The 57671-nt window shown below is 50.1% G+C and carries 43 protein-coding genes, 2 tRNA genes and 10 pseudogenes (1 of these 55 cut by a window edge); 40 read left to right on the plus strand and 15 right to left on the minus strand.

The window, feature by feature from the left end:
* Nucleotides 1-29: 29 nt before the first annotated feature.
* Nucleotides 30-1217: an ADP-ribosylglycohydrolase family protein gene (locus tag DSM2777_RS10235; protein WP_061553885.1), complete on the minus strand. Its 1188-nt coding sequence runs from the start codon at nt 1215-1217 to the stop codon at nt 30-32.
* 478 nt (nt 1218-1695) lie between these two features.
* On the opposite strand from DSM2777_RS10235, the gene DSM2777_RS10240 reads away from it, so the two are divergent.
* Both DSM2777_RS10240 and pitA read left to right on the plus strand, forming a co-directional pair.
* Complete coding sequence (locus DSM2777_RS10240; protein ID WP_061553886.1) at nt 1696-2739, plus strand: LacI family DNA-binding transcriptional regulator; 1044 nt, start codon at nt 1696-1698, stop codon at nt 2737-2739.
* A gap of 352 nt (nt 2740-3091) precedes the next feature.
* A pseudogene (gene pitA / locus DSM2777_RS10245) lies at nt 3092-4580 on the plus strand (inorganic phosphate transporter PitA).
* A 137-nt stretch (nt 4581-4717) separates the two neighbouring features.
* Here the strand turns inward: pitA and DSM2777_RS10250 are convergent.
* On the minus strand, nt 4718-5425 hold the full coding sequence (locus DSM2777_RS10250; RefSeq protein WP_061553887.1) for a dTMP kinase: 708 nt from the start codon (nt 5423-5425) through the stop codon (nt 4718-4720).
* Nucleotides 5426-5596: 171 nt separating this feature from the next.
* On the opposite strand from DSM2777_RS10250, the gene DSM2777_RS10255 reads away from it, so the two are divergent.
* From DSM2777_RS10255 to lptG, 7 genes are all read left to right on the plus strand, one after another.
* A complete protein-coding gene (locus DSM2777_RS10255; RefSeq protein ID WP_061553888.1) occupies nt 5597-6310 on the plus strand; it encodes a nucleoside/nucleotide kinase family protein in 714 nt (237 codons plus the stop codon).
* A gap of 48 nt (nt 6311-6358) precedes the next feature.
* Nucleotides 6359-7105: a nucleoside/nucleotide kinase family protein gene (locus DSM2777_RS10260; RefSeq protein ID WP_061553889.1), complete on the plus strand. Its 747-nt coding sequence runs from the start codon at nt 6359-6361 to the stop codon at nt 7103-7105.
* 140 nt (nt 7106-7245) lie between these two features.
* Complete coding sequence (locus DSM2777_RS10265) at nt 7246-8580, plus strand: lipopolysaccharide biosynthesis protein (RefSeq protein ID WP_061553890.1); 1335 nt, start codon at nt 7246-7248, stop codon at nt 8578-8580.
* The gene (locus DSM2777_RS10270) at nt 8581-9408 is read left to right on the plus strand and encodes a hypothetical protein (protein ID WP_061553891.1); all 828 of its coding nucleotides are present in this window, start codon (nt 8581-8583) and stop codon (nt 9406-9408) included.
* Nucleotides 9409-9486: 78 nt separating this feature from the next.
* The gene (locus DSM2777_RS10275) at nt 9487-10029 is read left to right on the plus strand and encodes a YtfJ family protein (RefSeq protein WP_237087846.1); all 543 of its coding nucleotides are present in this window, start codon (nt 9487-9489) and stop codon (nt 10027-10029) included.
* A gap of 131 nt (nt 10030-10160) precedes the next feature.
* Nucleotides 10161-11231, plus strand: coding sequence for an LPS export ABC transporter permease LptF (gene lptF / locus DSM2777_RS10280; RefSeq protein WP_061553893.1), 1071 nt, complete (start codon nt 10161-10163; stop codon nt 11229-11231).
* Complete coding sequence (gene lptG, locus DSM2777_RS10285) at nt 11228-12307, plus strand: LPS export ABC transporter permease LptG (protein ID WP_061553894.1); 1080 nt, start codon at nt 11228-11230, stop codon at nt 12305-12307. The genes lptF and lptG overlap by 4 nt, the downstream gene beginning before the upstream one ends.
* Before the next feature lie 53 nt (nt 12308-12360).
* Here the strand turns inward: lptG and spt are convergent, their stop codons facing one another.
* Genes spt through DSM2777_RS10305 form a run of 4 tightly spaced genes read right to left on the minus strand, consistent with a single transcriptional unit; the run spans nt 12361 to nt 16459 of the window.
* Nucleotides 12361-13542 (minus strand): serine palmitoyltransferase, encoded by a 1182-nt coding sequence (gene spt / locus DSM2777_RS10290; RefSeq protein WP_061553895.1) that lies wholly within the window; start codon nt 13540-13542, stop codon nt 12361-12363.
* Entirely contained in the window at nt 13529-13789 is a 261-nt protein-coding gene (locus DSM2777_RS10295) for an acyl carrier protein (protein WP_061555375.1), read from the minus strand. Before DSM2777_RS10295 ends, spt begins: the two co-directional genes overlap by 14 nt.
* 31 nt (nt 13790-13820) lie before the next feature.
* Nucleotides 13821-14735 carry an NAD-dependent epimerase/dehydratase family protein gene (locus DSM2777_RS10300; protein WP_061553896.1) on the minus strand — a complete coding sequence of 305 codons (915 nt, stop codon included), beginning with the start codon at nt 14733-14735 and terminating at the stop codon, nt 13821-13823.
* On the minus strand, nt 14732-16459 hold the full coding sequence (locus DSM2777_RS10305; RefSeq protein ID WP_071889892.1) for a fatty acyl-AMP ligase: 1728 nt from the start codon (nt 16457-16459) through the stop codon (nt 14732-14734). The genes DSM2777_RS10300 and DSM2777_RS10305 overlap by 4 nt, the downstream gene beginning before the upstream one ends.
* A gap of 451 nt (nt 16460-16910) precedes the next feature.
* On the opposite strand from DSM2777_RS10305, the gene DSM2777_RS10310 reads away from it, so the two are divergent.
* On the plus strand, nt 16911-18035 hold the full coding sequence (locus tag DSM2777_RS10310) for a hypothetical protein (protein ID WP_061553898.1): 1125 nt from the start codon (nt 16911-16913) through the stop codon (nt 18033-18035).
* Here DSM2777_RS10310 and DSM2777_RS10315 read toward each other — a convergent pair.
* From DSM2777_RS10315 to DSM2777_RS10325, 3 genes are all read right to left on the minus strand, one after another.
* Complete coding sequence (locus DSM2777_RS10315; protein ID WP_061553899.1) at nt 18032-18757, minus strand: 4'-phosphopantetheinyl transferase family protein; 726 nt, start codon at nt 18755-18757, stop codon at nt 18032-18034. The genes DSM2777_RS10310 and DSM2777_RS10315 overlap by 4 nt on opposite strands.
* Nucleotides 18758-18779: 22 nt before the next feature.
* Nucleotides 18780-18855 (minus strand) — tRNA-Asn (locus DSM2777_RS10320).
* A 286-nt stretch (nt 18856-19141) separates the two neighbouring features.
* Nucleotides 19142-19217, minus strand: a tRNA-Asn gene (locus DSM2777_RS10325).
* Between the two features lie 358 nt (nt 19218-19575).
* Here DSM2777_RS10325 and DSM2777_RS23725 point away from each other — a divergent pair.
* The 11 genes and pseudogenes from DSM2777_RS23725 to DSM2777_RS10380 all read left to right on the plus strand — a co-directional run.
* Nucleotides 19576-19947 (plus strand): annotated as a pseudogene (locus DSM2777_RS23725) (integrase core domain-containing protein); the annotation flags it as partial.
* 124 nt (nt 19948-20071) lie between these two features.
* A complete protein-coding gene (locus tag DSM2777_RS10335) occupies nt 20072-21547 on the plus strand; it encodes a sigma-54 interaction domain-containing protein (protein ID WP_057631337.1) in 1476 nt (491 codons plus the stop codon).
* Nucleotides 21548-21731: 184 nt separating this feature from the next.
* Nucleotides 21732-22391 carry a vWA domain-containing protein gene (locus DSM2777_RS10340; protein ID WP_057631338.1) on the plus strand — a complete coding sequence of 220 codons (660 nt, stop codon included), beginning with the start codon at nt 21732-21734 and terminating at the stop codon, nt 22389-22391.
* Nucleotides 22391-23083: a PP2C family serine/threonine-protein phosphatase gene (locus DSM2777_RS10345; protein ID WP_057631339.1), complete on the plus strand. Its 693-nt coding sequence runs from the start codon at nt 22391-22393 to the stop codon at nt 23081-23083. Before DSM2777_RS10340 ends, DSM2777_RS10345 begins: the two co-directional genes overlap by 1 nt.
* A 136-nt stretch (nt 23084-23219) precedes the next feature.
* On the plus strand, nt 23220-24485 hold the full coding sequence (locus DSM2777_RS10350; RefSeq protein ID WP_237087834.1) for a serine/threonine protein kinase: 1266 nt from the start codon (nt 23220-23222) through the stop codon (nt 24483-24485).
* Between the two features lie 6 nt (nt 24486-24491).
* The gene (locus tag DSM2777_RS10355; RefSeq protein ID WP_057631341.1) at nt 24492-27866 is read left to right on the plus strand and encodes a DEAD/DEAH box helicase; all 3375 of its coding nucleotides are present in this window, start codon (nt 24492-24494) and stop codon (nt 27864-27866) included.
* 79 nt (nt 27867-27945) lie between these two features.
* On the plus strand, nt 27946-29328 hold the full coding sequence (locus DSM2777_RS10360; protein WP_237087835.1) for a hypothetical protein: 1383 nt from the start codon (nt 27946-27948) through the stop codon (nt 29326-29328).
* Nucleotides 29328-31733 carry an AAA family ATPase gene (locus DSM2777_RS10365; RefSeq protein ID WP_057631343.1) on the plus strand — a complete coding sequence of 802 codons (2406 nt, stop codon included), beginning with the start codon at nt 29328-29330 and terminating at the stop codon, nt 31731-31733. Before DSM2777_RS10360 ends, DSM2777_RS10365 begins: the two co-directional genes overlap by 1 nt.
* Entirely contained in the window at nt 31733-33538 is a 1806-nt protein-coding gene (locus DSM2777_RS10370; protein WP_057631344.1) for a hypothetical protein, read from the plus strand. The genes DSM2777_RS10365 and DSM2777_RS10370 overlap by 1 nt, the downstream gene beginning before the upstream one ends.
* Before the next feature lie 938 nt (nt 33539-34476).
* Entirely contained in the window at nt 34477-35130 is a 654-nt protein-coding gene (locus tag DSM2777_RS10375) for a hypothetical protein (RefSeq protein WP_061553900.1), read from the plus strand.
* Nucleotides 35131-35176: 46 nt separating this feature from the next.
* Nucleotides 35177-35368: pseudogene (locus tag DSM2777_RS10380) on the plus strand (transposase); the annotation flags it as partial.
* 270 nt (nt 35369-35638) lie between these two features.
* Here the strand turns inward: DSM2777_RS10380 and DSM2777_RS10385 are convergent.
* Complete coding sequence (locus DSM2777_RS10385; RefSeq protein ID WP_064645353.1) at nt 35639-37450, minus strand: hypothetical protein; 1812 nt, start codon at nt 37448-37450, stop codon at nt 35639-35641.
* A gap of 242 nt (nt 37451-37692) precedes the next feature.
* Nucleotides 37693-38334, minus strand: a pseudogene (gene mobC, locus DSM2777_RS10390) (MobC family replication-relaxation protein); the annotation flags it as partial.
* 71 nt (nt 38335-38405) lie between these two features.
* Between mobC and DSM2777_RS10400 the strand changes: the two are divergent.
* Nucleotides 38406-39526, plus strand: a protein-coding gene (locus DSM2777_RS10400) for an IS3 family transposase (RefSeq protein ID WP_095280101.1) whose coding sequence is annotated in 2 segments (ribosomal slippage) — nt 38406-38664 and nt 38664-39526 — 1122 coding nt in all. Because the reading frame shifts where the segments join, the coding sequence is not laid out codon by codon here.
* Between the two features lie 29 nt (nt 39527-39555).
* On the opposite strand, the pseudogene DSM2777_RS10405 reads toward DSM2777_RS10400, so the two are convergent.
* Both DSM2777_RS10405 and DSM2777_RS23735 read right to left on the minus strand, forming a co-directional pair.
* Nucleotides 39556-39890 (minus strand): annotated as a pseudogene (locus DSM2777_RS10405) (IS1 family transposase); the annotation flags it as partial.
* Nucleotides 39891-39973: 83 nt separating this feature from the next.
* Complete coding sequence (locus DSM2777_RS23735; protein WP_046050277.1) at nt 39974-40360, minus strand: hypothetical protein; 387 nt, start codon at nt 40358-40360, stop codon at nt 39974-39976.
* A gap of 40 nt (nt 40361-40400) precedes the next feature.
* Here DSM2777_RS23735 and DSM2777_RS24445 point away from each other — a divergent pair.
* The 3 genes and pseudogenes from DSM2777_RS24445 to DSM2777_RS10425 form a co-directional block, all read left to right on the plus strand.
* Nucleotides 40401-40684: pseudogene (locus tag DSM2777_RS24445) on the plus strand (IS3 family transposase); the annotation flags it as partial.
* Between the two features lie 672 nt (nt 40685-41356).
* Nucleotides 41357-42865: a group II intron reverse transcriptase/maturase gene (ltrA, locus tag DSM2777_RS10420; RefSeq protein ID WP_001189111.1), complete on the plus strand. Its 1509-nt coding sequence runs from the start codon at nt 41357-41359 to the stop codon at nt 42863-42865.
* An 80-nt stretch (nt 42866-42945) separates the two neighbouring features.
* Nucleotides 42946-43434: pseudogene (locus tag DSM2777_RS10425) on the plus strand (IS3 family transposase); the annotation flags it as partial.
* 163 nt (nt 43435-43597) lie between these two features.
* On the opposite strand, the pseudogene DSM2777_RS24450 reads toward DSM2777_RS10425, so the two are convergent.
* Together DSM2777_RS24450 and DSM2777_RS24455 are read right to left on the minus strand one after the other, a co-directional pair.
* Nucleotides 43598-43714, minus strand: a pseudogene (locus DSM2777_RS24450) (transposase domain-containing protein); the annotation flags it as partial.
* Nucleotides 43659-43922 carry a transposase gene (locus DSM2777_RS24455; protein WP_039185905.1) on the minus strand — a complete coding sequence of 88 codons (264 nt, stop codon included), beginning with the start codon at nt 43920-43922 and terminating at the stop codon, nt 43659-43661. The gene DSM2777_RS24455 and the pseudogene DSM2777_RS24450, both read right to left, overlap by 56 nt.
* 14 nt (nt 43923-43936) lie before the next feature.
* Here DSM2777_RS24455 and DSM2777_RS24460 point away from each other — a divergent pair, with 14 nt between their 5' ends.
* The 15 genes and pseudogenes from DSM2777_RS24460 to DSM2777_RS10515 form a co-directional block, all read left to right on the plus strand.
* The gene (locus DSM2777_RS24460; protein WP_001295708.1) at nt 43937-44200 is read left to right on the plus strand and encodes a hypothetical protein; all 264 of its coding nucleotides are present in this window, start codon (nt 43937-43939) and stop codon (nt 44198-44200) included.
* Nucleotides 44201-44428: 228 nt separating this feature from the next.
* Nucleotides 44429-44710 (plus strand): helix-turn-helix domain-containing protein, encoded by a 282-nt coding sequence (locus DSM2777_RS24790; RefSeq protein WP_000643630.1) that lies wholly within the window; start codon nt 44429-44431, stop codon nt 44708-44710.
* A 34-nt stretch (nt 44711-44744) separates the two neighbouring features.
* Nucleotides 44745-45314, plus strand: coding sequence for a small heat shock protein sHSP20 (hsp20, locus tag DSM2777_RS10445; protein WP_000350435.1), 570 nt, complete (start codon nt 44745-44747; stop codon nt 45312-45314).
* A gap of 105 nt (nt 45315-45419) precedes the next feature.
* On the plus strand, nt 45420-48269 hold the full coding sequence (gene clpK, locus DSM2777_RS10450) for a heat shock survival AAA family ATPase ClpK (protein WP_016154561.1): 2850 nt from the start codon (nt 45420-45422) through the stop codon (nt 48267-48269).
* Nucleotides 48269-48460, plus strand: coding sequence for a hypothetical protein (locus DSM2777_RS10455; protein WP_039185901.1), 192 nt, complete (start codon nt 48269-48271; stop codon nt 48458-48460). The genes clpK and DSM2777_RS10455 overlap by 1 nt, the downstream gene beginning before the upstream one ends.
* Before the next feature lie 60 nt (nt 48461-48520).
* Nucleotides 48521-50346, plus strand: a pseudogene (gene ftsH / locus DSM2777_RS10465) (ATP-dependent zinc metalloprotease FtsH).
* Nucleotides 50347-50433: 87 nt separating this feature from the next.
* Nucleotides 50434-50892 carry a small heat shock protein sHSP20-GI gene (hsp20-GI, locus tag DSM2777_RS10475; RefSeq protein WP_001275372.1) on the plus strand — a complete coding sequence of 153 codons (459 nt, stop codon included), beginning with the start codon at nt 50434-50436 and terminating at the stop codon, nt 50890-50892.
* A gap of 22 nt (nt 50893-50914) precedes the next feature.
* Nucleotides 50915-51829: a heat resistance protein YfdX1 gene (gene yfdX1 / locus DSM2777_RS10480; protein ID WP_057631349.1), complete on the plus strand. Its 915-nt coding sequence runs from the start codon at nt 50915-50917 to the stop codon at nt 51827-51829.
* Between the two features lie 102 nt (nt 51830-51931).
* The gene (gene yfdX2 / locus DSM2777_RS10485; RefSeq protein WP_061553906.1) at nt 51932-52819 is read left to right on the plus strand and encodes a heat resistance protein YfdX2; all 888 of its coding nucleotides are present in this window, start codon (nt 51932-51934) and stop codon (nt 52817-52819) included.
* 89 nt (nt 52820-52908) lie between these two features.
* Nucleotides 52909-53520 carry a heat resistance membrane protein HdeD-GI gene (gene hdeD-GI, locus DSM2777_RS10490; protein ID WP_001090779.1) on the plus strand — a complete coding sequence of 204 codons (612 nt, stop codon included), beginning with the start codon at nt 52909-52911 and terminating at the stop codon, nt 53518-53520.
* A gap of 79 nt (nt 53521-53599) precedes the next feature.
* Nucleotides 53600-54745 (plus strand): RNA polymerase sigma factor, encoded by a 1146-nt coding sequence (locus DSM2777_RS10495; RefSeq protein ID WP_047363777.1) that lies wholly within the window; start codon nt 53600-53602, stop codon nt 54743-54745.
* Nucleotides 54735-55175 (plus strand): heat resistance system thioredoxin Trx-GI, encoded by a 441-nt coding sequence (gene trx-GI / locus DSM2777_RS10500; protein ID WP_000786816.1) that lies wholly within the window; start codon nt 54735-54737, stop codon nt 55173-55175. The genes DSM2777_RS10495 and trx-GI overlap by 11 nt, the downstream gene beginning before the upstream one ends.
* 3 nt (nt 55176-55178) lie before the next feature.
* Nucleotides 55179-56894: a heat resistance system K+/H+ antiporter KefB-GI gene (gene kefB-GI / locus DSM2777_RS10505; protein WP_039185889.1), complete on the plus strand. Its 1716-nt coding sequence runs from the start codon at nt 55179-55181 to the stop codon at nt 56892-56894.
* Nucleotides 56891-57388: a heat resistance protein PsiE-GI gene (gene psiE-GI / locus DSM2777_RS10510; protein ID WP_016154556.1), complete on the plus strand. Its 498-nt coding sequence runs from the start codon at nt 56891-56893 to the stop codon at nt 57386-57388. Before kefB-GI ends, psiE-GI begins: the two co-directional genes overlap by 4 nt.
* A pseudogene (locus DSM2777_RS10515) lies at nt 57366-57671 on the plus strand (zinc metalloprotease HtpX); it runs 664 nt beyond the window's last position. Before psiE-GI ends, DSM2777_RS10515 begins: the two are co-directional and overlap by 23 nt.

Below are 57671 nucleotides of genomic sequence, written 5' to 3' on the forward strand. Positions count from 1 at the left end.
TGAAAAACTGAGAAATCGTTTATTTATTATTATTTAGATAAGGCTAAGGCAAGATTTTTTCTTGCTGTTGTTTTTTCAATGTCGCGTTGAGAATCTTTATTCTGAATATCAATCACGGTATCCGTGAAAGTATCGGCAGTTATAAATAGATCGAATTTATTAACACGATTAAGCTGTGAGGCTATTGCTTGATCGATAACGTCCTCGCCCTGAAGTGCGCCTAAAATAGCGCCAGTCATCACACCAATAGAATCGGTGTCACGACCTGAGTTAATTCCATCCTGAATCGTTTTGTAGAAGTCACCTTCGTTAATAACGGCAAAACCAAGGGCGATAGGAAGTTCTTCAATTGAATTGAGACGTGAAGGACAATATGCATCGGTAGCGCGACCCGCTTTTTGCACTGAGTGTACAACATCGTCGCCCATTGGGGAGTATTTACCAATGATATTGTGGAATTCTTCTACAATGTCCGTGTACTCCGCGCCTTTTAAACGACGGGCTGCATCAACAATTTCAATAATTGCTTTTTGGGTGCCATCTTTGGCAACCGCAATCGCTTCTTGGATAACTTTATCAAGCGTCGTCCCTGGTACAAATGCTGCTGCAACGGCGGCAGCAAGCACGCCTGCGGCTTCTAAGCCAAAACTTTGCTGGTGGCCAGAGGCGAAAGCAATAGCCTCATCATAGGCTGCTTTTGGGTCGCAAGCGTTAATGGCACCAATAGGGGCAATGTACATCGCCGCACCGCAGTTGACCATGTTACCAACGCCACCAAGACGAGGATCGCAAGCAGAGAGCTGATGACGCTGGAAAATCCATTTTTCTGGATAAAATAGCCGTTCAATCAACATGGCTTCGCGCTGCAATTCTGGAACCCAGCGAGGTGTCCAAGCAATTTCGCGCACCATTCCTGCGGCCATGTCCCATGCATCCAAATGACGTTGGGTATCGTTGTATATAGACATCAAGCACATTGTCATCAACGTATCATCAGTAATGATCCCACCTCCGCGTACACGCCCATTTCGAGCGGTAGAGCTTTGCCCCATACGATGCCACTCCATATCAATGGACGTTACTCGACCGTAGCGCTCGCTGATTTCTGCTGCCGAAAGTTTTTCCACGGTTGCACCAATGGCATCACCATAAGCAACGCCAAACATCATTGCACGGATGCGGCCGTTTAAAGAGAGACTACCAACTGTTGTCGTCATTTCTAAGAGTCCTTTGGTTGCGAGTAAATATGCATAGTGAGTTAATAATTTTGTTTATGAATGAGCATCAATTTTCATGGGTTTATTCGCTGAGATAAGAACGTAAAATTTTCATCAGTTAGTCATGGTAACGTTCTCATTTAAAGGCATGTTAAAGAGAGAAATATCCCGTTTAGCTATCAATGAGAACGTTCTCATTTTGGGCTCAGAAAAAAGCCGAAAAGGTAAATCATGAATGATGAAACGTGAGTGTTTAAAATTATGGTCATTGGTATCTCTCTCTCCCGTTCTAATCGACTGTTATGCCGATCTCCTGTAAATTTACCGAGACGCTACTCCTGCCAAATTGCGCTTTCAAGCGCTTTTTTTCATCAAAATTGCAGTGAGTGGTGCCGATCACAAATTTAATCGACTTGCATATGATAACGTTCCCATAATGTTTTAATGCATTTGTGTAACTGATGAAAAGGAGGGGTAGTTGAAGGGAGTAGCGCAGCGAAGAGCAACGATTGTTGATGTGGCAAAACAAGCGAACGTCTCGAAAAGTACGGTGGCCAGAGTTTTAGAAGGGAAAATTAACGTTTCGGATGATGCACGAGCGCGTGTGCTGAAAGCTGTTGCTGCATTAGGCTATGAGCGTAATCGGCTTGCGGTAGGGATGCGTTCTGGGCGTACAGGATTGCTGGCGATAGTTATTCCCGATATAACCAACCCTTTCTGGGCTGAGGTAACGCGAGGCGCGCAAGATCAGGCCATCAAGAAAGGGTTTTCGCTGCTGGTTTTTTCATCTGACTGGGATGTTGCAAAGGAAGCTGCGCACCTGCAGGCGATACGTCAGGCCCGCGTTGATGGAGCGATTATCAACCCCGTCGCAGATAATTTCGATTCGATTGATTTTTTTGGTATGCCGTTGGTTTTTCTCGGCTCAAGCGCTGAGCGTTTTCCTGAAATTTCCAGTGTGGGTTCTGATATTAAACAAGGTGTTAATCTAGGGCTTCAAGCGTTTGCAGAAAGAGGGCATGCTTTGCCGTCATTAATCATGGGACCGAGATCGCGTTTGGCAAGAATTCGTTTCTTGCGTGCGGTTACTGACTATTGCATCGCTCGTGATATGGATCCTGAACTTGTTACTATTGAAGACGCTGATTATACGGTCGAAGGCGGATTCCAAGCGATGAGTCGTCTACTTGAATTGAACGCTAGAAAGGAAAAGCACCGAGCTGTTTTTGCAGCCAATGACTTGATGGCGCTAGGTGCAATGATGGCGGTGCGTAAGGCTGGCTTACGCTGCAATGAAGATGTCTCCATTCTTGGGTTCGATGGTATCCCTGCAGGAATGTTTTCAATGCCAGGTTTAACCACGATTAAGAAACCTAGCCGCCAAATTGGCGAGACTGCGATGGTATGCTTACTTGATGAAATAGAAGGACATTCCGAACATGGTAGAATCCATTTGCCGTGCCAACTCATTGAGAGAGATTCGGTAGCTGATTTGTATCGGCAAAATGAGATTAATAGATGATTGACCGCTGAATGGCCGTTAATCAGTATTATCGGTTAATCAAATATGCCTAATGCGACACCTCCGAAGGAAATTAGAGAGAATGTCGCAATGAAAGTATTATTTTTTTTTTGCAAAATATAATTTTTGAATTTTTTAAAATAAAAAATAGAAATAAAGTATAAATCCATCAATGTAAGTTGAGACGTAAAATAATAGTGATAAATTATTCCTTGTAATTAAATGTGTTAACTAAATGCTTGTATCGAAATAGTGAGTGTTTATTGATAAAAATAGACATTTCACTTTTCCATACCGATAAAGTCACTGATAATAACGACAGTCGTTTTCTCAAGTTGGCGCAATATCCCATATGCTAAATTTATTTTCTGGTTTGGATTTATATACCGAGCTTGTGTTATTTCTTGCTCTGATTTTTGTATTGTTTTATGAGGCAATTAACGGGTTTCATGATACCGCGAACGCGGTAGCAACCGTTATCTATACCCGCGCTATGCGTCCGAATTTGGCTGTTATTATGGCAGCTATTTTCAACTTTTTTGGCGTTCTTCTGGGGGGGGTTAAGTGTTGCTTATGCCATCGTTCATATGCTACCAACAGATTTACTGCTTAATATGGGATCTTCGCATGGCCTTGCCATGGTGTTTTCTATGTTATTAGCGGCGATTATTTGGAATCTGGGTACTTGGTATTTCGGCTTACCTGCATCCAGTTCTCATACTCTAATAGGGGCGATTATTGGTATAGGTTTAACTAATGCAATTATGACTGGTACATCAGTAATAGATGCACTGAATATACCGAAGGTAATAGATATTTTTGCCTCTCTAATCGTTTCCCCAATTGTGGGCTTAGTATGCGCCGGTAGCTTGCTTTTCTTGTTACTCCGATATTGGAGCGGAACTAAAAAGCGTGCCCGTATCCATCGAGTTCCTGTCGAGCGAAAAAAGAAGGGGGGCAAGAAAAAACCCCCGTTTTGGACACGCATCGCTCTAATCCTTTCTGCTGCTGGTGTGGCGTTCTCTCATGGTGCGAATGATGGTCAGAAGGGAATCGGTCTGATTATGCTCGTGCTTGTTGGGATTGCACCTGCAGGTTTTGCAGTGAATATGAATGCTTCAGGCTATGAGATTACTCGGACTCGTGATGCTATCGGTAATCTTGCGACTTATTTCCAGCAACACCCGGAGCTGCTGAAGTTAATTGCCGATGCAGCGCAGCCGATTCCGTCAGGCGCAGATCTTGCAGAATTTCATTGCCACCCTGCAAACACGATAGATGCGCTGAGCCGAGTAAAAGCGATGTTGTCCGGTGATATGGACAACTATAGCAAATTGAGCATGACACAGCGTAGCCAGCTGCGTCGGATCATGCTGTGTATCTCTGATACCACCGAGAATGTGGCAAAATTGGCAAGCGTAGGTAGTGATGACCGACAATTACTAAAGAAACTAAGAACAGACATGCTGAATACCATTGAGTATGCGCCGATCTGGATCATTATGGCTGTTGCGCTGGCACTAGGGATTGGCACTATGATCGGATGGAAACGTGTGGCAACGACCATTGGCGAAAAGATTGGCAAGCAGGGAATGACCTATGCTCAAGGGATGTCGGCACAAATTACTGCAGCGGTTTCTATTGGTCTTGCTAGCTATGTAGGTATGCCAGTTTCTACTACTCATGTCCTATCTTCTGCAGTAGCGGGAACGATGATAGTTGATGGTGGGGGATTACAGCGAAAAACAGTGATCAATATTTTGATGGCTTGGGTATTCACTTTACCCGCTGCGATTCTTTTGTCTGGGACATTATTCTGGATTGCGTTGCAGTTTACCTAAGCAATCGGCAGGCAGAGTAGTCAGAAACGCAGTTTTGTACGTAGCCATGCAGGTTTCTATAAGCAAACGCCCAGTTCAAATGACTGGGCGTTGTTGCGTAAACGTTCATGTGCTGATGAGGACTAACAATCGATTAGTTATCTGTTTGTATATTTGCTATAGCCACAATTTTCCATAAAGCTTGTAATTGCTTTCTCTGCATCAATCAGTACTTCATCAAGCGGTTTATTCGCATCAATATCAATAAGCTGAGAACCATCAAACGTCAGCTGTGGTGTTATGGCGATTTTCTTTGCTAGGGCTTCTCTGCGGTGATCTGGCTTACGACTACAGGCAACATCAAGATCAACGTTGAGCTTAATCACTAAATCGGGTTTATGGCCCGCCATCCAGTGAAATGATGAGCGCTCCAGACCCGCTAGCCATAAAACAAAGCGACTACCTGTGACATTGGCTGGGAATACAGTGCCGTCATAAGCGCCTGGAATTTGTATCTGAGGGTAACGATCTGCTAAAACAATTAAACCACGCCGGTGGCATGCTAGCATGTGACGAAAACGCAATAGTCGACGGATAACAAAAGACATAATGACTAAGGCAGGAATTGGTCCTGGAAGTTTTTTGGCGCTTTTGACCTTATTGTGTTTAATCGTTTTGTTTAGTGCATGCCCCATCAATGGCAGTTTTATAACAGCACGTTCTACATTCCCAGCTTGTTTTCCTAAATGTACTTTTACTGCCGGTCCATATTTTTGAACACAGTTAATTAGGTGCTCACAAACTGTCGACTTTCCAGAACCATCACTGCCAATAATAGCTATGATAGGGGTATTTATTGACTGCATAAATGCATCCTGTATTTAAATTTCCGGATGGAATGTTTTGTTGTTAATATCTTTAAAATAATGTCTTATTAAAAATAAAGCCACATTTAGGCATTGTCACAACAATGCTGAGCATATATTCTGAGCACTCAACCGATAATATACAATAACTTCTTTGATACTGGATTTTTCGTGAGTCAACAGAATACTCCAATTATTAATCGCGCTGTTGTTCGAGTGATAGCTATAGTTGGTTGTGATGGTTCAGGTAAATCGACCTTAGCAACCAATCTGGTAAATAATCTAGCTTCACAAATACCAACAGAATTATTCTATCTTGGGCAATCTTCAGGCCGTATTGGCGAATGGATTGGGCGTTTGCCGGTTATTGGAATTCCATTTAGCCGTTATTTGCGGGCAAAGGCAGACTGTGTACATGAACGTCCGTCAGCACCACCAGATAATGTAACTGCATTGACTATCTATCTGCTTTCTTGCTGGCGAGCATATAAGTTTCGAAAAATGTTGGCGAGAAGCCAGCAAGGGCATTTGCTCATTACCGATCGCTACCCTCAGGCAGAAGTCCCAGGGTTTCATTTTGATGGCCCACAATTGGCAAAAACGGTAGGTGGTAGTTGGTGGGTCCAAACTTTGAGACAGCGTGAAATAAAACTGTATCACTGGATGGCTTCTTATTTGCCATTATTATTAATTCGTTTGGATATTGATGAGAATACTGCCTTTTCCCGTAAACCAGACCATAAGATTTCTGTTTTGCATGAGAAGATCGTGGTTACACCACACCTTACGTTTAATGGTGCGACGATCCTTGAATTGGATGGGCGCGAGTCAATTGACACTGTTCTGAGTAAATCACTGAGCACGATTCGAACCTCTCTTTTATAGCCAAAAATTGGGCTTATGATCATCTTCTAAGATTGAATGACTGAATGTATGCAAATAGATAAATTAAACGAACAACTACCCGAGTATATACCTGGGCTTATTGCCGTGGTGGGCTGTGATGGCACAGGTAAGTCTACATTAACTGCCGATTTGGTAAAAAAGCTTAGAGAAAAATGGGTAACAGAACGGCGTTATTTGGGGCTCGTTTCTGGAGAGGATGGCGATAAAATTAAGCGTTTGCCTTTTATTGGTGTATGGCTTGAGCGGCGTTTAGCGGCCAAATCTTCTAAGACACAAAGTATGAGCACTCAATCTCCAGCAATCTGGGCTGCGCTGATTATGTTTGGGTTTTCTTTACGGCGTAGGGCAAATCTACGAAAGGCATTACATTTGGCGCAGAGTGGTGTTTTGGTCATTAGCGATCGTTATCCGCAAGCTGAAATTTCAGGATTTCACTATGATGGGCCAGGCATTGGCGTTGAGCGTGTTAATGAAGGGATAAAAAGCTACTTGGCAGAACGTGAGCGAGTAATGTATCAGAAAATTGCACATATTCGCCCTGAGTTAATAATTCGCCTTGATATCGACATTGATACTGCCTTTTCCCGCAAACCTGATCACGATTATGATGAATTGCGTGATAAAATTTCCGTTATGGCTCGGATTGGTTATAACGGCTCTCGAATACTTGAGCTAGATTCCAGAGCACCATACAGTGAGGTGCTAGAAAAAGCATTAGAAGCCGCATCTTCAGTTGCTATATCCTCACAGCGTAGGAGTGCTACGGTTGTATAAAAATTAAGTTGGCTACATTTTGAATTATATATAAACCCAACATAATTCAGGTGGTAAATATTATTTCCTCTAATTCTAGATTAGATGAGCTAAGCTAAGCCTTACTGAGTGATTGATAATTTATCTAGCTGGTTTTTACCATGAAGAATTGGTTTTCTGATGGTGCTTTCCGCACCATCATACGTAATAGCGCCTATTTAGGTTCCAGTAATTTAGTAAGTGCTTTACTTGGTTTGATTGCACTTTCTTGTGCAGGGAAGGGCATGACTCCAGCAATGTTTGGAGTGCTTGTTATTATTCAATCGTATACTAAAGCGATTAGTGATTTTATAAAATTTCAGACATGGCAATTGGTTGTTCAATACGGTACGCCAGCATTGGAAAAGAATAACCTGCAGCAATTTCGAGATGTGATTTCATTCTCTTTTGGTCTGGATATCGCAAGTGGTGCAGTTGCTGTAATTGGAGGAATGGCACTGCTTCCACTGCTTTCTCACTCGTTAGGCCTCGATTCTGATAGTTTTTGGCTGGCTATGCTTTATTGTACGCTTATCCCCTCCATGGCTTCATCTACTCCAACAGGTATTTTAAGAACGGTAAATCGTTTTGATTTGATTGCTGTTCAGCAAGCAACTAAGCCTTTTTTACGTGCGTTCGGAAGCGTAATTGTTTACTTCGGTGACTATGGTTTTGCAGGATTCATTATCACTTGGTATGCATCCAATTTAATTGGCGGAACGATGTATTGGGGGTTTGCCGCACGGGAATTGCGCCGCAGGAACATTCATAATGCACTGAGGCCACGCTTATTTGAATCAGCACGGCGTATAAAGGGGGCTTGGAGTTTCGTTTGGGCAACTAACTTTGCACACTCTATTTGGGCCGCGCGCAATTCCTGTAGTACTGTTTTAGTGGGAATTGTTTTGGGGCCAGCGGCTGCAGGGCTGTTTAAAATAGCGATGACGTTTTTTGATGCCACAGGAACACCGGCAAAGTTGCTTGAAAAGAGCTTTTACCCCGAAGTGATGCGTTTAGATCCGCGGACTAAGACTCCATGGTTATTAGGGCTTAAATCGGCGCTCTTAGCGGGGGGCATTGGTATTGCCGTCGCACTTGTCGTGCTTATCACTGGTGGGCATGTAATCTCGCTTGTTTTTGGTGCTAAATATCTTCAGGCTTATGATTTAATACAGGTTATGTTGGGGGCTATTGTTATTTCAATGGTAGGGTTCCCTCAGGAGTCGTTGTTGCTTATGGCTGGTAGGCAGCGAGCATTTTTAGTGGCTCAAACTGTTGCCTCCTTCTCTTATGTTGTACTTCTTGTGGTGCTGTCACATCTTTTTGGCGTAATGGGTGCCGCGTTTGCTTATTTTGCTGGGCAATGCCTGGATGTGCTGTTATCGCTTATTCCGACTTTGCAAGCATACTCCCGCCGCCATTTGCTTAGATTTAACGTCGCTATGGAAGAGCAATAAATGACTAAAAAGAAGTTCTCACATGAGGTTTTAGAGCGCTTATTTATCGCAGTAGAGGAGGATGACATTGTTGATGAACATGCGACTCTACCAAAAATCATCAATTTTCAATGTTCGCAAGAGATTATCCGAAGTAATTATGCATTGTGCTTGCAGTTTTGGGAGGATGGTTTTAACCGCAAGGACTTATTGGGCTTGATTATTAAACAATTAAAAAGCAGCGAGCTATCTAAGAAAGAACAGATGCAATATAAATATATTCGTGCACGTTATAAACATTTACGCTTTGCTCAGCAACTTTATAGAAAGAAGCATCAAACAGGCTTTTTATTTAGCAAGATAACCGTATTTCTTGGCCGTTTTCAAGATGGTTTTCGCAATAAACAGAAGAATCATGTTGATTTTTATGGAGAAGTGTTGCGGAGGTATCATCTAAATATACCTGTCTGGATGTTTGTTCATTACTCTCTACGCCATAGTCAACTAGATACCGCGGAAGGCTTTATTCATTATTGCAGAGAACAAATGCGGACGCTGCAGTTGTTAATTGCTAAGCCACAGTTAACCGGTAAAGAATTTCATGGTGTGCGGAAAATTATTAGCCAACAGGTTTCTTATTATGACACATTGAGATCTATTGACCCAAGTAATCAGGATGCCACCCAGATTTCAAGATTTTTGGCAGCGATTAATGGATTGATGGGAAATAAACATGATGAAATGGTGGCGGCTGATATGGCAAATCTGAAGTCCTATGATACACCAGCTTTTCTAGATGACACGATTCGATCTCGATTAGAGCTTCTTGTTGCTCGATACCCTATGTAACTTTTTTCCCTATTGTATCTAATGAAGATCATAACGCAGGGTTTCAAGAGCAAATTTAACCTTAAAGTACTGCGAGGCATGGTGTTCGCTTCGTTGTTGCTGCATGCTTTTCAGGTATCGGCACATAATCTTGTTGATGGAAAATCAGTTTTGCCAATAAGTATTGCCGATCGTGGAGAGTTACTACTGCATAATGATGAAATTACCTACAGCAGTTGGAATAGCTCAGAGCTGATAGGAAAAGTGCGTGTAGTGCAGTATATCGCGGGACGGACTTCCGCGAAAAAGAAAAACTCGATGCTGATTAAGGCGATCAAGAATGCAAACTTCCCAAGCGAACGTTTCCAACCAACAACGATTGTTAATACTGATGATGTGATCTTAGGCTCAGGTTTTTTCGTGCTTGGTAAAATAGAAAAAAACAAAAGACGTTATCCTTGGGCGCAATTTATTATCGACAGTAATGGAGTGGGGCGAAGAACTTGGCAGCTTAATGAAGAAAGCTCAACCATTGTGGTTTTAGATAAGTTTGGACATATTCAATGGGCTAAAGATGGGAATTTGACACCCGAGGAAGTAAATATGGTTATTTCGATGGTGAAAAAATTGATCAATGAGTAATTAATAATTCATAAAACCAATATTCGATGTATTTCTATACATGATCTTTTGTCCCCTAAGTATTTGCAAAATGCTAACCCATATTTTCAGCGTTTGTAGTGTTTTTAGGCTACGTGGAGTGTTCGTAATAGATGAAATTGATTGAGCATTACATCATGGTTGAGATTCGTCGTTTAGTGGCAATTCTTGTCGGATTCCTTATTTTTATTTTTGCTAGCTATTCGGCTCAACGTTATTTGACTGAGGCCGCCAATGGCACATTAGCTCTGGAAGTTGTACTGGATATTGTGTTCTATAAGGTACTTATTGCACTGGAGATGTTGTTGCCAGTTGGGCTTTATGTCTCAGTCGGTGTTGCTCTTGGCCAACTTTATACAGACTCTGAAATTGTAGCTATTACAGCTGTTGGAGGTAGCCCCGTGCGCGTGTATAAAGCCGTCATGTTCCTTGCAATTCCATTGAGCATAGTAGTAACGATAATGTCTATGTATGCAAGACCTTGGGCCTATACACAAATTTATCAATTGGAACAGCAGTCACAATCAGAATTGGATATCAGTCACTTACGCGCCAAAAAATTTAACACTAATGATAGTGGCCGGATGATTTTGTCTGAGGAGATCAATTCAGATACTAATCATCTAACAGATGTGCTGATTTATACCTCTTCTGGAAATAAAACTAACGTATATAGGGCTCATTCGGTGGATATTATTGATCCTTCGCCCGCAACTCCGTCAGTTATGTTGCACTCGGGCACTGCCTATACGTTGAAGCATCAGGGCATTGATGACAGCGAGCGAATTTACCGTAACCTTGATTTGAATCTTAAACCGCTCACTCAGAGTGCAGATGATAAGCGTAAAGCCAAATCTGTAGTGGCTTTGTTGCGCTCCTTCGAGCCTGCTGACCATGCGGAAGTACAATGGAGAGAAAGCCGTGGGGTCAACGCATTTTTAATGGCGTTGCTGGCTATACCGTTAAGTCGTGTTAAGCCACGTCAAGGGCGTTTTTCAACGCTGCTTCCTCTTACGGTTTTATTTACCGTCATTTTTTATGGCGGCAATATTTGCCGATCGCTGGTTGCCAGTGGCTATCTTTCAGTAAATCCAGGGGTATGGTTAGTACCCATATTGATGCTGGTTGGGGTTATTGTATTGATATCTCGTGATTTTGGTCTGTTGCAGAAGTTATTTCGATGAATATATTCAGCCGTTATTTAATGCGCAATATTTTTATAGGTTTTGCAGCAGCAGCGGGGTTGCTAATCCCGCTTTTCACGACGTTTAATCTCGTGAACGAGCTCGATGATGTTAGCGCTGGCGGGTATCATTGGACACAGGCCATTTTGATCGTGTTGATGACCTTACCTAGAACGCTTATTGATCTTGGTCCTTTTATTGCGCTACTCGGTGGGATCGTAGGTCTTGGTCAGCTTTCTAAAAGCATGGAGTTAACAGCAATACGCACTACAGGTTTTTCAATCTTTAGAATTGCGATGGTGGCATTATGCACCGGCCTGATTTTAACCGTATCACTCGGCGTAGTTGATGAATGGTTCGCCTCTCCACTGCAGCAATATGCATTGCAAATGAAAAATGCTGCAACTGCGTTGGATGGTAGTAACGAAAGTCAGGGAAACATTCTATGGGCCAGAAGCGGAAATGAGTTTGTGACGGTGAAAGCTTTGGATGATCATAATCAGCCAGTCGGCATTGAGGTTTTTTACTATCGGCCCGATCGTTCTCTAGCGTCATATGTTTATGCGTCACATGCGACTGTCCTTGATGGAAATATGTGGACACTTAATCATGTGAGTGAAAAAAACTGGGTAAATGGAAAAGAAATAGTAGAAGTGAAAGAAAGCTTAAAATGGCAGTCGATATTTACCGGCATGACATTGGAAGAGCTGACAATGCCCAGTGACAGTTTTTCAATAAAGCAACTTAATCAATATATTGTCTATCTGAAAAATACAGGGCAGCCAAGTATTGAATTTAATATGGCGTTATGGCAAAAAATAGGACGTGGCATTTTGACTTTAGCCATGATTTTGCTGGCTATACCATTTACCTTCACTGCCCCACGCTCTCCGGGATTAGGCAGCCGCTTAGCCATCGGTGTTATTGTTGGGTTGTTGACTTATATTAGTTATCAAATCGTCGTTAATGTGGGTTTATTGTTCCGCCTTAATGTTGAGATGGTTACGATTACTCCTCCGGCGTTTCTCTTAATTATTGCGTTAATATTGATTTATCAATTTGACCGGCGATCATGACAGGTAGCATAACGATGCTACCTGTCAGCTTATCGATACTTAAGTTCGAGGAACTACTGAGTATTATTTTTTAGTGTCGCAAATGCGTGAATAATGGCGTCGATCTGCTCTTCGCTGTGTGCTGCATTAACGCTGCAGCGCAACAATGTTATGCCAGCTGGCGCTGCTGGCGGTAGAATTAAGTTAACATAGACTCCTAGCTCGATCAGTTCTCTCCAGATACGTAAGCCATCTTCTTTATGTCCAATGATTACCGGTACAACTGGGCTAATATGTGAGCCTAGCTTATAGCCCAGTTTATCTAACCCACCATATAATCGATGAGAGTTGTCCCAGAGTTTTTGGCGTAGCTCCGGCTGTTCAGCAATGGTTTTTAGGGATGAGCGAACAGAGGCAATGCAGGATGGCGATGGTGACGCTGTGAAAATAAAGGGGCGGCTAGCATAATGCAACACATCCATTGCTTTAGAGCCGACGGCAAATCCACCAATTGAAGCCAAGCTTTTGCTGAATGTACCCACGATGATATCGACATCTTGTTCAACCCCTACCTCTTCAGCAAGTCCTCTACCTGTAGCCCCCATCACGCCAAAGGAATGTGCTTCATCGACGATCAAATATCCGCCCAGCCGGCGTTTGATATCGACAATTTCGGCCAGTGGCGCAACATCCCCTAGCATGCTGTAGATACCTTCAACAATAATTATCGCATCTCGAGCACGGTCGCCAAGGCGAATCATACGGCGCTCAAGATCCTTCGCGTCATTGTGGCGGAAACGAATAATTTCAGCGCCGCCCAGAGTACAGGCATCATAAATACTGGCGTGACTGTCCGCATCAAGTAATACAACGGAACCATGACCAGCAAGTGCACTGATTATTCCCAAATTAGCGGTGTAGCCTGTAGAAAAAACGATAGCGGTAGGGCGGTTAAAGAAATCTGCGATTTCTTGCTCTAAAGCTATATGTGATTTATAGCTACCGTTTGCCATACGGGAGCCAGTTGTTCCTGTACCCTGAGTAGCTAATGCCATCTGTCCATCGGCAATTGCCTGAGTATTGAAGGTTAGTCCTAAATAATTATTGGTACCAGCCAGAATAACCTTCTGATTGCCAATGCGTCCTTCTGTCGCGGAATAAACATCGTCAATACAGGTCCCGAATGGATTTATACCAGATGTGCAAAATTGTTCTCGCTCGCTAGCAAGGCGTGAAAACTTATCATACAGGCTCATTGATATTCTCCAGGTATGGAATTAAGGATTCTAATAATTGTGCTGGCGTTCTGACATCCAGCAATATATTAATGGGAATGGAAATATCAAATCTATCTTCCAACATCATCAATAAGTCCATTACTTTTATGGACTCCAAACCAAGGTCATTAACGAGGTCACTATCGGGTTTTATATCTAATCCACTTTCGACCATATCCTGTAGGCAGGAAAGAGTATAGTCCATTACTATTTTACGGTTTAACATAGCAGTATCGATATACCTATAAGCAAGATAATTAAAATAAGCCGTTGCGTAATGCATATTCGAGGTCAATTTTAGGTGACCAATTAATATGCTTAGACAAAAATTTATTGCTTGCAGACCAGTCGGGGTGTGTTAATTCTCGGATTTTACTACGAGTTAGCATGGGCTCTTTTCCGATTAAATAACTTGCTAGAGTGCTAACATTTGCAATGAGTTTGAGTAAAGGCAAAGGGACTCCGACTAATTGCACTGAGCTATTACGTATCGAAGCACCTATTTCTTGAATTCGATTCCAGTCATACCCGTTAGGAGCACCGTCGCATAGTTCATATGGATGAGTGTGCGGCTGCTCAGTGGTTAACCATTGGCTAACGGCCTCGGCCAAATCGCTCACATGAAGGAGCGACAGACGAGTTTCAATCGAACTGAATCGCAGAAGGATCCCACGTAACAGCCAGCTGAATAAAGGCTTTAATTCTTTATCCCCCGGGCCATAAACCGCAGTTGGGCGAAAAATGCCCAGAGAAATTCCCGATGCCATGTCCACCAGGTGTTGCTCGGCAATATATTTGGAGTTTGCGTACCATGATAATTCTGGATAGCGTGCCGCGAGAGAAGACATAAACAGGAATCGTTCACAGCTTCCGCTTTCTTTGGCCGCCTGCATAACGCGTAGGCTTCCAGCGACATTGCATTGAGCAAAAATATCTTCACTGCGTCCGCGAACTTGGCCAGCGCAATGGACGACAAAATTCGCACCATCAACAAACCTAGCAAGTGACTCTAAGTCCTCCAGTTCTCCGCGGATCCACGTGATATTACTACGAGGATCGTTGCGTGAAGATCTGGTTAGGGCCCGAACATTCAGGCCACGGGAAAGCAGGTTATCGATGATATGCTTACCAATGAAGCCAGTGCCACCGGTTACTGCAACTGTCCTTTTCATTGCACACAATCCACCATTCCTAACTGCGGGCTTAGCTGATTTGCGAAGGCAGTCAAATAGCGCTTTTTAGCCTCTGCTCTTGCTGGTTTTCCAGATGATGTTCTCGGAATACTGTGTGGCGGTAATAGTTCAATATCAACTGAGACACCAAATTCACTTTGAATTCGAGCATATAGTGAGTGAACGATTTGCGCACGGCGCTCTTCTCCACTAACCCTGCACTGGATCTGTAAAACAATACGTTCCTGCGAAGTGACAAATGCTATTGCATCACCTGAATGGATCTCTGGCTCTTGTTCTGCAATATACTCGATATCTTGAGGCCATATATTACGACCTCTAATAATAATTAGATCTTTTATACGGCCTGTTACATACAAATAGCCATTTAATAGATATCCTAGGTCCCCTGTATCCATCCATCCTGTAGTTTGTATTTCCTTTTGTGAAGCAAGATCTTGGAAATAACCACTCATTAGGCTAGGACCCGAAATATAGATATGACCTATTTCGCATTCAGGCTGAGGCACTCCTAATTCATTTCGAATTTCAATGAGATGACCAGGTAGTGCCTTACCGCAGTTCACAAAGGTCGAAATAGCCTGAGTATCTTTAGTTGGCGCAACAGCTCTACCCTGATTTTCTAAAATATTACGATCAACTTTGTTTACCAATGGACCTGATGCTTCTTCGCCAAAGCTCACGGCAAGCGCATTTTCTGCGAGTCCGTAGCATGGCATAAAGGCTTTGCTGTCAAAATTCACTTTGCTGAAATATTCACCAAATTGATTTAACTGTTCAGCAGAAATGGGCTCTGCACCTACGCCAGCGACGCGCCAACAGGAGAGATCGAGTTCAGCAAGCTCTTTATCATTTGCTCGACGCAGGCATAAATTATATCCAAATGGTGGGGCAACAGAGATTGTGCAGCGGTTTTTACTAATGAGTTTGAGCCACTGCATTGGCCTCATGGCGAAATCCTGAGTACTCAAATAATCAACGGAGAGCTGGGTTGCCACGGGAGTAAGCAGAAAACCGACTAACCCCATATCGTGATAGAAGGGGAGCCAAGAGATGCAACGATCGCCATCACGCAATTTGATACCGTCATGGCTTATAGCCTGCAGATTAGACATAATCTCGCGGTGAGTAATGATTACGCCACGAGGAAAACGTGTACTACCTGATGTATATTGAAGATAGGCAATATCATCAGGTGAGGGTAATTGCAGTTTAATATCTATCTCAGCCAATGTTCTGAAATCCTCAGTGCTGAGGATATGAATCCCAGGAGCATTATCATTGGCAACATTAATGAGTGATAACCATTCATTACTGCTGATAATTGCAGATGGTTTACAGCTAGATAATAGGCCTTGAAGTTTCGCTGTATAAGATTCTCGTTGCCCTACACCCATAGGAATGGCCAGAGGCACTGCGACTAAGCCAGCATACTGGCAGGCAAAAAAGGCTTCTACAAAACAGACACTTGTTTCGGCAATAATAGCAACACGGTCACCTTTTTTAAGATTTAAAGACAGTAATCGTCGTGCTCCTGCCATCGCCATTAATTTTAGATCACGATATTTCAACTCAGCTTTTAGTTGATTTCGACGATCGTAAAAATTCATTCCTGCACTTCCCTGAGCGGCATAATCCACAGCTTCTACTAAAGTAGGAAAGTCTGCATAACGCATGGGATGAGTTGAGATTCTATTGAACATACTACACCATGAGAATGTTTTGATTTAATATCATTAGATAATAGGGCTAATCCTTGGCCAGAGGCTAATGTAATTTATCTCGCTACTTAGGTATAGAGTTGTTTTATTATTTTTGTAAGAAAAAACGTTTGTTATGACAATCATATTATTTAATGGAAATCATTCTTTCGATTAATTGGAAGGTGACATTCTTTGTGTGAATTATTTACTTGTGTCATTACTTGTGATTAGTTATTAGTTGGCTAAATCACTATTAATGGTTTGATTTTCATTGGTGTGATAGAAGCATTAAGTGGTCAGATTAAATGCTTTTTTGTATTATGGATAATAGGAATCCTAATCTAACAAAACTATCTGGCATGTTAATTTTAAAATAAAAACCATTGACTGTATTTATAGTAATGGAAAAACACTATGCATATTATCTGTGCTGAATAAATTAAGGCTATCTATGGTTTATACTGAAATGGTTGTAAATAAATATGACCTCGAAGCATTCATTTCTTTCCCTTCGTCATTATATAAAAACGATCCCAACTGGATTCCACCTTTGTTTATTGAGCGTGCTGAGCATCTGTCTAAGAAGAATCCAGGTTCGGAACATATTAAATGGCAGGCATGGGTAGCTAAAAAAGAGGGCGTGGTGGTAGGGCGGATCACGGCACAAATTGATAGATTGCATAATGCCCTGTATGGCGAGGATACAGGGCATTTTGGGATGATTGATGCTATAGATGATAATGAAGTATTCAGCGCATTGTTCGCTGCTGCTGAAGAATGGCTGAGATCTTGTGGTGCACGAAAAATCACGGGGCCTTTTAGCCTGAATATTAATCAGGAAAGTGGACTGCTTATTGATGGTTTTGATACCCCTCCAAGTATAATGATGCCGCATGGCAAACCTTACTATAGTAAGCATATTGGGCTGCAAGGGTATGAGAAAGGGACCGATCTGCTGGCTTATTGGATGCGCTGTTCAGAATTATACTTTTCACCCTCGCTGACTCGACTAATGAACCAAGTGCGTAACAAGGTGACAATTCGCTGTATCAATCGCAAACGGTTCAGCGAGGAAATGCAAATTATGCGAGGAATTTTTAATTCTGGATGGCAGCATAACTGGGGTTTTGTTCCTTTTACCGAGCATGAGTTTGCCACGATGGGGGAGCAATTAAAGTTTCTCGTGCCAGACGACATGATTTATATTGCAGAGATAGATTCAATACCTTGTGCGTTTATTGTCGGTTTGCCAAATATCAATGAAGCCATTGCCGACCTCAATGGTCGATTGCTCCCTTTTGGATGGGCAAAGCTACTATGGCGCTTAAAGATAAGCGGTGTACGTACCGCAAGGGTGCCGTTGATGGGGGTGTGCCAAGAATATCAATTTAGTCGCATAGGTCCAGTTATCGCCTTACTCTTAATTGAAGCATTACGTGATCCATTTGCGAAGCGCAATATTGACGCTTTAGAAATGTCTTGGATCCTTGAGTCAAACACAGGAATGAGAACTATTTTAGAACGTATTGGTGCAACGCCTTATAAGACGTATCGTTTATATGAAAAGCAATTCTAAATTTTATTCTGGGTTATAAGAGTAATCACTTTGCTATCTTGTAAACTAAAATAACCATAGAGAAAACGCCCTTCAGTCCAAGTTGGGGTCAGCGTCTGCATAAGCTCGAAAGTCATACGACAAGCTGATATATCTAATTGACATATTCGAGAGGCTTTAAATCCGAATGAGTGCTTTACTTCAGGAGATAGAGCCTTGAATAGACTTTCTTTAGCAGAAAAAACAATGAGTAGCGCGGTTTCGTAAGCGATGTTACAAGAAGCAAGCATCGCTTGCTCAACTGATGTGGTAAATATATCTGCTGCTTTTACAATGGATTTTGAGTCCAGCATCTCGATGTCAATTCCTAGTGTCAGAGCGGTATGGCATGGCGCAATTGAAGCAATAGCAAAATTATTAGTATGCGAAATGCTTCCACAAAAGCCTGCTGGCCAAATTGGTGCTCGACTCAAACTACAGCCGACATCGGCATCGCATCCTTTGTCTTCTAATAACAACTTTGCTGCATATCGGGCAGCTAGGTACTCCGCCCGTCGTTTAACTGGCGCTTTATCTAGAAATTCGGGGAAGGGGATTGCAAACTGATTAAACAACGCATCTTCATAAGAATGGTTGTCAAACCTAACTTGGCAATATTTTATTTCTGGGCGAAGTGTTACAACTCCCGCATCGATACGGGATAGAAAGGGAAGTGCAGAGTGGATAGTTGACAGGGTAAACATGTTGATCCTGACTATGAATCACTGGCTCCTCTGACTGGACTCGAACCAGTGACATACGGATTAACAGTCCGCCGTTCTACCGACTGAACTACAGAGGAATCGTGTGAACGAGGCGAATAATAACGAGCGAGTATTCCGCTGTAAAGTAATAAAAGTAAAACAAGATTTATTTGCTTGCTTTTCCTTCATCATGTTGATTTTCTAGAATTATATTTATTATTTGTCATCATTTGCCGGTTTGTATGCACGAAAAAGATAAAATTCGTAAAAACAGGCATGTGCTGAAGAGATATCGGACCGTCATATGAATTTCAAAGAATAAAATTTCTGAAATTTAAATAGCAAAAAGCCTGCTCAAGTTTCCTTAAGCAGGCTTCTCAAATATGGCTCCTCTGACTGGACTCGAACCAGTGACATACGGATTAACAGTCCGCCGTTCTACCGACTGAACTACAGAGGAATCGTGTGAACGGGGTGAATAATAGCGGCCTCACACGAGGCTGTAAAGCCTAAATCGCTATTTTTGCGCTGTTCGCTTATCTTCTAAGCAGAATGATGGGTTTTTATGTAATTACGATTATATGAGTGGCTGCAGAAAAGCGAAGACGAACTTATGGCTGAATATCAAAAAGCAAAAAGCAAAAAGCCCGCTTAGTTTCCTAAGCAGGCTTCTTTAATATGGCTCCTCTGACTGGGATCGCCTTTGCCAGTAACTGGCTAATAATTAAGCTAAGCTTGAATGCCCTTTCTGTCAAGACCACCAGAATGACCACCAATTGTCAACAACACCGCTTAATGACCGCTTTGGGGAGCGGACGATTTCAGGTGTGCAAGTCACGCGTATTTTGGACAGCATTGCGCTGTTCTGCGGCTATCCGGCGACGATAAGAACTAACTAGGGGACGGCGTTTACCTGTAGAGCACTTGACCAGTGGGCCTTTGAGCATTTCGTGGAGATGCGGCTTATTCAGACCGGCAAGCCGACGCAGAACGGATTTATTGAGAGTTTTACCTGACGCTTTCGCGATGAATGCCTGAATGAACACTGGTTCAGCGACGTCAGTCATGCTAGGCAAATCATCAGTGAATGGCGTCAGGATTACAACGAGTGCCGCCCGCACTCCACGCTGCATTATCAGACTCCGTCTGAATTTGCGGCGGGCTGGAGAGAGGGTAATTCTGACAGTTAAGGAGCCGACATTACTAATTGAGCGTTGTATCTAATCCTGGGGCAGGTCAAATGAGTTATTGTGTAAAAAATAAGATTTATCCTATATTGTTACTGCCTACATCAACAAAGGGAGGGAATTTCAGTTGAATAAACAGCGTGTTTTAGTCTGCTGGGTGGGTGCAAAAGACCTGAATTCATTAGCTGATGAAAATCCCGGCCCTATATTGTCTACGCTTATGGCGGTTGAATTTAACCGGGTAGAGTTACTATACAGCTATCCAGAAACCCGGGTTAAACCCTGGTTAACCTGGCTTAGCACGCAGGTTAACCTGCAAATAAACGCCCATTATGAACCCTTAAGCTCCCCAGTCCACTTCGCCCAGATTTATCAAGCCGCCTCCAGACATCTTAAGCGATTAGCCCCTGATGCATGTCTTTCGGTGCAAATGACACCGGGTACGCCCGCTATGCAGGCAGTCTGGATCCTACTGGGCAAAACCCGCTATCCAATGACATTCTACCAATCATCCCCTGAACAGGGAGTGGAGCAGGTCGATATTCCCTTTGAAATTGCGGCAGAGTACATCCCTGCTGCCAATGCCCTCAGTGGTGAAAAGCTGGTTCAGCTTTCAAGACTCGATGTCCCTTTCGACGCCGCATTCGACCGTATCGTCACTCGCAATCCGCGTATGCAGCAACTTATTCAGCAGTCGCAAATCCTGGCAGCCAGGCTTGTTCCAGTACTCATCTATGGTGAGACCGGCACGGGTAAGGAGTTGTTTGCACGAGCAATTCACAACGCCAGCCCTCGCGCCAAAGGTCCATTTATCGCTGTAAATTGCGGTGCAATACCTCCTGAGTTGGTGGACTCAACACTTTTTGGCCACCTGAAGGGGGCATTTACCGGGGCGATACAAAATAGAACAGGTGTCTTTGAACAAGCTAACGGTGGGACCCTGTTTCTTGACGAATTCGGTGAATTAAAACCAGACGTCCAGGTCCGCCTGCTACGCGTTTTGCAGGAAGGTGTTATCACACCTGTCGGCGGTGATCAGGAGAAAAAAGTCGATATACGTCTGATTAGCGCGACTCACCGTAATCTGATGCATGAAGTAGGGCAGGGCCGCTTCAGGGAAGACCTCTTCTACAGAATTGCTATTGGCGTACTACACCTGCCGCCACTTCGGGAGCGTGAAGGGGACATACTTTTACTGGCACAAACGCTGCTACAGGAGATGGCTAAGCAGGATGATTCCCTGATGGATAAACGACTATCGCCAGAGGCATTGAAGCGAATTCAGAACCACCCTTGGCGAGGAAACGTGCGTGAGTTACAGGCGACCCTTGTAAGGGCTGCGCTTTGGAGTAGGGGGACGATAATCACCGCTGAGGAACTTCACCAAGCATTGTTTATTTTACCTGAAGATAAGAATGATAAAGCCGATATTGATTTTTCAGAGGGGGTCAACTTGCAGGCACTGATGTCGGATTTCTCGCGAAACTATATTCGTCAGGCCCTTGCTTATACTGGTCAGAATAAGGCCCAGGCTGCCCGGTTATTGGGGTTCAATAATCATCAAACCTTAAATAACTGGATGAAAAAAAATCGTTCCGAGTAAACCTTCTTCGCTAACTGATGGCTAATGAGGCCGTAATAAAACTTACCTTACCTGTAAATACTTTTACTACTCATTCAGATCAGAATGAAGAGGTTTATTTTATTTCATTGAAAATTAATAAATAAAAATATTGGCACGGTATGTGCTTATACAGAATGCCATTTTACTAACAAGGAATTTACCGATGTCGGAATTAAAAAAATTTCAGGTACAAACAGCACGTGCATTGCCGGTGATTGTGTTGGCGGATACCAGTGGGAGTATGTCAACAGATGGCAAGATTGATGCACTTAATCTGGGGCTCAGGGAAATGCTTGATAGTTTTAAACAAGAGAGCCGCCTGCGCGCTGAAATTCAGGTCAGCGTTATTACGTTTGGTGGTCACCAGGCTGAAGTTAGCTTGCCATTGACGCCTGCTCACCAGTTGCAAAGTATTACCTCCCTGGAGGCAAATGGCATGACTCCACTGGGTGGCGCACTATCGCTGGCCTGCGAGATTATTGAAAATCCAACGCGAAAATTTCAGCCGATTATCGTGCTTATCTCCGATGGCTACCCTAACGACGACTGGGAAGCCCCTTTTGCTCGCCTGATTCACGGTGAACTTACTGCCAAGGCCTCCCGTTTTGCCATGGCTATCGGTGCAGATGCCGATGAATCAATGCTCAACGAATTTGCAAATGATCCTGAGGCTCCTCTCTTCCACGCAGAAAACGCGCGTGACATTCGCCGTTTTTTCAGAGCGGTAAGCATGAGCGTCAGCGCACGAAGCCGTTCCGCAACCCCGAATCAGTCTACACCGTTGCAGATCCCGAGTGCTGATGATCAGGACTGGGAGTTCTGATGCGCCTGTACGCTTCTGGCACCTCGGTACGTGGTCCCGCACACCAACAGGATGATGAACCCAATCAGGATGCTGTAGGGATTTACGGTCTGCGTGGTGGCTGGTGTATTGCCGTTGCTGACGGGTTGGGTAGCCGATCAAAAAGTCATTTGGGTTCCCGTAAGGCAGTCAATCTGCTGCGGCAGATCATGCGCGGTGCGGAGATGCTGGTCGCTGCCGAAGTGACTCCAGCGTTACGTGAAGCTTGGCTAAACCACTTTGGTACTGACTATCACGATTACGAAACTACCTGTTTGTGGGCCTGTGTCGAGGCGTCGGGCCATGGCGTGATCGGACAGGTAGGCGATGGCCTGCTGCTGGTCAGAAGTGCTGGGGTGTTCAACGTAATGAGCACACCACGACGGGGTTACAGCAATCACACTGAGACTCTGGCACAGCGTGCACATTTAGATAGTTGCAGTGCCAGAGTGGCATTAACCCAACCCGGAGATGGCGTACTGATGATGACCGACGGTATCGCTGATGACCTTATCCCGGATCAGCTGGAGTCATTCTTTAATGCTATCTACCAACGGATACGGCAATGCAGCAAGCGTCGTACACGTCGCTGGTTAACACAGGAACTTAACGGCTGGTCGACTCCAAATCATGGTGACGACAAGAGCCTCGCTGGAATTTTCAGGATGGACTGACCACATGACATCAATAGTAAAAACGCAACCAAAACGCGTGGTGAAGGATACCAGGGGATCAAGTTACGAGCTGACAGAGGTAATTAACCGTGGTGGACAAGGCATTGTTTACCGGACGACCTATCCGCAAACCCTGGTGAAAGGTTTTACTAATCAGGACCCACAGGAACGCCAGCGCTGGCGCAACCATATTACATGGCTGCTCAGCCAGGATCTTAGCGACCTCAAACTTGCACGTCCATTAATACTTCTGGCGGAGCCTCGCTTTGGTTACGTAATGGAGCTGATGGATGGCCTGGTTCCATTGGATAGCCTGTTGAACAGCTTTATAAACGCAGGGGAGGAGTCTCTGGCGGATTATCTGCGTCAGGGAGGACTCCGTCGGCGGATTCGTATCCTTTGCCAGCTGGCACGCACACTCAATCAGCTTCACGCACGCGGCATGTTGTATGGTGATCTCTCCCCCAGCAATATTTTTGTTTCAGACGATCCAAGACACGCGGAGACCTGGCTTATCGACTGCGATAACATCAGCCTGACAGCCCATCACAATCTGACTCTGCATACCGTGGACTATGGTGCTCCCGAAGTGGTCAGGGGAGAATCGTTACTGTCCAGCCTGACCGATGTATGGAGCTTCGCCGTCATTGCCTGGCAACTGCTGACTCATAACCATCCGTTTAAAGGGGAACTGGTCAGTAATGGTCCTCCTGAGATGGAAGAAGCTGCCATGCGCGGTGAATACCCGTGGATCAATGACGCACAGGATGACGCGAATCACTGCTTCGTCAATCTGCCACCGGAGCTGATTGCACATAGTGCACTGCCAACTCTCTTCGCTCGCTGCTTTGAACAGGGAAGGTTTGAACCTCATGAGCGTCCGGGTATGGCTGAATGGCTTGAGGCGCTGAGTGCTGTGGATGAGCGTCTGTTTACCTGTGACAGCTGTGGGGGAAGCACGCTCCTGGCAGAGGAAGCAGAAAGCGCGAACGATGCCGTTTGCTTTTACTGTGACAGTCCCGCCGACCGCCTCCTGGTCCGGTTTAGTGAATATGTGACTGAGCAACAAGACGGCTCGAATCCAGACACCAAAACCTTGATTGCCACAGGGCGAAATGTATGGCTGCAGCCAGGTCACCGTGTTGAGTTAAAGCGCCTGTTGCCAAGTTTTATCTATGACCACTGGCCATCAGATCATCTGCAGATTGATTACACCGCCCGCGGGATTGGGATCCATCCGTTGCTTGGCGGAGAGCTATACCTACAACGCGGTGAAACTATCAAACCACTGCGGGGGTTTCAGGGACTCAAAAACGAGCTGCGCGGAACAGGTGGGGAGCCTTGGCAGATCCATATCGGCGATCCTGGCCAGTCGCATGTAATCTGGCAGTTCACGTGGTGACAATATATGAAAATTAACGAATTTCCACTGATGTCCAAAGATATTCTGCTGCTGGAAACGGATAAAGGAACCACCGGGTTCCGGCCAAAGCAAGCTATCACCTTTCAGGCGTATGGTGAGAATTGGCTGGCGGTACAGGGGGATCATTGCGTAAGTGTCCAGTGCTCCCCTGGTGATCACGAACTCTTTAGCCGTCTGGTGATGAGGGATCAGGTTCGTTGGTTGCTGACCAGTAAAGCGGAAAAACAGTTGCGGGTTCAATATTGCACGCCTGTTGAAGTCACACCAATGCAGCTCGAGTTGGGAATTGATGAGCGAATTGCGGAAGACCTTTTCGCGAAAAAACAGATCAATAACAACGATATTGAGCTTGCCTGCCGCTGGTTTGAAGAGACTTTTATTGTCCATAGCGAGTCAGAAAGTGACTGGTTAACGGTTGGCCGTTTTAGCAATCATGCAGCCAAAGGTGGTTTTCAGCTATTGGGAAACGGCTGGCGTGCGGATGTTGAGCGCAACCCGGACCACGGCTTTCTTATCAGACGTATTACTGGTCATTTAAGCCATGATACAGGCTTCTCGTTGCTGGTTGGACACTTCGCCTTCCGGGATATGTCAGTTGCTGCGGTGCTGAATAGTGCAACCCAGCAGGCAATGCTCGATGCCGCACTGCGAGACAGTGCCAGCTACCTTGAGCTCTGGAATCTCTACAACGATAAAGAGTGGCAGAGCGAGTTGAAAAAGGCCGAAACGCTGGGTGTTCTGCGCTTTGTTGCGTGCGAGGGCACCGAAGCTGGCCGGGAAAATGTCTGGCATCTGACTCCCCGAACTCCTGAAGAATACAGAGAATTTCGCCAGCGCTGGCGCGCGCTCGATCTGCCCGCAGGCACTCAGGTTGACCTGGGCGCTGAAACTCCCGACTGGGCAGAAGAACTCAGTACCGAAGAGGATACGGTACTGAAAACGCCGCGCGGGAAGATCGAGTTCGCTGATGAATATGTGGTCTTTACTTCAGCCTCGAATCGCCGAGACGTGCGCCCCGCAAAGCCTGAAGGATGGCTCTACCTCTCGTTGGCAGGATATCGCACAGTCGGCAAACGTCGCCTGGCGGCAAAACGTGCCATTGATTCCGGTAAACGCATGCCACAGTTGAAGTGGCTGCTGGAAGGGGTCGTTGTTCCTGCTGCTCGGCGTCGCAACATCCAGGGGATGACACCCTACGCCCGCGAAATCTTTAAGGGTGGCAAACCAACGGGCAACCAGGAACTGGCTGTGTTTACCGCTCTGAACACACCCGACATTGCTATCGTAATTGGCCCGCCCGGAACAGGGAAAACCCAGGTGATCGCTGCGCTACAGCGACGTCTGGCGGAAGAGGCCCAGGAAAAGAATATTGCTGCTCAGGTTTTAATCAGCAGTTTTCAGCATGATGCCGTCGATAACGCGCTGGACCGCAGTGACGTTTTCGGTCTGCCTGCATCACGTGTGGGCGGGCGTCGTGCTTCAGTAGAAGACGAGTCACCACTGGATCCCTGGTTGTCTCGCCACGCCAGTCATCTGCAGGAGAAAATTGCTGACCAGTATCAACGCTACCCGGAGTTGAAAACAATTGCCGACCTCACTTCCCGGCTTGCCCTGCAGCGATTGGCAAACGACCTGCCTCAACAACGGGCAGAGGCTTTTTCGCATATTTATCAGGACGTCAATTCCCTGGCAGAGAAAGGGCTGGTCACGGACTCCCGGCTTGAGATACGTCTGCAGGACTATATTAAGCATCTGAAACAGGATGGTGTTGCTGAGGTCAGTACGGTGATGAATGTAGCAGTATTGCGCCGCATTCGCGCGTTACGGACCACTCAGACTGCTTTCTCAGATGATGGTGCCGATCGTGCCTGGGATTTGCTGCGATGGTTGAAGCGGAATGTTCCTGACATCGACGCTGAGCTGACCTCGGTATTGGAAATAGCTGCCGATGCCAGAGAAGTTCCTGTGGCACTCGTCGAGTGCCAGCAACAGCTGCTGGAGCGTTTTCTGCCCGATTATCGACCTCCGGCCCTCAAAAATAAGATCGATGATGAAGGACTGGCTCTACTGAATGACCTCGACAAGCATCTTTCCGACTTGATGCATCGGCGTAAGCAGGGTGTGGCATGGGTGCTTGAACAAATGGCCGATACGCTGGAGATGGACCGCCGTGCCGCACAGGAGGTGGTGGATGAATACGCCATGGTGGTGGGAGCGACCTGCCAGCAGGCCGCCGGGCAACAGATGGCCAGCCTCAAGTCGGTTTCAGGAGTCAAGAGCAGTGACATTGAGTTCGATACCGTAGTCGTTGACGAGGCTGCACGCGCCAACCCTCTTGACCTGTTTGTGCCTATGTCGATGGCCACGCGGAGAATTATTCTGGTCGGCGACGACCGCCAGCTTCCGCATATGCTGGAACCGGATATTGAAGGCCAGTTACAGGAGGAGCATCAGCTTACGGCACTGCAACTGGCTGCCTTTCGTTCAAGTCTTTTTGAGCGCATGAGGCTAAAGCTACTGGACCTGCAAAAGAAAGATAATTTACAGAGGGTTGTGATGCTTGATAAGCAGTTCCGCATGCATCCACTGCTGGGAGATTTCATCAGCCAGCAGTTTTATGAAAAAGAAGGGCTGGGGAGAGTGGAACCAGGCCGTAGCGCAGAGGAATTTGTCTTTGACGAAGGTTTCCTGAGAGCGCTGGGGCCACTGGCGTCGGCCTATCGTGACAAGGTCTGCCAGTGGATCGACCTGCCCGCTTCTGCTGGGCTGGCAGAAAAATCAGGAACCAGCCGTATCCGCACCATTGAAGCGGAGCGTATTGCTCAAGAGGTGGCACAGTTACTGAAAGCCGGAGGAGAAACCCTCTCTGTTGGGGTAATTACTTTCTATGCCGCACAACGAGAACTGATTATGGAAAAGTTATCCGAAATCAGGCTGGAAGGCGTGCCACTGATGGAAAAACGTAACGGAACCTATGAACCGCATGAAAACTTTCGCTGGGTGCGCAAGTACCGTGCTGACGGTTCGTTCAGCCAGGAAGAGCGGTTACGAGTAGGTTCGGTGGATGCCTTCCAGGGTAAAGAGTTCGATGTTGTACTGCTATCCTGCGTGCGCACCTGGCGTCAGCCGAGGTCCTCATCTGCCGCCGATGATGCAGCTGCCAGGGAACAAATGCTTAATGAACTGTTCGGTTTCCTGCGTCTGCCTAACCGCATGAACGTCGCCATGAGCCGACAACGACAGATGCTGCTTTGCTTCGGCGATGCAGCACTGGCCACCGCTCCCGAAGCCCTGGAAGCCGCGCCAGCACTGGCAGCATTTCATACCTTATGCGGAGGCGTTCATGGCACTCTTCGCTGAAACAGGTATTTATATTCAATCTGCCCCACGGCCGCAGGGTGAAGCGCGCCCGATACTCTGGCCAGTCAGGATACATAGGGTGCTCTACCCGGAAAGCTATCAGGCTCAGATCAATGTCTTCCAACGCGCAATTCTCGGATTGGTACGAGCGCGCGTCGTACGTCCGACCGAACTGGCAGAACTGACCGGTCTGCACCCTAAACTTATTACGCTTATCCTGGCACAAAGCGTCAGTAATGGCTGGCTTGAGTCCGGTGAAGATACCCTCACTTCAGCGGGTCAGCGGTTGCTGGATGATGAGGATGACGGTATTGGCAAACAAAAATCAGGCTATGTATTGCAGGATGCTGTAAGCGGAAAGTTCTGGCCGCGTCTGGTCAGCACATTGAAGCAAATCGAACCGGTCAATCCTCTGGATAAATATCCGCAATTTATACTGACCAGGAAAACAGGAGCGACACTGCGACCTTTCCTGATGAATGCCAGCCGATCGCCACTGCCGCCTCTGGAACGCAAAGAACTGAAGCGTGCCTGGCGTGACTATCGTGACGACTATCGTGCCAGTCAGCAACTGGGCGTCAGCCGTTTGCCGCCACACATTAACCTGCACGGTCTGCAGCAGCTAGAGGAACCACCGCAGTGCGCACGAATACTGGTGTGGATCACCACTGATCGAGAGAGTGGACAGCTATGGAGTGCCGCGGACCCATTTGCTCTGCGCAGTAACGCATGGTGGCTGGACCTGCCTTCAATCGTGGAAAGTGACTCCCGGTTGCAAAAGATACTGGAACCGCTGGTTGTGGTGCCACGCGCCGCAGAACAAACCTACCAGCAGTGGCTTGAGGCTATCGCGCACGAAACTGATTTTAAGATGATGAGTCAATACCCTTGGGCCGAACGTTTACCGGATGTGAAACGTTATTTGGTGGCGCTATTGGTACATAGAGGGAGGATCGAGCAGGGTGATAACGGTCAAAGTGAGCTGGATGCCGCACTGAACGAGTGCCAGAAGCTGCTGGAGGTTGTTATGCAGTGGCTGATTCGTCGTCATCCAGCCAACGCGGAATTATTACCCAAGGGCCGCCTGGATAAAATTAATACGGCCAACTTGCTCAAGGATATGAAAATACCAGCATTTACCCCATCAGTTATTGATGGCCTATCTGGCCAGATAATACGTCAGGTGCGCTACGCATGTAGCAACCCATCCGGCTCATTGAAGGCACTACTTTTTGCAGCGGCTGTCGGTGCGAACCAGGATCCACAGCACCCATTTTGGTCACTGGATGACTCAGCGTTACAACTGCCAATGCTGCTGCAACTGGCGGATCGTCGCAACAAGAGTAGTCATGGACAGAGTAAATATCTTGATAAGCCGGTACAGGAACTCACTCAGCAGATGGTTGAGGAAAGTATCAGTTATGCATTGAGTTTTACCGAACGTTTTAAGGAATGGATGTAATGTCAAAACGAGCACAACAGAAGTATACCTCACCTATTCCCAAGCAGAGAAATGGCTCTGCTGCGGCATCTGCCATCACCACACTTCAGAGGTCTGCAATGACAACCGAGTCGCAGATTATTGCCGCAGCCCATCACACAGCTCAGAGTGAAAAGCTTCCAAAAGATATCGATTTTGATGTGACATGGCTGGAACGTATCAGTCAACGTCTTCAGCAGGAAGGAGATGATCAATTTGTCTCCTGGCTTCAGACATTTACTCTTTTCTGCCAGAAACTGGCGCAAAGGGATGAAGAGACGCAAGCAGCAGCACAGCGTATTCAACAGCTGGAGCTGACGCTGGAGGAGCAAAGCGAAAAGTTAGAACAGGACCGTGTTGAACATGACATTCAAGCTCGGGAACTGGCGGAAAAGAAAGCCGGGATCGTGAGCAAAGAACGAGAGCTGAATGAACGTGAGCTCAACGCCAAAGCGGGCTTCAGCGAGCAGAATGCAGCATCGCTGCGAAACCTGACCCAGAGGCAGCAGTTACTCGACCAGCAGCATCAGGAGGATATTCAACAGCTCATCACACAAAAGCAGGGGTTAATGCGGGAAATATCGCAGGCCATTGTCCAGTTGACCCAGTTACAAATCCAGCAAAGCGACGCGGAGGCACAGCGCAGCTTGTCACTGGACCAGCGCGAAGAAGACATCATCAGGAAAGAGGAGGATCTGAAGCGCGCCAGCCGTCGTCTGGAACGAGACGAGCGGTCTGTAGAGGCGGAGAGACAGGCGCTGAACGAATGTTTGGCTGAAGCAATGCAAACAGAACGCCTTGAGTTTGAAAAGAAGCTGGATCAGAAAGAGCGTCAGTTCGACAAAGCTCAGGAACGGGTGCAAAACCTCAGTGAACGCCTCATGGAATGGGAGGAACTTGATCAGGCGCTCAATGGCCAATCCGCTTCGCAAATGCTGAATGAGCTGGATAAGTTACGCGATGAAAACCGCGAACTTAAAAGTCAGTTCGCGCACACTAACCTAGCAGAGCTGGAGCGCGAGAACAAATCTCTGGCCAACAGCAAAAGCGCTCTTAAAAATCAGCTGGAAAATCTGCTTGCAGAGATGGACAAGCTACAACGCGAGGTGGATCTTCAGCGAGTGGCTGCGACCCAGCTTGAGACAGTGGCACGGGAGAAGCGGCTTCTTGAGCAGCAGAAACATCTGCTTGGTCACCAGATTGATGAGATTGAAGCTCGTATTGGCAAGCTGACCGATGCCAGCAAAACCCAGACGCCGTTCCCTGCCATGTCACAAATGGACGAGAAGAATGGGCTCAACGCAAAACGTGATCATCGAGAGGTCGGTGACCTGAAAAATTTTGCCAGTGAGCTTCAGCAGCGTATTGCTCAGGCGGAAGAGAGCGTGCAGCTATTCTATCCACTGGAAAGTATCCAGCTGCTGCTTGGTGGTCTGGCGATGAGCCAACTGCACCTGTTCCAAGGGATCAGCGGGACCGGAAAAACCAGCCTCGCCAAGGCCTTTGCAAAAGCGATGGGGGGATTTTGTACCGATATTTCGGTGCAGGCTGGCTGGCGTGACCGCGACGATCTTCTAGGCCACTATAATGCCTTCGAGCGGCGCTATTACGAGAAAGACTGCCTTCAGGCACTCTACCGTGCTCAAACACCGTACTGGCAGGACACCTGTAATGTCATTCTTCTCGATGAGATGAATCTTTCTCGACCGGAGCAGTATTTTGCTGAGTTTCTCTCGGCCCTGGAGAAGAACAGCCACGCTGATCGAAAAATTGCCCTTACCGAAACAGCTTTACTCAATGCCCCGGAACGGCTCGTTGAAGGACGCCATATTCTGGTACCAGGTAACCTGTGGTTTATTGGCACCGCCAACCATGATGAAACCACAAATGAGCTGGCCGACAAAACCTACGATCGTGCCCATGTGATGACACTACCGAAGCACGACACTCGCTTTCCTGTCAGGGAGATGGAGAAAACCAGCTATTCGTGGCGGTCACTGCATGAAGCCTTTGCTAAAGCAAAAACGCAACATGCGGAAACGGTCAGGAACATGCTGGAGCAACTGTCCGGTCATGAATTTACTCACCTGCTGGAAACAGATTTTGGCATCGGCTGGGGCAACCGTTTTGACAAGCAGGCGATGGATTTCATCCCGGTGACGATGGCCTCCGGGGCAGAAGCTGGGCGCGCGCTCGATCATCTGCTGGCGACCCGTATTATGCGCTCAGGTAAGGTTACCGGGCGCTATAATATTGGCTTGGAATCGGTCACACGACTCAAAGAAGAACTTGAATTTTTCTGGATTCAGGTCGGTCTGCAAGGCGATCCGGTTGAATCTATGGCATTGCTGGAGGCAGATATCCGCCGTCTGTCAGGTGCGCGCTGATGTGGCACGATCGTTTAACTGGTAGGCAACATGCACATCTTCCGCAACGGATTGATCACGGGCGTTACTCAATCGAGGCTTCCCCTCTGACGCTAAATGGACATACACCGAATTTTTTCGGATTGCTGGTCAGCGACGGCGGAGCAAATTGTCGGCTGGACGATACGCTGCATAACTTCATTCAGCCTCCGCCCGGCCATGAAGAGGAAACCCGGCTGCTGGAGGAAGCCATCACCACGATCGGTGCCGCAGTTGATGATGACATCAGTGTGCTATCGCCGCTGATGCCAGCAGCTATTGTCGATAATCAAAGCCTTTTGCTACCTTTCGAACGTGCACTGCTGGAGGTGATACAAAAAGGACATTTACAGCATATATCACAGCGGCCGCGGCTGGATTTACGTTATGACGATGAGGTGGCCGACGTTGCCCGCGTGCGTCGTCTGGCAAAGGGTGCACTGGTACATCTGGCGTCACACTCCGAATGCTGGCAGCGTCAGACACTCGGCGGCGTGGTACCCAAGCAGATACTGGCACAGTTTAGCGAAGATGATTTCAATATCTACGAGAATCGGGTTTATGCGCGATTACTGGATAAGATCGAACGTCATTTGTATCACCGGCTGCGCACTTTGAGAAGCCTGCAATCTACTCTTGCCCAAGCACTGGACTTCTATCAATCTCAGGAGGTGAATTACCGCCTGCGCAATGCTATTTGTCAGTTGTGGGGGATGACTTACGATGAGGATGCGACTGATGGCGCATCTCGGCAGCTCAACGCCACATTGGCGACGCTGGAGCAAATTTTCCGCATCATTTCCGGTCTGCGACAAAGCGGCCTCTATCTGCGGGTAAGTCGTACTGCGCAAGTGACAGGTGGAGTTCATATGACGAATATTTTAAGTCACGATCCTCACTATGGTCATTTGCCTTTACTATGGGCACAGTTGGCTGACGGGGCTCAGCCCGAAAATTTGCCTCAACAACGCCTCAGAGTGAACCAGAGCCTGGCAGCTGCGTATAGCAGCTATGCCGGGTTGGTGTTACGCCATGCGTTGCAGCCCTGGTTACACGGTAAGAGTGAAGGAAGCTGGGCTGGTCGCACTCTGCGACTTCGCCAGCAAGGCATGGAATGGCTGCTGAGCTGTGATTCCAATGACAGTGCCAGTGAAGAGACGCTGTTGTCTCTGGTGCCATTTCTGAACCACCAGCAGGTAGCGGTAGACCTACCGGAAAATCGGTATATCGCCTGGCCTTGCGTGGGGCATTTACAGCAGGCATTACCTGATAAAGAGGGCTGGATTCGGCTTTCACCTTTAGATATGTACTGTGTAGAGCGTTTTGGCTTACTGATAGATAAAATTCTTAGCCGGGAATTATTGCGAAACTTTGCCCGTCCGGTTATCCGTATTCCCCGGTGCGTATTACCACTTGCTACAAAACTGTCTTCACTGACAGTTGATCAACAGTTAAATCAGATAACACTGCATGGGGATCTGACTAAAGCTGAGCTGGAACAATTAACCTCTCATTTAATCAACAACAATGCTAGCACACAGGCAGAGGAAATTACGCTGCGATACCGGGAATGGCGAGCATTGCAACAGTGCCCTGTCTGCGACCATACAACCGAACTGGTTTATCAATATCCCGGTGGATTTAAAACCCTCTGTAAAAACTGCAATACCGCTCGTTATTTCAGCCAGCATGAAAATGCACACTTTTTTGAACAAACCAGAACAGTAGAAAGAGAAAGTAAAACCTTCCTGGCTCAGGGGCGGAGAGTTTTTAACTTTCAGTTTTAGCAGGGTTTTTACGACTCGCTGCATTTTTAAAGAGTTAAGAATAATGAAACTTCAGGGCATCTTTTATATATCGGTATTACGCAAATCAGTAGTTTCGGTTGCGCGTTTTGTATACATACCGGCAAGTGTCCAATCACAGTGAATAGCCAAAATCGCCGGGAGCACGTTCGGTCAGCCTGCGGACATGGTTTTTATCACGTGTTTTAAGGATAGTTTTCTGCATCAGACGTCGTTCGGTACAAGGTATTGGTGCTATGTCGGCATCGCTCAGTCCAGTTGGTGATAGGGTTGGTTTGGCGATTGATCAGATCGCACAATTCGGACTGAGTTCCCTCAAAGGGATTGACCTGTTCAGGGCCCGTAATTTACCTGTCGCGCGCTTGAACAATGGCGCTTTGAGCTAGTGTCGAGTTGCGCTTAATCCAGCCGGGCAAGCCAACGCAGAGCGGTAGACTGTAAACTGCGTTCAATACGGAGACAGCCCGCACCATGTAGTAATTGATGCCGGAACGAGACAATTTAAGAACAAACCGCCCCCGGTTAACAGGATCGTCTCGTCCGGCAGGAATGCATGCTAACACCTATATGAAGTTCCTGTCAGTCCTCGACTCAACCACCAAATCTACTTTTCACCTCTGCGGCGTAAGAGGGGATCTTTCAGACACTGGTGCGTCAGATAGCGGGAAGCTGTTCAAAAATAAATGCAATGGACATTATTGCTGCAATAACATCCACTTGCTTCGATGGCGATCTAAGAGCTGTTTTACGCGGAGGAATAACTTCCAATTGGCAGAAACTTGATATAGTTCTACAAATGAGTGTTATGGATAATTGCTCCGCAATAAAAACTTGAAGCCTTAAAGCAAGGGAATAAAGTACTAATGCTGCAGATTTTAGGTGGCAGCCACTGATATTTCATGATTTAAGTGGGGAAAGGCATGGAGTTGACAAAGGAATCTGCATATCAAGCGATTGCAGAGTTTTTTACTGAAAAGCCGTTTGTTTTATTTGGCACAGGAACGTCATGTGCACTTGATCTAAATTTTGGGATGCCAGCACTAGAGCGTCACCTTCGAGACGAGCTGAACAGTGGCATGACAGATGCTCAGACACAACAATGGCAGCAAGTTGTATCTGCACTCGATGTGGGTAGCCATGATTTTGAATCCTCTATGGACTTCATAAAGGACGAGGCACTGACCACTCGAATAGTTGAACTAACTGCCAACTTTGTTGCTTATCACGACAACGTTCACGCTCATCAAATCATTTCAGGATTACGTGATTGGCCCGCTGGTTCATTACTGAAAAAGCTCGTAGAGACACTGCCCCAGGCCGATAAACAACTTCACGTCGCAACGCCCAATTACGATTTATTAGCTGAGTACGCCTTTGTTCGACACAAGATTCCATATATTACGGGGTTTTACGGGGGCTTTCTTCAACGTTATGATTGGAATGAAGCGAAAAAGTCAGTTCAATCTATTCATAAAGGTTTAGGCAAGCCGAGACAACTACCAAGAATCGTTGAATGCAAACATGTTCGATTACACAAACCACATGGCTCGTTAAATGAATCGCCACAGGTTTAACAGACACCTCAGAGTCATTTAAAATGACTGGAAAAATGAGGTGCTCATGAGCAGTAAGCGTTATCCCGAAGAGTTCAAAATTGAAGCGCTCAAACAGGTTGTTGGTCGTGGCCATTCTGTTTCCAGCGTTGCAACACGTCTCGATATCACTACCCACAGTCTCTACGCCTGGATAAAGAAGTACGGGCCGGACTCTTCCATCAACAAAGAACAGTCAGATGCTCAGGCCGAGACCCGCTTTCATCTGTTAATCTAAACATGCATGATGATAATGGATGATATTTATCTTTTATGATGTTTTTGAGTGGTTTTTTATTTTTTTTCAAAGCATTTTCCCTGTAAGTATTGAATTACAATTCATTTGTTTTAGTCGATTTCTATTGGAGTATATATTCAAGTTGATGATTACTCATGATGTTTTATGGCTAATTCGGATTTTTGTTTTCTGATATTAATAATATACCAATGCTTTGCTAAGTAATATATTTAAATTGCAACGTTATACCCGTTATTTACGAGGGTTGCTATCATCACATCCAATAATATAGAATTCAGCTCCGGATGATTTTATAGCTGTTTCAGCGCTTATTAATAATACATCTAGTTGTTTTCTGATATTAGAGCTTGAACCGTTATTGTAAATGCTTTTTCTTGTATGTGGTTGAACTACTATCACCCGTGTTCTTATGTTACTGTCGATATTAATCTTTTCAAGAAATTCAATAAATTTAGAAGATTCAATTGGTACGTTGTTATTCCAGCAGTATTTCTTTTCAGATGAGTTTATTCTATCATTTAGGGCTAAAATAAGATTCTTACGATTAGTATATCGGAGGTTTTTAATTGCCTGATTTAGAACGATATCATGTGCACCAACAGATATTCTTCTGTTTTCACTTTTTGTGCCAGCAGCTTTTACATGTATCATTGATATATAAGTGTAGCTGCCGAAGGTGTTCACATGTATGAAATCGGCTTTTTCTCCAGCACCATCATCGCAATATAACCATCCGGTAGGTTTTTCAGTAGTAATAAAGTTATCTTTGCCATCCCATAATCCAGACCATCTGTTTTTTACCCAGCAAAAAAGAGAGTTTTTATTACCAATATGTTCTAATGCAACTTTCTTTTGTGACGCTTCCGGTTTTTCTTGGTGTATGGAAAATTTTTCGAAATCAGCCCAAATAAAATTATCATAAACAACATCACGATAATCTGTTTTAAAAACCCTGCCATTAACAATTGCATGCCCTGATTCATACCAGCATTTTATCAGTTCTGGATATTTAAAAACTCGCGTGAAGAAATCTATTTCCTTTTTTTTGCCTTTCTTAGGAAGTGCAGAAGTAATGAACTCAACCGAATAATCTTTAATTAAGGCCTCAGCTTGAACTTCACCTAACTCTTGATCGTTTTGATATACATTTATACTTATCTTATGAGAACTTATCGTATCATTAATGATGAAAGAATAACTATTATGTAATTCCTTTAACAACTCATGTTTTATTCTACTGTCATCATTCTGATAAAATTCATAATCTATAAAGCTCAAGTCATAAAGGGACTTAACTTCTTTCATGTCTGAAATAGGAGTGGCTAAAATGCTTATCGGACTATCAACAACATCAACATTTTTTTCAATCTTATCTAATATTTCTACTACACGGTTTTCAAAGGTATTCCAGTCCTTACAAGGCCCTCTCCATAAAGACGACTTGAAAGGATTTATACCCGTAGTACGTCCACTATCATCTAACTCCGTCCTTACCGCAGACATAGTAAACGATTGATCTTCTAGAGGATCAAGTGTATCAGCTACACTATCTCCACCTAACACTTTCGAATCAGCTTTAAAACTATTCTTACCGTGTATGCCTAGCAACCAAAGCATTCGTACTTTATCTTCATTGATAAAGAGATAGTTGAGGTACTTCATTTCTACAACTTTAAGATTTGGTAATCTTGCAGAAAAAAAATAACTTCTGACTTCATCTTTCATACCTTTCTCGGAAAAATAAAAAGCATATGAATTGTTCAAGCAGAAAGAAACAAAAACATGGTTTTCTATATCATTTAAGTTTGAACCTTTAAACCAGCTAGGTGATTTTATAACTTCATATGGTGTATAATGAATTATAGATTCTCCAGCATTATCATTACTTGTTGCAAAAACTGTAATTTGCTGGTTCCCCCTTTCTTCATTTTTGATTATATCAAGGATGATATTGTGAATTTCTTCTGGTTTATCTTTGCTGGCATTCACTCCGAGCAAAATCGAAAGGAATGGAGTAATGTTATATTTATCAATTGATACCATAGGAATAATCCCATAAATATTTTTTTACATGTTCGCACTTTTTGCCTTTCTTGCAAGTGCCGGTTGTTAGAAAGTTTGACTTGCATCACATTTATTGATTTACAGAAATGTATTTCTGTAACCACTATCTTTGGGGTTGATTTAAAAAATGTATTGAATTTCTGTATGTTAGGATGAAGTAGTTTCAAAAATACCTATATTTTTTGCTCATTTTCAATGTGTGTATCGCCAATTATTTCAACTTAACAATAGTGTTTAAGTTCCAACTGCTCCAGGTCGGCAAGTGTATAAATGCGAAAAACGTTTCGGTGACGCGCTTCCAATTGAATGTGTTGATGGTTAATGATGACATGTCTGATGCTATCAAACAGCCGTTCAAGGCCGCGCTTTTTCTGCGGATCCGGCACAATATAAAAAATGTAAATCCAGTCTTTACGGGTCCGGGCCAGTAAATGGCTGGCGATGATTGACTGGTATCGGGCTTTGGTTTTCAGACGGCGCTCAGTCTCAATGGCGATCACGGTGCCGCCGGGCAGGGTAATCAGTCCGTCCGGGCGGTGGCTGGTCTGGTAACGACTGAGGAAGGTTGTGCGATCGCCATTTATCCACCCGGATGCGCCTTTTTGCTCAAGGATGATCCGGGCTGCCTGATTATCAAGGTGGTGCTCCAGCGTCCAGCCGGTGATTTTTGAAGGCTCAAACCGCGCCGGGAAAAGCGCATCGTCTGGTGTTAATACAACGGCCAGTCCGTCACTGGTTATGCCCCATAATGAAATTTTCATCGTCCGCGATATCAAGATGTGCTTGTGGATTAAGCCCATGCCCTCGACTTTTGAAAGCAGGGAATACAGTGATTTATGATCTCGGAATCCGAACAGCAGCATTGACCTGCTCCCCGTTGATTAATACACCGCGATGTTAGTAATGTCTTCATAAGCCACATGAGGACATCCCCATGAAGAAGCGTTTTTCCGACGAACAGATCATCAGTATTCTCCGCGAGGCCGAAGCCGGGGTTTCTGCCCGTGAGCTCTGCCGTAAGCACGCCATTTCCGACGCCACCTTTTACACCTGGCGTAAGAAGTATGGCGGTATGGAGGTGCCCGAGGTTAAGCGCCTGAAGTCGCTTGAGGAAGAGAACGCCAGACTCAAGAAGCTACTTGCCGAAGCCATGCTGGATAAGGAGGCACTTCAGGTGGCTCTGGGGCGAAAGTACTGACGACAGACCAGAAGCGGGAAGCCGTTGAGTTTATGTGTGATGCGACCGGTCTGTCGCAACGTCGTGCCTGCAGGCTTACAGGTTTGTCCCTGTCGACCTGCCGCTATGAGGCTCAGCGTCCGGCGGCTGATGCGCATTTATCAGGGCGCATCACTGAGCTGGCACTGGAGCGCAGGCGTTTTGGCTACCGACGCATCTGGCAGTTACTGCGCCGTGAAGGCCTTCATGTTAATCACAAGCGCGTGTACCGTCTTTACCACCTTAACGGGCTGGGCGTAAAACGCAGACGACGTCGTAAAGGGCTGGCAACAGAACGTCTGCCGCTGCTCCGCCCGGAGGCGCCCAACCTGACCTGGTCGATGGATTTTGTCATGGACGCGCTGGCCACCGGTCGCAGGATCAAGTGCCTGACCTGCGTGGACGACTTCACGAAGGAGTGTCTGACAATTACCACCGCATTCGGGATTTCAGGCGTTCAGGTCACGCGAATTCTGGACAGCATTGCACTGTTTCGCGGCTATCCGGCGACGATAAGAACTGACCAGGGGCCGGAGTTTACCTGCAGAGCACTTGACCAGTGGGCTTATGAGCATGGGGTGGAGCTGCGGCTTATCCAGCCGGGCAAGCCAACACAGAACGGATTTATTGAAAGTTTTAACGGACGATTCAGGGATGAGTGCCTCAATGAGCACTGGTTCAGCGATATCGTTCACGCGAGGAAAACGATTAATGACTGGCGGCAGGATTATAACGAGTGTCGTCCACATTCATCGCTGAACTACCAGACTCCGGCTGAATTTGCGGCGGGCTGGCGAAACGGGAAATATGAAGAAAAACCAACCGACATTACTAACTGAAGGTTGTATCTAATCCTGGGGGCAGGTCACCACTGTTCGTCCATTTCAGCGCAGACAATCACATCACTGCCCGGTTGTATGCGCGAGGTTACCGACTGCGGCCTGAGTTTTTTAAGTGACGTAAAACCGTGTTGAGGCCAACGCCCATAATGCGTGCACTGGCGCGACATCCGACGCCATTCATGGCCATATCAATGATTTTCTGGTGCGTACCGGGCTGAGAGGCGGTGTAAGTGAACTGTAGTTGCCATGTTTTACGGCAATGAGAGCAGAGATAGCGCTGATGTCCGGCAGTGCTTTTGCCGTTACGCACCACGCCTTCAGTAGCGGAGCAGGAAGGACATCTGATGGAAATGGAAGCCACGCAAGCACCTTAAAATCACCATCATACACTAAATCAGTAAGTTGGCAGCATTACCAGAGACGGCATCTGATTAAAAAATAGCCTTAACGTACAATAATTTTCGATATCCAAACTGACCCCATATAACCCGGCGTCATTTTTTTCCTGACGGCTTCGCGCGTATCTTCCGGACTCAGTCCCGGGAAAACCGGTACCGTGGGGGTGTCTTCGGTAAAAAGGATCCGCTGACGGTCTTCCGCTGGCAGATTTTTCCAGGGAGTGTCGATGTCATACCCCAGCGTCACCAGAATATCCCGCAGATTCTGTCCGTGCCAGGCCGGGGGCCAGGAAGCAATAGCCCTTTCACGGATACTAAGTGAAGGATCGGGCACCATCAGTGTTTCAGTTACCTCATAGATATGGCCCAGACAATGGCAAGAAGGGCATGCCCCCTGCGGCGTGTTGGGAGAAAAATCCTCGGCATACAGCATCGGCTGTCCGGCAAGATAAGCGCCCGCCCGTGAGTACATAGACGGCAGGCGAGCTGTGTTACGCAGTCAGGTTCTGGAACTGCATAACATCAGCCATGGCTCTGCTGGCGCAAGAAGTATCGCCATCATGGCAACCCTGAGAGACTTCAAAATGGGACGCTGGCTTGCTGGCAGGCTCATGAAAGAACTGGGGCTGGTGAGTTGTCAGCAGCCTACCCACCGGTATAAACGTGGTGGTCATGAACACATCGTTATCCCGAATCACCTTGAGCGACAGTTCGCAGTGACAGAACCTACCAAGTGTGGTGTGGCGATGTGACGTATAGTGTGCCCGGAGTTCAGGGCGGGCATGGATGCTTAAATGAACCGCGAGTCTGTCTGGAATATTGAACCGGTAACTCACGATGAGAAACCCAACAATCCCACCGGGTGTGACGGTGGAGAACCTGAGCGGCAGTGACCTGCGGCATGCCCGCAGGGTGATGTAACCCGCTGACAACGGGGATTGAGGCGAGATCACTAAGCCGAGATGATCCTCAAGGTTAAGTACTGAAAGGCTGAAGAACATGAACCCGTTAATCCGCCTCTGTGGGTTGAAAACGTCACCACGGCCTACGTGATCTGACAGGCCGTGCAGGAGGAACTGGCAGTGATACGTAAGCACTGCCGGTCGAAGGTGTTTTGACATGTATGCGAAACACCGGGGCAGCAGCGTCTATCACGCTTGCGTTGCTGACTTCTGCCAACTTGCGGCAAGCAAGGATAAAGAGTGCGACGGGCAGCCTCCTCAGTATGCCTGAGTCCAGGCAGGTAAACCGGGGAAGGTCAGCGACGGATGTTAAGGGGGCATGGCTCCGATGACGCGCTGGCTGGCGGAGCTTCCGTAGTAGTCCGCGATGGGGAAAGCCCATTACATGGCGAAGGGAAGCAGTTTGAATGTGTTTGCGACGTGAATTAACTGACCTAACGAGGTGAAGACCTTTGATAATCAGCGAAATGCAACGCAAGCTTGCCACATGGGCAGCCACCGATCCGTCCCTACGGATTCAACGGCTGCTGCGTCTGATAACACAACCAGAATGGCTGGCTGAAGCGGCGCGGATCACGCTTTCATCAAAGGGGGCCCATACCCCCGGCGTTGATGGCGTGAACAAAACAATGCTACAGGCCAGACTGGCTGTTGAGCTGCAAATCCTCAGGGATGAATTACTCTCAGGCCACTACCAGCCCTTGCCCGCCAGACGGGTTTACATCCCTAAAAGCAACGGCAAACTGCGACCACTGGGTATCCCCGCGTTGCGGGATCGTATTGTTCAGCGGGCCATGCTGATGGCGATGGAGCCGATATGGGAGAGTGATTTTCATACGCTCTCATATGGCTTCCGGCCTGAGCGCAGTGTCCACCACGCGATCCGCACGGTGAAATTACAGCTCACAGACTGTGGTGAAACCCGGGGACGCTGGGTGATTGAAGGCGACCTGTCCAGTTACTTCGACACCGTACATCATCGACTGCTGATGAAGGCTGTACGCCGCAGGATCAGTGACGCACGTTTCATGACTCTGCTGTGGAAAACCATCAAGGCGGGACATATCGATGTCGGTCTCTTTCGGGCGGCCAGTGAAGGTGTACCACAGGGCGGTGTTATATCGCCGCTATTATCGAACATCATGCTGAATGAGTTCGATCAATACCTGCATGAGCGCTACCTGAGCGGGAAAGCCAGAAAAGATCGGTGGTACTGGAATAACAGTATCCAACGGGGCCGAAGTACGGCGGTCAGAGAAAACTGGCAGTGGAAACCCGCGGTGGCGTACTGCCGCTATGCCGATGATTTTGTCCTCATCGTCAAAGGCACCAAAGCACAGGCGGAAGCCATCAGGGAGGAGTGTCGGGGTGTGCTCGAAGGCAGTCTGAAACTCAGGCTGAACATGGATAAGACTAAAATCACCCATGTTAATGACGGCTTTATCTTTCTGGGGCACAGGATCATTCGCAAACGCAGTCGTTATGGCGAGATGCGAGTGGTCTCAACGATCCCGCAGGAGAAAGCCAGAAACTTCGCCGCATCGCTGACAGCACTGTTATCAGGCAACTACAGTGAAAGCAAAGTCGATATGGCTGAACAACTCAACCGAAAACTGAAAGGCTGGGCCATGTTCTATCAGTTCGTTGATTTTAAGGCCAAAGTCTTCAGTTATATCGACCGTGTCGTGTTCTGGAAGCTGGCTCACTGGCTGGCCCGCAAATACCGTACAGGTATCGCTTCCCTGATGAGGTGGTGGTGTAAATCACCGAAACCGGGTCAGAGCAAAACGTGGGTTTTATTTGGTAAAACCAATCACGGCAAGCTCAGCGGCGAAATACTGTACCGGTTGGTGGGGCAAGGCAAGAAGCTGTTCCGCTGGCGGCTACCCGAAGGTAATCCCTATCTGAGGACGGAGACCAGAAACACGTATACATCGCGCTTTACAGAAGTGGCAATGGCGTTCGCCAGCATTTAAATGGAGAGCCGGATGCGCTGAAAGGTGCACGTCCGGTTCGGGGAGGAGAGGCAGGGAAATAGTCCGACTACGCCCTGCCTCTTACTCTACTCTGGACAGGTAAACGTTGGCCTTACCTCGCTGTTGTTCTCGATATGTTCGCAAGGAAACCGGTGGGCTGGGCAATGTCATTCTCGCCGGACAGCAAGCTGACCATCAAAGCGCTGGAAATGGCGTGGGAAGCTCGCGGTAAACCAGCCGGAGTGATGTTCCATAGTGACCAGGGTAGCCTCTATACAAGCAGGCAGTTCCGGCAGTTACTGTGGAGTTGCCGGATCGGGCAGAGTATGAGCCGACGTGGAAACTGTTGGGACAACAGCCCGATGGAACGCTTCTTCCGTAGTCTGAAAAACGAGTGGGTGCCGGTGACAGGTTATATAAACTTTAGCGAAGCTGCTCATGCGATCACAGACTATATCGTCGGGTATTACAGCTCGCTAAGGTCGCATGACTATAACGGTGGATTACCCCCAAACGAATCGGAAAACCGATACTGGAAAAACTCTAAAGCGGTGGCCAGTTTTAGTTGACCATATATGGACGCCCCGGGTGATGCAAGTACTAGTTCGATGCGGTTTGCGACCATATATCCGGCGTCGTTAGTAGGTTCAATGACCTGCGCCATGATGTTATCCGAGCCCTGTTTCCTAATCACTACACCGGTATTTGATTACCCAGGTCAACTTCAGGCTGTTACAGGGACGGCAACCGTGTCAGCACATCCTTGAGATAGGCATACGGATCGTGCCCATTATTACGGGCCGACTGGATCAAACTCATGATCGCAGCAGCGCGCTTGAGCATGCGAACCCACGCCGAGCATTTGAGAAGGCAACGGGATGAACGCTGGCTGGATAGCCGTGGTTTTGTGGGTAGGCAGCCGAATCCATTTGTGGTCGAGGTTGGCATTGAGGCTGTAGCCCAAGGCGATGTTTGCGATGGAGGCACCGGGTTCAGAACACTCCTGAATGACCTGAGCCTTGAAAGATTTGCTGTAGGTACGGCGCTGAGGGCGCATGGAAAATCCGCTTGATGGGCCATGGCCTTCGGAGGCGGTGTCGGGAAGGTGTGTTGGCCGGACGGATACTGTTGAACTACGTTGTCTGGGGCAACGGAAGTGTTTCGGCCCGACTCTGGAACGCGATCCGCAGCGACGACTGGGCAATTCCGCACGTTGGCCTGAGCAGCCTCGGGGAGATCGTCGTCTGGGCGCGCCCAGACGAGTTTCCGCCAAGGAACATGCAGACGAGCAAGGGGCTGCGGGCACTCGGCTACAACGTGAGGATCGGTGTTTGATCGAGGCGCCTGTGGCACACGCAGGCTGAGGAGCCAGGCGCTGTCCATTGCCTGATCAGGCCGCCCCCCTGTGCCTTGCCTGAGCAGTTGACCTGCATCAATGGGGCGGGAGAACGCTGCACATTGACTCTTGACTCTTGAAGTTTTTCATAGTAGGTCTAATATTACAAAGTATTGCAAGGATATCCTTGGCCGGAACCGCAAAGCGACGCGATTGGAGAGGGTGAGATGAAAGCGCACCTACAGGTGATTTTCACGCTCGATGAATTGGCTGCGTACTTGAAAGTCGGCAAGCGGACGCTTTATCGGCTCGCCGCACACGGGGAAATTCCGGCTTTCAAGGTGGGCGGGACGTGGCGGCTTCGTCAAAGTGAAATCGATCAGTGCATCAATGATCAGACCCGAGCCGGAGCAAAGAAGGAGGTGATGCGCAAGCGTGAACAGCAGAAGTCATCCGAGCAGCCCGTGTCGCCTGGGCGCACTGCCCGTCGCAGCAGGCAAAGGGCTTGAGTAACTCGTTTTCCAATTTTTCTGGAGGTATGACATGGACATCGATTTCAAGAAGTTGGCTCCCTGGAACTGGTTCAAGAACGAGCAGCAAGAGCAGCAGACCGCCTCTTCCCTGCCGGTGCAGCGCAATGACCTGCCAGCGGCGAGCGGGCCAGTCAGCCCGATCCTGCAACTGCATCGGGAAATCGACCGGCTGTTCGATGACGCATTCCGGGGCTTCGGTTTTCCGGCGTTGAACATGCCGCAGTGGCCATCCGATTGGTCGGGCATGCTGAAGCCGGCCCTGGACATCCAGGAAACCGACAAGCAGTACAAGATTGCCCTGGAAGTGCCCGGTGTCGAGGAGAAGGACATCCAGATCACCCTCGACAACGACGTGCTGATGGTGCGTGGCGAGAAGCGCCAGGAACAGGAGAAGAAGGAAGGTGGCTTCCACCGTGTGGAGCGCTCCTACGGCAGCTTTCAGCGTGCCTTGAACCTGCCTGACGACGCCAACCAGGATTCGATCAAGGCATCGTTCAAGAACGGGGTGCTCACGGTCACGATCGACAAGCGCGAGGTCAGCGCGCCGAAGCAGGGACGCTCGATCCCGATCAACGGCTGACGTCGCCGGCTCGTTCGTCACAAGAAAAACCCGGCCCGAGACGAGGTGTCGCGGCTCGCGATGCCTCGTCGCCTCAACCTTTTCAACCTTCTAAGGAGCATCAGCATGGCCAGAAAACAATGCCAGGTCTGCGGCCAACCCGCCACCGTGCGGGTGGAAGCCAATCTCAACGGTCGTCACAGCACCATGCTGTTGTGCGACGACCATTACCGGCAATTAGTGCGCCAGCAAAAGCGCACCGTTTCGCCGCTGGAAGCCTTGTTCGGTTCGCGCAGCGGCCTGTTCGAGGACTTCCTCGGCAGTGACTTCTTCCGCATCGGCGACGACGCGACGCCAGTTGCCGCCGATACCGATGACGTGGTCGATGCCTCGTTTGGCGAGCCCGCCGCCGCAGGTTCGGGTGCGCCGCGCCGTCGCGGCAGTGGGCTGGCCAGCCGCATCAGCGAACAGTCGGAAGCCTTGTTGCAGGAGGCCGCCAAACACGCTGCCGAATTTGGCCGCTCCGAGGTGGATACCGAACATCTGCTGCTGGCGCTGGCCGACAGCGACGTGGTCAAGACCATCCTGGGTCAGTTCAAGATCAAGGTCGATGACCTCAAGCGGCAGATCGAGTCTGAGGCCAAGCGCGGGGACAAGCCCTTCGAGGGCGAGATCGGCGTGTCGCCGCGCGTGAAGGATGCGCTCAGCCGCGCCTTCGTGGCCTCCAATGAACTCGGCCATTCTTATGTCGGTCCAGAGCATTTCCTGATCGGTCTGGCCGAGGAAGGCGAAGGGCTGGCCGCCAACCTGCTGCGCCGCTACGGCCTGACGCCGCAGGCGCTGCGCCAACAGGTCAGCAAGGTGGTCGGCAAGGGCGCCGAGGATGGACGCGCTGAGACGCCGACCAACACGCCAGAACTCGACAAGTACTCGCGCGACCTGACCAAGATGGCGCGCGACGGCAAGCTCGACCCGGTGATCGGCCGCGCGCAGGAGATCGAAACAACCATCGAGGTGCTGGCCCGGCGCAAGAAGAACAACCCGGTGCTGATCGGCGAGCCGGGTGTGGGCAAGACCGCCATCGTCGAAGGGCTGGCGCAGCGCATGGTGGCGGGTGAAGTGCCCGAGACCTTGCGCGACAAGCGCCTGGTGGAACTCAACATCAACGCCATGGTGGCCGGCGCCAAATATCGCGGCGAGTTCGAGGAGCGCGTGCAGAAGGTGCTGAAGGAGGTGACCGAGCACCAGGGCGAGCTGATTTTGTTCATCGACGAGGTGCACACCATCGTCGGTGCCGGCCAGGGCGGTGGCGAAGGCGGGCTGGACGTGGCCAACGTGTTCAAACCGATGATGGCGCGCGGTGAACTCAACCTGATCGGCGCCACGACGCTGAACGAGTACCAGAAATACATCGAGAAGGATGCCGCACTGGAGCGGCGCTTCCAGCCGGTGACGGTGCCCGAGCCGACGGTGGCCCAGGCCATCATGATTCTGCGCGGCCTGCGCGACACCTTCGAAGCGCACCACAAGGTCAGCATCTCCGAGGACGCGATCATCGCGGCGGCCGAGTTGTCCGACCGCTACATCACGGCGCGCTTCCTGCCGGACAAGGCGATCGACCTGCTCGACCAGGCGGCCGCGCGCGTCAAGCTGTCGGCCACGGCCCGGCCGGTGGCCGTGCAGGAGCTGGAGTCCGAACTGCACCAGCTGCGGCGTGAACAGGATTACGTGGCCGCGCGCAAGCAGTACGACCAGGCCGCCGAGCTCGGCAAGCGCATCGAAGCCAAGGAGGCCGAGCTCAAGAAGCTCGTCGAGAACTGGGAGCGGGAGCGGGCCTCCGGCAGTGCCGAGGTCAAGGCGGAACACGTGGCGCAGATCGTCTCGCGCCTGACCGGCATCCCGGTCAACGAGTTGACGGTGGAAGAGCGCGAAAAGCTGCTGCACTTGGAACAACGGCTGCACGAGCGCCTGGTGGGACAAGACGAGGCGGTCCGTGCCGTGGCCGATGCCGTGCGGCTGTCCCGCGCCGGCCTGCGCGAAGGCAGCAAACCGGTGGCTACCTTCCTGTTTCTGGGCCCGACCGGGGTGGGCAAGACCGAGCTCGCCAAGGCATTGGCCGAATCGATCTACGGCGATGAGCACGCCCTGTTGCGCATCGACATGTCGGAATATGGCGAACGCCATACCGTGGCGCGGCTAGTGGGCGCGCCTCCGGGCTATGTCGGTTACGACGAAGGCGGTCAGCTCACCGAGAAGGTGCGGCGCAAGCCCTACAGCGTGCTGCTGCTCGACGAGATCGAGAAGGCACACCCTGACGTCTACAACATCCTGCTGCAAGTGTTCGACGACGGTCGCCTCACCGACGGCAAGGGCCGGGTGGTGGATTTCACCAACACCATCATCATCGCCACGTCCAACCTGGGTTCGGACATCATCCAGCGACGGCTGAAGGCGCGTGGGGCGGCCGACGAGGAGTACGAAAAGACCAAGGCCGAGGTCATGGACGTGCTGCGCGGCCACTTCCGGCCCGAGTTCCTCAACCGCATCGACGAGATCATCGTCTTCCATGCGCTGGGCAAGGAGGAGATCCGCCACATCGTCGGCCTGCAGCTCGATCGCGTGGCGCGCAGCGCCGCCAGCCAGGGCGTGACGCTCACTTTCGATCAGACGCTGATCGACCATTTCGCGGAAGAAGGCTACAAACCCGAGTTCGGTGCGCGTGAACTCAAGCGCCTGATCCGCAGCGAGCTGGAAACTGCGCTGGCGCGCGAGATGCTCGGTGGCAGCATCGGCAAGGGCGATCACGCCAGCGCACGCTGGGACGACAAGGCCGAACGCGTGGTGTTCGAACGCAAAGAGCTACCGCAGACCCCGGCCGAGCCGGAGCAGCCGGATGTCGCGAAGGCGACCGAGACGCCGCACGGCGACGCTGGCAAAGGCTCGCGCAAGAAGAAGTCGGCGAGCGACGCATCTTGATGGCGGGCGAGGCTGCCGTGTCCGACCCCATCGGCCTGGCATGGGCAGCCTCCCTGGCATCAATCGCGGTGGCGGTCGTGCCAGCGGGTCACGCGGTCGTCTACAAGCGTGATCCGCGGTCGGCCACGCCGTGGGGGCTGCTCATCAGCGGCGGCACTGCCCTCCCGCTCGCTGGCCATCCGTTTGCGTGACGGTGCGGCCCGTCTGTTCACCTGATCCTCTGGCAACTCGACTTTCGAGGAACAAGGCCCATGGAAAAAAAGAATCAATGGAATACCGGCTACTGGATCGTTGCCCTCCTGCTGTTGCTGAGTTTGCAGAGCTACTGGCAGACGGCGAAAACCGTCGAGCCGGTGCCCTACAGCGAGTTCGAGAAGGCGCTGGACGAGGGGCGCGTGGCCGAAGTGCTGGTGTCGGATCGTACGGTGACCGGGCGCCTGAAGTCGCCGGACAGCCGGGGCAAGACGACGATCGTGGCAACGAGGGTCGAACCCAATCTTGCCGATCGCCTGTCGAAGTACGACGTGCCCTATGCCCGCGTGTTGGAGAGCACCTGGCTGCGCGATGTGCTGTCGTGGATCCTGTCAGCGGTATCCTTCTTTGGCGTCTGGTTCTTCCTGTTCCGCCGCTTCGCCGAGAAGCAGGGCATGGGCGGGTTTCTCAACATCGGTAAGAGCCGCGTCAAGGTGTTCGTGGAAAAGAACACCGGTGTGACGTTCGCCTATGTGGCGGGGGGGATGAGGCCAAGGCGGAGCTGGTCGAGATCGTCGATTTCCTGAAGAATCCGCAGGACTATGGCCGTCTCGGGGCGCGCATTCCCAAGGGCGTGTTGCTGGTCGGCCCACCGGGCACCGGCAAGACATTGCTGACCAAGGCTGTTGCCGGCGAGGCGGCGGTGCCCTTCTTCTCCATCTCCGGATCAGAGTTTGTCGAGATGTTCGTCGGCGTGGGTGCGGCCCGTGTGCGCGACCTGCGCGACCTGTTCGAGCAGGCCCGAGGGCAGGCGCCGGCCATCATCTTCATCGACGAGCTCGATGCGCTGGGCCGCGCGCGCGGCGTCGGCGGCCCCATCGGCGGTCACGACGAGCGCGAGCAGACCCTCAACCAGCTGCTCACGGAGATGGACGGCTTCGACAGCTCGGTCGGGCTGATCATCCTCGCCGCCACCAACCGCCCCGAAATCCTCGACCAGGCGCTGCTGCGTGCCGGCCGCTTCGACCGCCAGGTGCTGGTGGACCGGCCCGACAAGAAGGGGCGGCTGGACATCCTGAAGGTTCATGTCAAGAAGGTGACGCTGGCCCAGGATGTAGACCTCGAACAGGTAGCCGCACTGACCACGGGCTTTTCCGGCGCGGACCTCGCCAATCTGGTCAACGAGGCGGCGCTGGCGGCGAGGAGACGCCGTGCGTCCGCCGTGGAATTGCAGGACTTCACCGCGACCATCGAGCGCATCGTGGCGGGCCTGGAAAAGAAGAGCCGCGTGCTCAATCCCAAGGAGCGGGAAACCGTGGCCCATCACGAGATGGGCCATGCGCTGGTGGCGCTGGCGCTGCCCGAAACCGACCCCGTACACAAGATCTCGATCATCCCGCGCGGCATCGGCGCGCTGGGCTACACCTTGCAGCGCCCCACCGAAGACCGCTTCCTGATGACGCGTACCGATCTCGAGCACAAGATCGTCGTACTGCTGGGCGGGCGTGCCGCCGAAAAGCTGGTGTTCGGCGAGTTGTCTACCGGGGCGGCGGACGATCTGGCGCGAGCCACCGACATCGCCCGCGACATGATCACCCGCTTTGGCATGGACGAGGGCCTGGGCTACATCGCCTTCGAGGCGTAGCGGCCCCGCTTTGTCGATACACCGGAACTGGCCCACGGCGGTTGCCGGGTGGTCGAATCGACCCAGGCGCGCATCGATCAGGCTATCCGCGACATCGTGATGGGCGTGTTCGAGCACGCCTACCGGATTCTCGACATCAACCGCGCGGTGCTGGAGCGCTGTGCGCGCGAGCTGCTGGCGCGGGAAACGCTCGACGAAAGCGATATCCGTCAATTGACTCAAGGACTTGTTCGGAACTGAAAACAGTAGTAGGTGCCATTCAGAGTAAACCGACGGCTCTGTTCAGTGCGTCATCCAATTCGTCGGCATTGTTCAAGGAGAACCGATATGTCTGCATTGACTCCGTGGGACCCCTTCCGGGAACTGGATGAATTGCAAAACCGCCTGGCGACGATGTTCGGACGAATACCCCAGCGACAGGGCGCCCGTACCGGCAACGAAGCCATGACCACGGCGGACTGGGCACCAATGGCGGACATCAGCGAGGATGAGAACGCATTCCTCCTCAAGCTGGATCTGCCGGAGGTCCCCAAGGATGCCGTGCGCGTCAGCGCGGAAAACGGTGTGCTCACCATCAGCGGCGAGCGCAAACTGGAAAAAGAGGAGCAGGGCAAGAAGTTCCACCGCATCGAACGTGCGTATGGCCGCTTTGTGCGCAGCTTTGTCTTGCCTGACAACGTTGATCCGACCAAGGTGACGGCTTCCATGAAAGACGGCGTGCTGGAAGTGCGGCTTGTCAAGGCCGAGCAAGCCAAACCGAAACAGATTGAAATCTCAGTCAACTAACTTCAACCAAGAGCCCAAGATCATGAATATCAAACAGCCACAATACACCTTCTCCGCACTTGCCCTGGCGGTCGTCGTCGGACTGAGCGGACCGGCTCTGGCCCAATCGGCGGCAGGTTCTAGCCCAGGTGCTGCAGCACCCTCTGCCGCATCCAAGGCGGCACAGCCACAGGTAGATGACAAGGCCGCCCGGGAAGCCGATAAAAAGCGTGCCGAGCTCACTCAAGACGCCATCACGGCGCTCACCAAGACCCAGGAGGCTTTGACCCTCCTTGATGCAAAGAAGACCAAGGAGGCGCTTGCTGCGCTGGAACTGGCCAGCGGAAAGCTGGAACTGGTATTGGCACGCGACGCCAAACTTGCTTTAGCGCCGGTCGATGTACGCGTCATCACCCACGATATCCACGCCAACGTGGAATCGGTAAAGAAAGCGGTTAAGTTGTCTCGGGAGTTGTTGGGTGATGGCGAGGTGCAAAAGGCCCGGCCCATCGTTGCCAATCTGGCCAGCGAAATCGTAATCCAAACCGACAACCTTCCGATGGCAACGTACCCGGCAGCGATCAAGTCGGCCGTACGGCTCATCGACAGCGGCGAGATCGACAACGCCAAAGCGGAACTCGCCCGAGCACTGAACACGCTGGTGGTGACCTCGGTCGCCTTTCCTCTGCCCGTGCTACGGGCCGAAGCCGCGATGGCAAAAGCTGAAAAGCTGGCCGAGACTGACAGGCGCGATGCCAAGCAGAACGAGGAGCTCAGCACCTTGCTGTCGTCCGTGCGCACGGAGATCGAGATGGCGCAGATCCTGGGTTATGGCAAGAAGGCGGACTTCAAACCCATCTTCGATCAGGTGAAGTCCATTGAGCAAAAGTCGGCTGGTGGCAAAAGCGGCAAGGGATGGTTCGACGAGTTGAAGACGCGCATCCAAAAGCTGTTTTGAGGTGATGAAGGGGCTGACTGCTCTGTCGGTCAGTCTCGCGATGTTCGCATTCAGCCCCAATAGATTCGCCTATTTTCACTATCTCATACGAGGCATATCACCATGAATGAGCAAACACCGAATCCCAATGCGACGAACGAAGGAATAAACGAACAGGCCGCGGTAAGCAGCCTTCCTGTCAGTCCAGAGTCCAAGCCTGAAGTCGTCACGGAGGTACAGCCTGAGGTTCAGAAAGAAACGGACTCGCAGGCGGCAGACAAACGTAAACAAGTCCTCGATGAGGCAGTCTCGGCCTTGTCGCTGACCAAATCAGCGCTGGCCGCACTTGACGGCAAGGACACTGCACGCGCATTGGCAACGCTGGCCGAAGTGACGGGAAAGCTGGAGCTGATCGTCGCGCGCGAACCCACGCTCGCCCTGGCCGGCGTTGATGTGCGCACCATCGTGCACGACTTGTTCGCCAACACGGAAACCATTGAGGCGATGACCGACGAGGCGCTGGATGCCCTCAAACATGGCGAGGTGCAACAGGCTCGCCACGTGCTGGCTTTGCTGGCCAGTGAAATCGTGATCACGGTCACCAACATCCCTTTGGCGTCCTATCCCGCAGCCGTGAAGGCAGTCGTGCCGCTGATCGATCAGGGCAAGATCGAAGAAGCCAAAGCCGCGCTGCAGTCAGCGCTCAGCACACTGGTCGAGGAGCGCAGCGTGCTTCCGCTGCCCGTCCTGCGTGCGAAGCTGCTCCTGAAGCGCGCCGAGCCCCTGGTAGAAGATGGTCAGCGCAGCGAAGCATCCAATGAGCACCTGGAGACATTGTTGAACGAAGCCCGGCAGCAGTTGGAAATGGCAGAACTGCTGGGCTATGGAAAAAGGAAGGACTTTGAGCCCCTGTACGCTGAACTCAAGAAAATCAAGGAAAAGACGGGAGGGGGAGGCTGCGGAAAAGGCTGGCTCGATGAAGTCAAGGCAAAACTGTCCAAGTTGTTCTGAAACCGCTGGAGAGGGGGCGCATAGCGCCCCCTCTCTTGTCCCATGAGTGTTTGATTTTTTATTTTGTATAGATCTTTAGGAGATATTGCATGAACACAGACACCATCGCCAATTCCAATGCGGATGACCCCACCAAAGCACTGTGTTCGCTGAGCCAAAATTGGTGGCTTTTTGTGCTGCGCGGTGTCTTGGCATTGATTTTTGCAGCCCTCGCGTTCTGGATGCCACAATCGGCTCTGTTGGCCATGACCATCATGTTCGGCGCATTTTCCTTGGTCAATGGCGCGTTCAACTTGTTTGCAGCGGTGCGCCATATCCAGAAAAAAGAGCGCTGGGGCTGGCTGCTGTTCAGCGGCATTGTCGGCATACTTACGGGCGTCGTCGTCCTGGTTGCTCCTTGGGTCGCCACGATAGTCTTGGCTTCTTTTTTATGGGCTAGCGTGGGCTTCTGGGCGATTTTCACCGGTGTGCTGGAGATATCCGCCGCCGTTCGGCTGCGTCGGGAAATCAAGGGTGAAATCTGGCTTGCCCTCAGTGGACTGCTCTCGATTATCCTTGGTGCTATCGTCTTGTGGATATTTTTTACCCGTCCGGTCGAGTCATTCGTGGCCGCAGGCTGGCTGTTGGGTTTCCATGCGGCAGTCTATGGCGTCACGCTTTTGTTCTTGAGTTGGAGTCTTCGCAAAACGCGCCTGGGGTAAGAGCGTGCCAAACCAAAATCTATGGATATGAGCATCCTCGATTCATGCCTCCATAGAAATGACATCGAAGGAGTCATACATGCAGATACAATATAGCTATCGAGCTATCGACAAAGAGTTTCATGAACCTTGGCAGAGAGCTTTGGGAAATGTGATCGAGCACGCCCTCAAGCCATTGCTCGACAAACACACTAAAGATTCAGCGCGACTTCAAATCGTCCTTGATCGCGACAAGATCAAGCGGCAATTTCTGGCCAGTGGCTATATGCACCTGCCCGGCAAAAAGATTGTCAGCGTTACTGCATCACATAACGAGCTGACGCCCCTCGCGCAGATGCTCGCACAGTCGTTGTTCCGTCAGGCCAAGAAGCATTTTGACCGACTGCATGCTCAGGATCAAATCAAGCGCAAAGCACGACGCGAGCGCTTGCGCGAGCTCAAGGTGCGGATTGCCGCAAAACCCGCATCAGCCGCCCATGAGGCCGAGGTGACCCGAATGCCTCTACTGTCGAAACTTGAGGCTGTCGCAAGGCGTGAGCTGGCTTATCTGCGGGCCGTCGGCGATTTACCGCGCGATTATCCGACGCTGCGCGACGTGGTGGATGAAGCGATTGTCCGAGCTAAGGTGGAATGGCAATCCGTGCCGGGGGAAAAAGAGGCTTACACCGGTCTTTTGAAGCATCTGTTCGCCGTCCTGGATAACGAAGTGGCAAGCAGCCGGCAATTTGGCGAATCCGTTTCTCTGGACGCGCCGGTCGAACCGGATGCCCAAGACGTGGCCGAGGCCATGGTGGAAGAGGAAATCTTCGAATTTTATCAGCACGATGACACACTCAAGCTGGCCGATATTTTCGCTGGCAGTCAGCATCCCGATGTCGCAACGATCGCGGAACAGGAGGAGCTGATTGATCGGTCGAGCGAGTTCGCTTTTGCATTTGACCTGCTGAAGGACATGCCGCGTTTGTGGCGGCGCATTTTTCTGCTTATCCGTGTGGACGGGCTGAATGCCAGCAGCGTCTCTGAAATCCTGCTGATTCCTAGTAAGGAAGATGCTGTCCGAAGGTGGCTCATGCAGGCCGAAGCATTCATCGCTGCTCATCTGGAAGAGGCCGGAGTAAGCAAAAACGGGAACGATTGGCTCCAAGGCGTTGATTGGTCGGCATTGTCTGTGACCCGAAACGAGGCAGCCTCACTGTGGTCCAAGGAGGCGAACCATGAAGAATGATCTTCACCTTGTCTGCCCGCATTGCCAGTCCATCAACCGCGTACCGACTGCGAAGCTATCGGAACATCCCAACTGTGGCCGCTGCCAGCAGCCCTTGTTCACGGGCGAGCCCATCGAGTTGACCACGGCGACGTTCTCGCGCCACGTGGAGCGCAGCGATCTGCCGCTGCTGGTCGATTTCTGGGCGCCATGGTGCGGGCCGTGCAAGATGATGGCGCCACAGTTCCAGCAAGCGGCGCACCAGCTCGAACCGAGGATCCGGCTGGCGAAGGTGAATACCGAGGCTGAGCCCCACCTGGCCACGCAGTTCGGTATCCGCAGCATCCCGACGCTTGCCCTGTTCCAGGGTGGGCGGGAGATCGCCCGTCAGGCCGGCGTGATGGGCGCGCAGGACATCGTGCGCTGGACGTCGACGCAAGTGGGACGCTGACCGATGCAGGGCTTGCTCGGCACTACACTAATCCTGCTGGCAGCTTGCAGCCTGGCGGCGATGGCGACGGCGGCGTTCAGAGTGCCCGCCTTGCTGGGGTATCTCTCTGTCGGCGTTGTACTGGGCCCCTCAGTCATCGGCGTGATCGCGCCGGGGGAGACGCTGAGCTTTCTGTCCGAGCTGGGCGTGGCGCTGCTGTTGTTCATGGTCGGACTGGAATTCTCCCTCGGAGACTTCTGGCTCGCCCGCAGGACGGTGCTGATGGCGGGCGCTCTGCAGATGATCGCCGTGGCCCCGCCGCTGATCCTGCTATTGATGTGGCTGGGGCAGCCCGGCCAGAGCGCCGCGCTGCTCGGCACTGCGGCGGCCATGTCGTCCACGGCGCTGGTCAGCCGACAACTGGCCGACCAAGGCGAGCTCACCACCCGCCACGGACGCAGTGCCATCGCCGTGCTGGTCTTTCAGGACCTGGCCAGCGTGCCCCTGCTGGCCTTGCTGGCGATCTGGGCGCGCGGCGAGTCGCCGAAGATCGAGCATGTGCTGCTCGAAGTATTCGGTGTGCTGCTGCTGTTCGCGGCAGCGGCCCTCGCCTCGCGCCGTCTGTTGCATGGCCTGCTGGGCTGGGTGGCGCGGCGGGGCCACGAGGAATCGTTCGTGCTCGTCTCCTTGTGCGTGGTGGTGGCTGCCGCCGCCGCTGCGCACGCGGTCGGCGTATCCGCCGCCCTGGGGGCCTTCCTCGCCGGGATGGTGCTGGGCGAGAGCGACTTCCGGCACCACATGGAAAGCCACCTCAGGCCGTTTCGCGATGTGTTGTCGGGCGTGTTCTTCGTGACCATCGGCCTGCAACTGGACGCAGCACAGATTCTTTCGGCACCGCTGGCGGTGCTGGCGTGGCTGGTGGTGCTGGTACCGGTCAAGATCCTGCTCAATACGCTGGCCTTGCGGGCGACGCGCCTGTCCGCCCTCGATGCCTGGCGCACGGGCATAGCGTTGGGGCACGGCGGCGAGTTCGCCCTGCTGTTGTTGGGCACGGTCTTGCAGCAGCATCTGATCCCCGCGACCGTCGTCCAACCCATGCTGGTCGCGCTGGTGCTCAGCATGGCCCTGGCACCGCTACTGATCCGCCATCACGATGTACTTGCCCGGTTCTTGAGCCGCACCGGCGGCGTCATTCAGCCACCCCAGGCTGAAGAAGTCGAGATCGCCGCGCAGACGACGCGATATCGAGACCATGTCATCGTTTGCGGCGCGGGCGAGCTTGGCCTGACAGTCAGCGAGATTCTTCGCCACGCCGGCGTGGCGCATCTGCTGCTGGAGGCGGATGCGCAGAAGGTCGAGGCCGCGCGTGCCGCCGGCGCGCCGGTGTTCCATGGCGATGCCAGTCGGCCCGATACCTTGCTGGCTGCCGGCTTGACGCATGCGCACTTGGTGGTGCTGACGTTCGCCCATGCCCAGCAAGCGTTGCGCATCGCCCAGGCGATTGCCGAGCGCCGTCCGGCGCTGACCTTGTGGGTGTCATGCAGAAGTACGACCGCGGCCGATGCATTTCGCGCCATGCCCAACGTGCGCGTGTATCAGCAATCCTTTGCCGCAGCTATTGGGCTGGCGGAACAGGTGATGTCGACGCTTGGCATGTCGACCGAGCTGATTGAAGGACACATCAGCGCAATGCGCCGCCGTCTCGACAGCAGCCGTTTTCCAGGGAGTTCATCGTCATGAAATCAACACGCCTTAACCCATTTCAGGTCTTACGTGACCAATTGGCCATCATGAGTTTTTACGAGCGCTTCGAGCAGGTCGTCGCGCTCGTGCTGTCGGCGGTGATCGCCGTCATCATCGTGGTGTCGCTGTTCCAGCTCATCTCCATCGTCTTCACGCTGCTGGTTCTAGATGCCTTCAATCCCCTGGACCACGAGGTATTCCAGAGCGTGTTCGGCATGATCATGACGCTCTTGATCGCGATGGAGTTCAAGCATTCCATCGTGCGCGTGGCGCTGCGTCGGGACAGCATCATCCAGGTCAAGACGGTGGTCCTGATCGCGCTGATCGCACTCTCCCGCAAGTTCGTGATCCTCGACTCCGACGCGAGCCCCGCAAAGATAGCCGCGCTGGCAAGCGCCACGCTGGCTCTGGGTGCGACCTACTGGCTGCTGCGCAAGCGCGGCGACCGCGCCGCCGAGACCTCTGAGCATGACCCGTCATCATCCCAGTGATCCGCGCACGGCGCTCTTGCAACACCGCTGGCTCAACCGCCTGCAGACCGGGCTGTTGGTCCTGACCATGGTCGGGATCGCAGCCGCAGCAGGGAGACTGCCGTTTGGGGAAGGCTGCCTGTGGCTAGCGCTGTTTGCCGTTGCAGGTGCGTTGCTGCTGGAACCGGTAGCCGCGTCGGCGCTGAGCTTGCGCCTGTACCGCGTACGGGCCTTGCACCCGCAAGAAGCCCACAAGATGTGGGCCCTGTTGCGCGAGCTGCCCGCCCGTGCCGGTTTGCCCGCC

Source organism: Obesumbacterium proteus, from assembly GCF_001586165.1.
GTDB classification, from domain to species: domain Bacteria; phylum Pseudomonadota; class Gammaproteobacteria; order Enterobacterales; family Enterobacteriaceae; genus Hafnia; species Hafnia protea.

What these genes read in the sequence shown, in the direction of transcription:
- DSM2777_RS10265 (WP_061553890.1), top strand. Translation starts at nt 7,246, where the DNA reads ATGAAGAATTGGTTTTCTGATGGTGCTTTCCGCACCATCATACGTAAT.
- ltrA (WP_001189111.1), top strand. Translation starts at nt 41,357, where the DNA reads ATGCAACGCAAGCTTGCCACATGGGCAGCCACCGATCCGTCCCTACGG.
- DSM2777_RS10275 (WP_237087846.1), top strand. Translation starts at nt 9,487, where the DNA reads ATGGTGTTCGCTTCGTTGTTGCTGCATGCTTTTCAGGTATCGGCACAT.
- DSM2777_RS10235 (WP_061553885.1), bottom strand. Translation starts at nt 1,217, where the DNA reads ATGACGACAACAGTTGGTAGTCTCTCTTTAAACGGCCGCATCCGTGCA.
- lptG (WP_061553894.1), top strand. Translation starts at nt 11,228, where the DNA reads ATGAATATATTCAGCCGTTATTTAATGCGCAATATTTTTATAGGTTTT.
- yfdX2 (WP_061553906.1), top strand. Translation starts at nt 51,932, where the DNA reads ATGAATGAGCAAACACCGAATCCCAATGCGACGAACGAAGGAATAAAC.
- yfdX1 (WP_057631349.1), top strand. Translation starts at nt 50,915, where the DNA reads ATGAATATCAAACAGCCACAATACACCTTCTCCGCACTTGCCCTGGCG.
- DSM2777_RS10365 (WP_057631343.1), top strand. Translation starts at nt 29,328, where the DNA reads ATGTCAAAACGAGCACAACAGAAGTATACCTCACCTATTCCCAAGCAG.
- DSM2777_RS10260 (WP_061553889.1), top strand. Translation starts at nt 6,359, where the DNA reads ATGCAAATAGATAAATTAAACGAACAACTACCCGAGTATATACCTGGG.
- DSM2777_RS10295 (WP_061555375.1), bottom strand. Translation starts at nt 13,789, where the DNA reads ATGTTAAACCGTAAAATAGTAATGGACTATACTCTTTCCTGCCTACAG.
- DSM2777_RS10385 (WP_064645353.1), bottom strand. Translation starts at nt 37,450, where the DNA reads ATGGTATCAATTGATAAATATAACATTACTCCATTCCTTTCGATTTTG.
- lptF (WP_061553893.1), top strand. Translation starts at nt 10,161, where the DNA reads ATGAAATTGATTGAGCATTACATCATGGTTGAGATTCGTCGTTTAGTG.
- DSM2777_RS10250 (WP_061553887.1), bottom strand. Translation starts at nt 5,425, where the DNA reads ATGCAGTCAATAAATACCCCTATCATAGCTATTATTGGCAGTGATGGT.
- spt (WP_061553895.1), bottom strand. Translation starts at nt 13,542, where the DNA reads ATGAGCCTGTATGATAAGTTTTCACGCCTTGCTAGCGAGCGAGAACAA.
- DSM2777_RS10305 (WP_071889892.1), bottom strand. Translation starts at nt 16,459, where the DNA reads ATGTTCAATAGAATCTCAACTCATCCCATGCGTTATGCAGACTTTCCT.
- DSM2777_RS23735 (WP_046050277.1), bottom strand. Translation starts at nt 40,360, where the DNA reads ATGCTGTATGCCGAGGATTTTTCTCCCAACACGCCGCAGGGGGCATGC.
- DSM2777_RS10270 (WP_061553891.1), top strand. Translation starts at nt 8,581, where the DNA reads ATGACTAAAAAGAAGTTCTCACATGAGGTTTTAGAGCGCTTATTTATC.
- DSM2777_RS10370 (WP_057631344.1), top strand. Translation starts at nt 31,733, where the DNA reads ATGTGGCACGATCGTTTAACTGGTAGGCAACATGCACATCTTCCGCAA.
- DSM2777_RS24460 (WP_001295708.1), top strand. Translation starts at nt 43,937, where the DNA reads ATGGGCCATGGCCTTCGGAGGCGGTGTCGGGAAGGTGTGTTGGCCGGA.
- psiE-GI (WP_016154556.1), top strand. Translation starts at nt 56,891, where the DNA reads ATGAAATCAACACGCCTTAACCCATTTCAGGTCTTACGTGACCAATTG.
- DSM2777_RS10345 (WP_057631339.1), top strand. Translation starts at nt 22,391, where the DNA reads ATGCGCCTGTACGCTTCTGGCACCTCGGTACGTGGTCCCGCACACCAA.
- hdeD-GI (WP_001090779.1), top strand. Translation starts at nt 52,909, where the DNA reads ATGAACACAGACACCATCGCCAATTCCAATGCGGATGACCCCACCAAA.
- DSM2777_RS10310 (WP_061553898.1), top strand. Translation starts at nt 16,911, where the DNA reads ATGGTTTATACTGAAATGGTTGTAAATAAATATGACCTCGAAGCATTC.
- hsp20 (WP_000350435.1), top strand. Translation starts at nt 44,745, where the DNA reads ATGGACATCGATTTCAAGAAGTTGGCTCCCTGGAACTGGTTCAAGAAC.
- DSM2777_RS24790 (WP_000643630.1), top strand. Translation starts at nt 44,429, where the DNA reads ATGAAAGCGCACCTACAGGTGATTTTCACGCTCGATGAATTGGCTGCG.
- DSM2777_RS10315 (WP_061553899.1), bottom strand. Translation starts at nt 18,757, where the DNA reads ATGTTTACCCTGTCAACTATCCACTCTGCACTTCCCTTTCTATCCCGT.
- DSM2777_RS24455 (WP_039185905.1), bottom strand. Translation starts at nt 43,922, where the DNA reads ATGCGCCCTCAGCGCCGTACCTACAGCAAATCTTTCAAGGCTCAGGTC.
- DSM2777_RS10300 (WP_061553896.1), bottom strand. Translation starts at nt 14,735, where the DNA reads ATGAAAAGGACAGTTGCAGTAACCGGTGGCACTGGCTTCATTGGTAAG.
- DSM2777_RS10340 (WP_057631338.1), top strand. Translation starts at nt 21,732, where the DNA reads ATGTCGGAATTAAAAAAATTTCAGGTACAAACAGCACGTGCATTGCCG.
- trx-GI (WP_000786816.1), top strand. Translation starts at nt 54,735, where the DNA reads ATGAAGAATGATCTTCACCTTGTCTGCCCGCATTGCCAGTCCATCAAC.
- DSM2777_RS10495 (WP_047363777.1), top strand. Translation starts at nt 53,600, where the DNA reads ATGCAGATACAATATAGCTATCGAGCTATCGACAAAGAGTTTCATGAA.
- hsp20-GI (WP_001275372.1), top strand. Translation starts at nt 50,434, where the DNA reads ATGTCTGCATTGACTCCGTGGGACCCCTTCCGGGAACTGGATGAATTG.
- DSM2777_RS10455 (WP_039185901.1), top strand. Translation starts at nt 48,269, where the DNA reads ATGGCGGGCGAGGCTGCCGTGTCCGACCCCATCGGCCTGGCATGGGCA.
- kefB-GI (WP_039185889.1), top strand. Translation starts at nt 55,179, where the DNA reads ATGCAGGGCTTGCTCGGCACTACACTAATCCTGCTGGCAGCTTGCAGC.
- DSM2777_RS10355 (WP_057631341.1), top strand. Translation starts at nt 24,492, where the DNA reads ATGAAAATTAACGAATTTCCACTGATGTCCAAAGATATTCTGCTGCTG.
- DSM2777_RS10375 (WP_061553900.1), top strand. Translation starts at nt 34,477, where the DNA reads ATGGAGTTGACAAAGGAATCTGCATATCAAGCGATTGCAGAGTTTTTT.
- clpK (WP_016154561.1), top strand. Translation starts at nt 45,420, where the DNA reads ATGGCCAGAAAACAATGCCAGGTCTGCGGCCAACCCGCCACCGTGCGG.